Raw genomic sequence first — 57,671 nt, 5'->3', positions numbered from 1 at the left:
ATTCTTCATCCACCCATGCTCCCTGTCTGTCACCATAAACAGCATAGCTGCCTGTGTATATGAGTTGCTGTATACTAGGAATCTGTTTAAGAACAGAGACTAAAGTCTGAGCAGTTTGTAGATAGGTTTCTTCGTAAACATCGGCACTCTTTGCACCAACACTCAAAAGCACAACATCTTGATTTTTCAAGACTGATTTTAGACCTTCTGGGTCATTTCCTTTGACGACTTCGACTCGTTGGGCTACTGCTTGCAGCGCCGGGACACGTTCAGGAGTGGTTGTAGTAGCAGTGACTACAAAAGTCATTGTTTGTTGCCAATATCGAGCAATTGTACAACCGACATATCCGCAACCAATAATCGCAACGTTCATTGTCTTAACTTATTCGTAAATTTTGCCATCAGGCATGATTGCCCCAGCTAAGTTAGCTCCAACCAGTTTAACAAGAAGTCTGTCACCAGATTTCATCCGCGCTCCCATGAAGTTCGCTCCCCGCAAATCTGCTCCGCTCAAATCTGCTCCAACTAAATTAGCACCCCGGAAATTGGCTTCTCGGAGATCAGCTAAAAGTAGGTTAGCTCTAAATAAATTTGCCTCAGACAAATTTGCACCTCTAAGATTCACTTTATGCATGAAAGTATCACTGAGATTGGCACCACTCAAGTTCGCATAACTCATGTTTCTGCCAGATAAGTCTTTATTTTGTAAGTTTGCCCGACTATAGTCTTTTCCGCTTAAGTCTGGGTTTGGGTGTGGTGGTTGATAGGTTTTCTCGGTTGGATTTTTCTGTGCAGATGGTGCTGAATGTTGATAGGTTTTCTCGGTTGGATTTTTCTGTACAGACGCTGCTGAATGTTGATAGGTTTTTTCAGTTGGATTTTTCTGTGCAGACGCTGCTGAATGTTGATAGGTTTTCTCGGTTGGATTTTTCTGTGCAGACGCTGCTGAATAGTGTGAGGCAGAATATTGTAACGTTTGATACTTCATATTCGATAAGCGCAATTGCTCACGAGCCTCATTAATTTCTTGTAGCTTTTTTTGCGCTTTCTCTTGTAAACGGGTATTGTCTTTTGGCAGGCGATCAGGATGCCATACAAAAGCCAAATCTTTATAAGCTTGGGTCACTTCCTCAAATGTTGCCCCAGGCTCTAATTCCAAAACTCTATAATACTGCTCGAACTCGCTCATAAGACGTTTCGGTGGAAATTATCTTAATTATGAGTGATGCAACCGTTTAGCGGCTGAATCATTTGTCAAACTTTTTTGCTGTTTGGTGATTTTGGCTAAAGCCGATATGTTTTAGTATATTTGCTTAGCTGGAGACAACATTTGAGTAGTTGTGACTTTCTATTTTATTACAGTATACCTGCATACTAACAAAGACAGTCTTTCGAGGGAATAAGGGAATATAGTAAGCATTCTACAAACAAGTATCAAACCCGATGCTTTGCGTAATTTAAATTTGAATTGCTTCTTGATTTGATGATAAAGAATATATTACTTAATATTTTTTTACTTTTTTTGTTATGTCGTAACTTTTAGACCTCTTGCTATAATTTTTCCCATTCTTATATAGCTTCTATAACAGTTTCGTGAGAAGCCGGGGGGAAATCGAGGCGCTAAGGTAAGGCGACAATTTCTTCCCGCTCTAGAAGAAACGGGGCGTTCCCGTTGCCGGCTTTCCGTGAGCAAGTCTTGAGCGGCGCGAAACCCTCCGCAGTCGCCACAACGGGGCGGCCGCTTTTCGGGGGAAGCTTCCCCCGAAAACGTGCCTTGGGAACCCCAACGCTCTTATCCTCTGTCGGGAAACCCTCATCAAGGACTGGCTCCCTCCGGGAACGCCCGTCGCCTACGGCGGGAAACCCTCTCCGTTTGCGTAGCGCCCCCTATGCCTGCGGCACGGCTACGCCTATCGGGGCTAGTTGCCACAACGCGCTTAACCCGACGCCAGATACCAAGTGAGGGAAACCCTCATCAAGTACTGGCTCCCTCCGGGTTCACCAGTCGCCTACGGCGGGAAACCCGCCTGCAGCGCTGGATTCACCGCAAGGCACAACTCTTGGCAGCGCTGGATTCACCGCAAGGCGCTGCTCTGGGCACAGTAGATATATCTCATCATCACCGACCAAGGAAACGCTGTTGTATAGCTCGCCAATACGCCCCAACTGGAATTTGATAAACTTCAATCAAAAGCCAAATAATAATTGCTAAATGTAACAAAAAAGTTAATGCTGTCCAGACATATGGTAACCAAGATAGGGGAGTTTCTGGTGATGGTGGAAAATTATAAGCGACTATCCCAATTAAAACAGTTGGGAAGAGTACAAAAGCAACTGCTGCTATTATGTAGCCCCATCCAAGTTCTACACCTTCTATTTGGGCTTCTGTCCAATGAAAACCATTCCAATACCAAATCAGAGGTGGTTGTCTGGATGGCATTTTAATTTGTTGCTGTTCTACGTTGGCAGTAAAAATTTGTTGGCAGAAGTCACAAGACATAGCCTCCATTAATGGCATATGAGTAATCTTACCCACACGACAGACTGGGCAGGGATAAACTCCTTGATCATGAAAAGATGTAGTTAAGATTTTAGAACTTGGCATCATAAGCAATTCACGCATTCATGCATTCAAAGTTTAATCCGGAAAAAAACAACCTGCTAGCAATTGGTCTAGTTCCTAGTTGTATACAGAGAAGATTTTTGACAGCTTAAGAATGGGGTTTTTTTAAGTATTAATTGAGTTAATAATGAGGTAAAAATAATCCAATTTTTCGTTCAGGATTCATACATTTATTATTTCTTTATAAGCAATGAAAGAAATATATTTTGAAACTTGTGTAAATAAGATGACAAGTAGTCAACAGATAAAAACGTAAAATAGAGTCTTTGTGATTACTCAGTCCCCTTGGGACACGCTGCTTTGTATCTCCTACGGAGACGCTGCGCGTAAGTCCCAAAGGGACACGCTTACGCGAACCCATGATTGCGTGCGCTTTGCGCTTACGCGACACTACCCTACGCGAAGCCTTCTACAGAATCTACAGCAAGCTGCGCTCATCCCAAGGAGACACGAAGAAAGCAACGCGTCTATATTGCATTCCGTATGCCCTCCTTTGCCCGCTGCGCGCTCCGTAATGACATTTTACCTTTACTAGCAATATGCATTAATTCGGATCAATTGTACTAAGTTTAACGCTTTTTCACGCGTTCTGGCTTTCTTGACGGAACTCGTTGTCTATGCTAGCGTCATAAAGTATGAGTGAAAATTAAGTTATCCAACAAAGCGCCTAACAAATGTATCGCAGTCATTCTTATTTTTATTTTTGGTTTAAGGTGGTTCACCGGGGGTGAATTCAGTTTCCTAATGGAAACCGCCCGGTGAACCGCAGAGCGCACTCTGCGGTTTTTGTTTTTTTAAGGAGTTCAATTTTATCGTGATGGTCTATCTCAATACCTGGTTTTATGGCTTTTATTTTTGGTCCCGAATAAGTTCCGGGTAGATAGCATCATGTCGATGAATCTTTAAAGCCCGGAACAGCAAAGGTTCTGGGCTTTTTTGTTAACCTCTCATTTCTTGTTTTTTTTAGGAGAATCCAACCATGAATAGTGCTAAACTAGCTGCCAAGTCTCATCCTGACCATCAAACAGTCGTCAACCTTTCAGACAAAGTCGGCTTTGGTGGTACAGAACTGGTGATTATCGGTGGACCTTGCACTGTTGAAAGCGCCGAACAAATGGAAACCGTAGCTCAAAAGCTATCCGCCGCACCTGTGCAAGCTTTACGTGGTGGTGTTTACAAGCCCCGCACCTCTCCCTACGCTTTTCAGGGAATGGCAGAAGATGGACTGGAAATTTTGGCTCAAGTGCAATCGCACTACAATATTCCAGTCGTCACTGAGGTGATGGCAATTTCTCAAATAGAAGCAATAGCCGCTCATGTTGATATGCTTCAAGTGGGTAGCCGCAACATGCAAAACTTTGATTTACTCAAAGCATTGGGACAAGCAGGTAAGCCGATACTCCTCAAACGCGGCTTAGCAGCGACAATTGAAGAATTCGTTATGGCAGCTGAATACATCTTAAGCCACGGAAATCCTGATGTGGTACTGTGCGAACGAGGTATCCGCAGCTTCGACAATTACACCCGCAACGTACTAGATTTAGGAGCAGTGGCAGTTCTCAAGCAGATAACTCACTTACCTGTGATTGTAGATCCATCTCATGCAGTTGGTAAACGTGAACTCGTGGCACCTCTTGCTAAGGCGGCTATTGCTTGTGGGGCAGATGGGTTAATTATTGAGTGTCATCCAGAGCCAGAAAAATCTGTTTCTGATGCACGTCAAGCCCTGTCTTTAGAAGATATGGTGAATTTGGTTCATAGCTTAAAGCCCGTAGCAGCATCTGTTGGGCGGAGAATATCGGAAGACGTAGGGGCGGGTTTCAAACCTGCCCCTCTTTGTTGTGCTGCTTGAAATGTGAGTCAAGGCTCTTGCAACCTTGTAAACATATATAGCAATCCTATTTGAGTTGTAAAAATTGAAGATATGGATCCCCGACTTAGTGGGAGTTGTCGGGGATCTTGTTTTTCATAGAAACCTCGCGGGATGTGGGAAACCCAGCATCTTTAGATCTGAGAGGGAAACGACACGAGGGGTTTTAACCCCCGTGGTTTTGCAGGAACAAAATGGACGTTCCATGAGACTATAAAAATATGTGAGTAAGAATTAAATGTCTACGTGTTGAAATGTCCTAGTCCGGAGAAATACCGTCCCCTAGAAACAATGGCTAGAAATAGCGTCAGTATGACAGTAAAGGGAAAGCAATGCAGGATATTGAGCGTACCGGGAATAGGCTTAGTGACAGATTCCGAAGCATGTAAATTAAAAGTAACCATGATTGCAACACCCTAAAAAGGTAGTTGTATTGATTGTCTAGGCGTCGTTTGACGGGCGCAGCAGGAGTTGATTATGATTCTGTTAGCAGAATCTCAGACCCTTTAGGGCTGAGAGTGTCAAAAACTCACCCTACGGTATCAAGGAGACGTTAACCACCACAACCCCCTCCATCACCGCCTCCATCACCGCCTCCATCACCACCTCCATCACCACCTCCATCTGAACCACCACCACCTGTATAACCCCCTCCTCCTCCTGAGGAGAATATACGTACAAAAAATATCAGGGCAAAGATTGACCAAATTAGAACCTGGAATCCCAGGAAAAGCAAAACTATACCTGAGAGTAGGACAGTTACATTGATCAATGTTTTGATAAAAGAGTTAAAATTATTATGCTCACGACTTAGAAGCCATAGGAGCATGTCCTAAGCAGTTAATTGCATCTGAACCAGAACCACAACTGCCTGAACCAGTAGTATCTCCTCCAATAGAACCGCCTGAGCCAGTTACTAATCCACTCTCAAGGTTTATACGTTCATTTTGTCGATTTGTACAGCCTCGCCCTCTAATAAAATTCTTGCTGCTGATGTTAACAGGCTTAGGAATAGTTCTCATAATTTGGATTATATCTATTCTTTCTTCATCCCCAGAAGTTGCACTTTGTCCTACAGGACTTCCTGACAATATAAGTTATGGAGACAAAATTTTAAATGAGAACGATAGAAACTTAGATCCAGCACAAAGCGGAACTAAGAAATTGCAAGAGGCGTGCACAAAATTTGGAAATGGGCAAGATAAAAATGCTGTAGCTGCTGGTATTCCTTTATTGAATCAGGCTGTTAATAACTTGACTACTGCTCACGAACAGAATACAAATAATGCCGAAATACTGACTTATAAAAATAATGCTGAGGTATACCGAGATTATGCCATTGAGATTTCTCAGTCAACTCAAAAGCCAAATAGACCTAAGATTTTAGCAGTTGCTATTCCTGTTAATCCAAGAAATTCTTCTTTAAAAGAAGAAATAAAGGAATCAGCAGATGGAATCAACTTAGGTGTTGCTATAGCTCAGAAAGAATTCAATCAAAAAAATAACCATAAATTCATAGTTTTTATAGCAGATGATAAAAATGATACGAATACTGCTGAACCAATTATTAACAGTTTGAAAAAGGTGCAACCCGAAATTGTAGGTGTTGTTGGTCACGCTTTTAGCAGTTTAACAATAAATGCTGTTAATTTTTATAATAAAAATAAATTAGTCTTAATATCTCCGACTAGTACAGCAGTAAATATTCGTCCCGGAAACTTGACTGATGGTGAAATTATATATTCAGAGTTTGCCCCACTAATAAATCAATTGCCAAAAAAATAGCCGAATATATAAAGAAGAATGCTGAGCATGACCAGGAAAAGAAGGTCATTATCGGTTACGTAAATGATCCTTATGTAGTGTCTTTAAAGAAAGAAGTTACAGATTTGCTTCGAGGGCAAAGAGATGTTGTAGAGCTTGATTTAGATAGACGCAATGATATAAATGCACGTCTAAGAGGTGCAGCAGCGGTTGTTCTTATCCCGAATGTTGGAAGACGTGAGTCAAGTTTAAATTTGTTTGATGCAGCTAAAAAGTATGGATTCCCGATTATCGGTAGTGATACTAACCCAAGTTGCTAGTTACTCTTGTGGGCGATCGCATATAGTCACTTAAGCAATAAAATCCCCTCCAGGAAGAACATTTGGAGGGGTATATGCTAAGTGAAATAATTAGCGTCTATGCTATCATCGACGACTTGTTAAAAGCGATTGGGCATGATGAAGATTGTCGTAGAGGCATGAGCGACGCAGAAATTATTACAACTGCTGGAAGGGTTTTGACTGAAGCTAGAAGCATTTCTTTTTGCATTTACTCTTCAAGAAGCATTTCTTCCATAAGTTGCTTTTAATATATTAAAAACAGTATTTCGATTTGAAGAATCTAAACATTAAAGGCTACACAGGGCAAATTAAGTTTGACTCTAATGGAGACCGAATGCAGCCTAATAACAGTGACGATATTGAATTATTTCGTGTCGAGAAAAATGGTAACCAGTGTAGCTTTCAACGGTTGTAAATACGGAAGATTAAGGGGTAAAGAGTATTGTTTCTTCCTCACCCCAACCCTAAAGCCTACCTAAGCGCGATCGCTTTGTACAATTCCCATGACGTAGCACGTTCTGTTGTTCAACCTACACATCCTCTACTGATCAACGAGACTCACTCAAAATAGAATTAAACACCCCCATAGCTTGTTTTAACTCCTTAGCTGTATCTGCCTCTTCTCGATAAGTTCGTATATAGTCCAAAATCAATCCGATAAACGGCACTAAGTAAGCAATAATCTTGAGAAAATGGGCAATGTTGAAATGGTTGTCAAACAGTTCTTTTGAACCAAAAGCCATATGGAGTTGAGTGGCTACTTCGGGAATAACGCTGATAATCAGCGCATGAGAGAACAAACTTGGATATTTGTTGTAAAAGCGAGGGAAAACAACAAAACCTGCAAAGATAAATAGTAACAGTGGAGCAATGTCCCACGGACGAGTCACTATAGAGTTAGGAAATATGGTTTTCGGTAGAGTTGCGCTGCGGGCGCAGATAGATACAACCCAAAAAGCAATGACACCAAAAACTAGACTCGAAAGTACCACCAAACTGATACCCCTTTTCCATCTCACTGGCTGAGCAATCAAAAAAAAGCCTGCTCCACCAAGCAGAATCAGAGCATTGAAAAGTCGGCAGATTGCCCAAGTGAAGGGGATGAGATTCTGGTTATCTGCGACACCCTGAATTAATCTATCAGCTGCCAAAGTGTGAAATGCATCCATGCATCCAGAGCTAAAAAGTGCTATGCCAATGATCGGAGTAACGACATCAGCCTTAAGATAGAAGTGTATCAAAGATAAAATTACTGTGAAGATTGCTGTACAAAACGCACTCCACTCTAAGATAGTGTGCGTAAAACTCCCAGATAAAGTGTGGTGCATAACATCAATCACTTTGTCTTTAGTTATATTTGACACTAAGACGTCAAAAGTCTGTGAGGGCGAACCAAAATCTACTCCCAATAGATTCAGCAAGCTAGGCAGTACACAGATGACGACTACTGCCCAAACCAATTGAACAGGAATCCTATTTCTTCTCATGGAAATTTCTTAAGTGTATCGTCTGATAAGGTATACATTGCTAAACTAAGATTACAGCAGATATTGGGATTCTTTTACAAAATATATTAGTAAATTTTCGTCTAAAGAAGTAGTCGTGTACTAGCATGTTATGTGATACGCAGCTACAATGTAAACGACGAAAGAAACCGGGCAGGCACCGACTTAAGAAGTAGCAAATGACAGTGGTTCATAACAGTACGTCTGTCACTATTTTTTAGTGATTATGATCACACTGTTATCTTGTTCAGTATTGTTACGATACGAACTACTTAAAGAGATATTTTCAGTAAAATTACATATTTAACAGGTAAAACAATGTTGAAGAATCGTCGATACGACGAGCGAAATCTAGCGCCTTCACGGAAGCTTGATTGTACTTGTATTGTTAAAGTTATTAGAAAAAGTATTGTCTTAAAAGTGACAGCTTTAGCTATTACGATTGGCACACTTCCATTACTGGCTGTTAGGACAACGCCTCATAACTTTGGGAATCAATCGATTAGTCAGGAAATAACCGAAGTTCAACAAACCAAAACCTCTGCTATAGCAAATGAGGTACCTCAAGCGATCCTTGAGGATGATCAAAAAATTCAAATAGCGGCTGCTCTACTGATTTTGGTAAATCCTCTGGTACGGCATAATACTTTTGAACAACAGCAAGCAGTCTTAAATCGCTACATAATCGATAGTGCATACCAGTTAACAAACTACGTGGTTTGGAGAACACCAAGAGTTTTGCCAAACTTAAATTCAGAGGTGATCTTTGCTGTAAATAAAGTTACTACATCTGCCAACCAACAAGACTCATTCCTAAGCATGCTACTTTGGATTGGAATGATAGGAGCTTTGGTAGTTGCGATCGCTGTTTTTTTAGTTCAATGGTGCATAAGTCCAATCCTGAATACAACTAATGTGCTCAGAAAACCAGGTTCAGGAGAACCCCAAATTGATGCAGAAGAAGACGAACTCGCTTCTTTAGGTCCTGCAATCAACTTGATGGCAGAGAAACTCAAGATTCTAGTCACCGAACAAGCAGAACACTCTTCTCGCCAAGAAGCTGAAGTCAAGCGAACACAAATCTTTACAGAAATCACCCTGCGGATTCGTCAATTTTTAAAACAGCAAGATATCCTCCAGACAACAGTTGAAGAAATCCGAAACTTACTTGCAACTGAGCGAGTAGTCGTATATCGCTTTAACGATGTAGGAAGTGGAAATATCGTATCAGAATCTATTGCTGCTGGTTGGGCAAAAATGATCGATACACAGATGAATGATCCCTGTTTGAGTGAGCATTACATACAACACTACAAAAATGGTCGCGTGCGTGCTATTGATAACATCTACCAAGCCGGATTTACAGTTTGTCACATAAAAACTTTAGAAAAATTTGCAGTCAAGGCAAGTTTAATCGCACCAGTTTTTCAAGGAAAGCAGCTGATTAGCTTACTGGTTGCTCATGAGTGTAAAAAACCTCGTGCTTGGCAAGAGTGGGAAATCAATTTATTCGCACAGTTAGCAATCCAAGTTGGATTTGCTCTAGATCAAGCGACTCTGCTAGAACAAGTTGAGGCTGTTTCGCAGGATCAACGTCAACAAAAAGAAGCACTTGAGAAAAAATTGATACAAATGATCAATAGTATTGAAGCGGCTTCTAATGGTGATTTAACTGTCAGGGCTGAGGTGAGTGCAGGTGAGATTGGTACAATAGCTGATTTTTTTAACTCTATCATCGAAAACTTACGACAAATCGTCACTGCTGTTAAAAAAGCTGCCGAACAGGTGAATGTTTCCGTTGGAGAAAACTCAAATGCCACCCAGCAACTGGCAAGTGAAGCCCTCGAACAAGCTCAAGAGATTACCCGCACCGTTGCAGAGATTAATCAAATGTCCCTCTCAATTCAAGCAGTGGCAGATAGCGCCCATCAAGCGGCAGAAGTTGCTGAGATCGCTTCTGACATAGCTACAGAGGGTGAAGTAGCAATGGATCGCACTGTCAAAAGTATCTTGAATTTACAACATACAGTCACACAAACAGCTGACAAGGTAAATCGTCTTGGTCAATCTTCCCAACAAATTTCCAAAGTTGTGTCATTGATTAACCAAATCGCCTTGCAAACCAACTTGTTATCGATCAACGCTAGTTTAGAGATATCACGAGCAGGTCATGAAAATCGCGGGTTAAGTGTGGTGGCAGACGAAATTGGTCAATTAGCTGCGCAGTCTGCCCAAGCAACACTAGAAATTCAACAAATCTTAGAGAACATCCAAGTCGAAACTAACGATGTGGTTAAGGCTATGGAGTTTGGAAGAAGCGAAGTCTTGGAGGGAGCAAATCTTGTCAAAGATGCCAAACTTAGCCTTGCGAAAATTTCACAGGTGTCTCGCCAGATTGACCAATTACTGCAATTGATTTCAAATACAACAATATCTCAAGCTCAGACTTCTAGTACTGTGGCTATTTTGATGAGCGATATTGCCAAAGTTTCAGAACGCACTTCGGATTTCTCTTACAATGTATCAGGTTCTCTACAGAAAACTTTAGAGGTAGCGCAGGAATTGCAAAAGTCTGTTGGTGTGTTCAAAATAGGTGAGCAGAATTGATCCACCACTAGGGGCGGGTGTAAGGGTGTAAGGGTGTAGGGGTGTAGGGGTGTAGGGGTGAGGAATTGAGCCGCAACGCGGGTTCGCAACTGTAACTTAATTCCTACCCCCTACACCCATTGCTACTCATTTCTGGGTACGTCTGAGATAAGTTTGTCAACAAATTCTCTTAGCCGTTCTTGCCAATTAACGAATTGGCAAGTCTTCGCTGCTGTATCAATTTTTCCAGACTTGGGAGCAGCGAGTGCAAGATCCCAGCCGTTATGTGGTGATTTATCTGTCGCTTCAAAGTGTTGTGTGTCAACGAGAAGAGGATTTCTATGTCGCTGTGGCGCAGGAGTTGCTGCGTCGTCCTGCTGTGCGAGCCATACCAAGTTTAATGACTGCTTTGAAAGTCAACCCTCTGAACCGCTTGGCATTTTCGACGGCGATCGCACAATTTAAAAATCAAATTCAAAACCAAAATAACAACCAAAATCAAAATAACAATCAAAACTTATTGCCTGTTCTTTGCTTGGATGACTTTAAGACATTATTTCAGAACAAGAGCGAATTCGATGATGGGTTTTATAACAACTTGCGCTCTTTGATGGATAGCAACAGTTTAATGCTGGTGATAGCTTCCTTTGACGAACTCACCCGCTTACCCTTACCTTTCATAGGTGAGATAATTGTCGAGGCTTATCGAGAAAACCCAATTGCTGCTCGTGAAACAATTGATTACCTGATAAATTCTACTAACCAGCAGCAGGTTGCAGTTCAGGCAATGGCTAATATCGCTGTTACTCGCCTCAATAGTTGTCAAACTCTCAGCGATATCGCAAATATGACTGAAGAACTCGCTTGGATTCCCTCACCTCGGCCAAAAGAACTCGGTTTGGTTTTACCCCAACTGTTAGACATCTGTTACGAAGTGGTGGAGTTGCTGAACCGTGATATCAGGCAAAATAAGCGAGACGCCGCTACCATCAAAGCGACTGTACACGATGTAGAGACAGTTATTCCCACAGTTCTGGAACGGGGAGATCAGTATTTTCGGGAATTGTGGACAGGTTTTACGGAGGGCGATCGCAACTTACTCCAGCGTCTCCTTCAAGGAGAAACGCCCACAACACAAGACAAAGCATCTGTGCGAAAACTCGTGCGCAAAGAAATTTTGTGTAAAGAAGGTGTTGAGTTCCAAGTGCCTTTAGTTCAGAAGTATGTGGAACAGCGGCTAGAAGAGGAAACTTGATGACAAAGATAGAGGTGCTGGTAGTAATGAACAAAAGAGTAACGGTAGGCCCAAGCGGGAGACACAAGGCGGAGAATAAGGGGAGCATCCCAAATGTGCAAATTGCCCGCAGACTGGAAGTCTGGGGCTATACAAACAAAGCCTGCCTACGCAGGCTGTAATTACTCCCTTCCCGGTACAAAATTACCGATTCTGAACCTTGGCGTTCTTGGCGGTTTTTAATAGGTAATCTTCTGGCGGGAAGGGAGTAGTCCGCGCAGGCGGACTTCGCTTGTGTAGCTGCGAATTCTATTCGCCAGGTGTTTTTGCTAGGATTGCTTCTGGGCGATCGCTACCTTGCAAAAAAAGCGGGATAAGCAACTTGCCTATCCCACCATTCGTCATACTCAAAGAGCGATCACTCTTTTAGATCCTCTAAAACTCTAAGCTACGCTTAGGTTCCAGAAGTCCAAGAGTTTGTGTACTCAATTTGATCTTCTGTGAGGGTATCAATCTTAATTCCCATCGCCTGCAATTTCAGCCGTGCAATGTCTTGATCCACTTCTGTTGGAATTGAGTGGATACCGGGTTCCAGGTTACCTTTATTTTTCACGAGGTATTCGCAACCCAAAGCTTGGTTGGCGAAGCTCATATCCATCACCGCGCTAGGATGTCCTTCTGCTGCGGCGAGGTTAATCAAGCGTCCTTCACCCAGAACTACAACAGATTTGCCATTTTGCAGGCGATACTCTTGGGTAAAGGGACGTACTGTCTTGACTTCCTTGGCTTTACTTCCCAAGGCGACAAGATCCAATTCAATGTCAAAGTGACCGGAGTTACAGACGATCGCGCCGTCTTTCATCACGTCGAAATGCTCACCACGAATGACGTGCTTGTTACCAGTCACAGTGATAAACAAATCACCTTGGGGTGCAGCTTGTTCCATTGGCAGGACGCGGAAGCCATCCATCACCGCTTCAATTGCTCTGATGGGGTCAATTTCGGTGACAATCACGTTAGCACCGAGTCCTCGCGCCCGTAATGCTGTACCTTTACCGCACCAGCCGTAACCAACAACGACAACGTTTTTACCAGCAAGCAGAACGTTGGTGGCGCGGATAATACCGTCTAGGGTTGATTGTCCGGTACCGTAGCGGTTGTCAAAAAAGTGTTTGGTGTCAGCGTCGTTGACGTTGACTGCGGGGAACGTGAGAACGCCATCTCTAAACATGGCGCGGAGTCGCACAATTCCTGTTGTGGTTTCTTCTGTGGTACCAATAATGTCAGCAAGTTGGTGCTGGCGTTTTTGTACCAGGCTGGCGACGACATCACAACCGTCATCAATAATAATGTTGGGGCGATGGTCTAAAGCAATTTGTACGTGGCGGTTGTATGTTTCGTTATCTTCACCTTTGATGGCAAAGACTGGAATTTCATGATCAGCGACGAGACTTGCAGCTACGTCGTCTTGAGTTGATAGGGGATTGCTCGCAATCAGCACAGCGTCTGCCCCACCAGCTTTGAGTGCAATTGCTAGGTGTGCAGTTTCTGTTGTGACATGGCAGCAAGCCACAAGGCGAATGCCCGCAAAGGGCTTTTCTTGGGCGAAGCGATCGCGAATTTGCCGTAAAACAGGCATCTCACGTCCAGCCCATTCAATGCGCTGTCTTCCCAAGGCAGCTAAGCCGAGGTCTTTAACCTCGTGCTTTAATCGGGGAGAAGTTGCGGTCATCAAATAGTTCCTCAATTACAAAGAAATTGGCGTAAATTCTTACGCACTCTACTAGAGTATTCCAAGACTAGCAATCTGAAACAAGATTTGCTCACAAAAAAGCTAGTTAATGGTTCTCTGCACTAGCTTGACGTTTAAGAACGCGAATGTCAATAAACTAGGGGTGTAAGGGAAATGCACTAACCAGGGGATAGGGCAATACAGTTCAGATAAGCCTTTTTTCTCTCCTCCCTACTTCCCCTGCTCCCCCTACTCCCCCTACCTGCCTCAACAGATAAATTTCTTAACTGAACCGTATTGGGGGATAGGGAAAATGCATTTATTTTCTTTTGTTATTCTTTTATTCCCCTACACCCGCGCGTTTTGGTCAAAGCCCTTCGGGCAGGGGCTTCCGGCGGCGTGGCAACAAATAAAATTTTCTCTTCCCCTTACACCCTTACACCCCCATACCCCTACACCCCTTTCAAAGGTCAACTTGAGTTCTGTTATTTATGATTGATTGGTGGCTGGTGGTGGCATTCCAATAACTTAACAACGGAACATCCCATAATTATTTTGTTACAAAATATATAATTAGATAAATTTTTATTAACATCAAATTGATAAATATCTAACTACAGACAGTATAATTACTGGGGCTGATTAGGCGGGCTAAATTTTAGCTAAGCTAGCAGGGTTGAAATAGTAAAGGAGGTGCCCATTGCGCTTTCAATTTGTGGCGATCGCTTTTTCTTCAATAGTGATCACTGTTGGCACGATGCCAAAAGCTACAGCGCAGCAGATTCCCTTTTTACCTAACCTACAAACTCCTAACTTTTTGATTAATGAATTAGAAAAAGCACCAGAAAAAGGTTGGGTTAATTTGGATGGTAGGGGTTTGTTTCAGATAGCGGCACCAAAAGGGAACTTGACAAAGCGTTTACAAGATATCCAACAAAGGTTGGATCAACAAAGTCAGGAGTACTTTCAAAAATCTGATGCAGAACTTAATGTACAGATTACACCTGAAAAGAAATCAACGACTAAGAACGGAAAAACGACTGTAACTGAAACTGCAATAATTCTTCTTAATGGTCAATACCTGATGACCGTCAATGACTACGATGCCAGTCTGCAACAACAGGATACTGTCGATACAGTTGCAAAGCAAATCGTTGAAAAGTTGCAACAAGGTTTGAAACGCGCAAAGCAGGAGCGAGAAAGTAACTCTTTAATTCAACAGGGTCAAATTGCTGGAGCTGCTGGAGTGGCGATGATTGTTCTTAGTTGGGGGGTTTATTCTTACCAACACCGTCGCAAAAAATATAAGGCAGAGCCTGTTACCACGGCTTCAGCAGCAACTAGACCGATTACGATACAGCTAAATCAACAAGAACATAAACATATTACAGAGGTCAAGAGGCGGCTGTATCAGCTAGCCCAAGCAACGATTTGGGGGGGTGGAAGTCTTTATATACTGGGTTTATTTCCCTACACACGAGCGCTTCAGGGATGGATTATGGTTGGGGCAAAAATTCCGTTGACATTGGGTGTTGTCGCTCTGGGAACTTATGTGGTAATACGTCTGAGCTATGCCTTGATTGACCGCTTCAGTTCTGCTTTAGTCAATAGTGCTGTCTTATTGACTCCAGAAGCTCCCGAACGTATACAATTGCGAGTTTCTACTATTTCTGGCGTTAGCAAAAGTATCGCCACCATTACCTGTATAGTAGTTGGTACTCTGCTAGCTTTGGGGGCTTTGGGTGTAGAACTAGTTCCTTTGCTAGCAGGTGCAAGTCTAGTTGGTGTTGCAGTGTCCCTGGCATCCCAAAGTCTGATTAAAGATGCGATAAATGGCTTTTTGATTATTCTAGAAGACCAATACGCCTTAGGTGATTATATTACAGTTGGAACTGTCGGTGGTTTGGTCGAAAACTTGAATCTGCGGATGACCCAAGTGCGGGATGGAGAAGGGCGCTTAATTACGATTCCTAACAGTGAAATCAAAGTAGTTGCCAATCTTTCCAGTCGCTGGTCAAGAGCCGATTTAACTATCCCAGTTGCATACCAAACTGATGTTGACCAGGCGATAAAATTAATTCAAAAAGTTGGTGTGGACATGGATGAAGATCCGCTATGGGATCATCAAATTCTGGAAACACCTCAAGTTTTGGGAATAGATAATTTTGCTGTTGCTGAGAAAGGTTTCTTGATTCGTGTATGGATTAAAACACAACCCCTCAAGCAATGGAGTGTAGCAAGAGAGTATCGCCGTCGCTTAAAAATCGCCTTTGACCAAGCCGGAATTTCCATTTTTCTTCCGTGACAAGCTATAGGATGTGTTGTTAGTGGTTAGTAGTGCAATCACTAATAACCAAGCCGATCTCACTCGCATTTTTAGTACAAATATACTATAATTAAGATAGCGTTCACAAAGCCCAGTAAAGTACAAAACGGGTTTGTGACAGCCTTCTGAGATGGGTTCAACGGTTTGTCCTATGATCAAGCACTATATTCTCAGCCTTAATCCGACTGCTAAGCATGAATGGGATCGGTGTATTTTACGTGACCCATTGACTGCTAAACGCCCAGATATTGCCAAGTTAGTCGCTGAAGCAGTTGGTGCTGATACAGGCAGTTATTTAGTCAGTGTGAATATTGAAGTTCAAGTATTAGAGCAAGCTGCGGTACCTCACGCTGAACAGCTTTCCTTAAATATTGGGGAGGTGACTATCCAAGCGCCTCAACTGAGGGAAGCAGCGTAAAGGGAGATCGGGGGAGAAAATACTCCCTCACCTTTCCCGTTTACCGTAGCCACTCTTTACCATGTCTTTGCTATTTTGTATGTAAGATTGCGTAAACACAATTCATCTATGTTAACAAACCAACTGAATCATTATCCAGCGGCGTTGGGCACAGCCCTTGTCGAAGACATCGCTCAAGCTGCCCAAAGAGTAAATAAAGTAGACTCTCAATTAATGGCAGTTCAGCTGCAAATTAATCGGTTTGAAGGTAATGCCGATCGCGCCGCCGCCTTTGATATGGATTTGAAAAATGATGCTCAACGCAAATCTCGTCGTTTTGAAGTGTTACTTGTTAATCAAGAATACCAAAAGGCGATGGACACCCTAATACAATTAACTACCGAAAAGGCAAATGCTGTTGCCCATTTAGAATATCTGCGCAACCTGCTTAGCGTAGCGAAATTGCAAGCAAGACTCACAATAGCTCAACAACTCACAGATTTTGAATCGCATGAATTAGTGGGTTTGTAGTTGGGTCCTAGAAGCTGCTTTCTAAGGTTTAGGATTTGTGTATAGAAACCATCGCTTTTCTCTGGCGATACTTATTTCTCCTGAGTTCTGAGTTCTGAGTTCTGAGTTCTTTTTGATAACTTATTGAGCAGCACGGCAATTTGCTGATTAATGGCTGTGACATCAAAACGCTGGCTGGCTGTAGTTTGTGCATGATGAGCGATCGTCGCAATCTTCTGTGGTTCTTTTAGACAGGTGGTTATCACTTGTGCTAATTCATCAGGTTTTCCTGGTGTGACTGAGAAACCATTGACACCGTGCTCTACTAATTCTACTGCACCGCCAGCTTTTGCAGCCACAATAGGTTTTCCACAGAGCATAGCCTCTACAATCACTCTACCAAACGGCTCTGGGGCGGTTGAGGTATGTGCAACTAAGTCAGTTGCCGCCATCAGCAGGGGAACATCTGAACGAAATCCTAAAAATTTGACTCGGTTTTCTAGTCCCAGCGCTGTCACCTGTTGGTGTAAGTGCTGGACATATTCTTGTTCTCCAAACAGTGCGTCACCGACTAAGATTGCTGTGACATCAACAGGACATTGTGCGAGTGCTTCTATTAATATATGCTGTCCTTTCCAAGGTGCGAGACGGCTAAAGTGTCCGACAACAAATTGTCCATCTAACCCCAGTTGTTGTCTAATTTGACTGACATCGGACTCGTGGGTTTGATAATTTTTCGGGTCAAAGCCATTGTAAACCACTTCAGTGATATCTGAACGTCCTCCTGCTGCTACGAAGCCTGCTTGACTTGCTTGAGAATTGGCAATGACGAGTGATGCAAAACGATTGGCGCAAGTTACAGCAATGCGACGGTTGGTTTGGCTAAAGTGCTCTGGGGAAAGAATATCATGCAAATGATAGACCAAAGGACGACGGCTGAAAAAACTTGCTAGTGCGCCAACAACTAAGGCTTTTTGCGTATTCGCGTAAATTAAATCAAATTCTCTGGCTTTTTGCACAACTTTAGAAATCAGAGGCAGAATTTGAGCCAGACTGCCTAATCCTTGCGCTAAACTGCTTTCTTTACGAACTTGTATAACCTGATTTGTGAGAACTTGAACCGGAATGTGATTTTGTTCTAGTAAATTTCTAAAAGAACCATCAGCAAATAATCCCACTAAAGAGCTATCTTTATAAGGTTTGGCGATATCTATTAAACACAGTTCAGCCCCACCTGGTTTACCACTTTGATCTAGGAAGAGAATTTTCATATCATCTTTAATAATTTCAGTGATCAGCAGCCATTAACAGTAAACTTCTTGTTCTTGCAGAAGTATGATTAATGGATCTTTAGAACCACAGATTAACACAGATAATTTATCTGTGTGTATCTGCTGCCCAAGCTTACCAAACGCGCTTTGCTCATACCTACACCTCACAAAGGGCAAGGTTTATCTGTGGTTTAATTTTCTTCAAATTGATTTTTGCACGAGGTTTTGTATATGGTACGACTGCAAAGGAAAAAGTTACCAAAGCAGCCTCAAGAGATTTTAGTTTTTTCTTGTTATTGTGTTACAGCTAAGCCAATAGAACTTGCCGTACATCTTGAGCTATCTTATCCCAGTTGAAGTTTGTGACAGCGTACTGACGACAAGCTTGTCGTGAAGGTGTTGGCACTTTTCCCAATAGCACCTGTTCTAATCTTTCTGCAATGGCTGCAACTTCTGTGGAAGAGGTAATGAAATCCGGTGAAAATGGTTCTAAAATTTCTGGCATTCCTCCAACCGGAGTACACACAACAGGAGTACCGCAGGCTAAAGATTCTACTACTGCCAATCCAAATCCTTCAAAAGACTGACTGGGCATGATGCTCAAGTCAGCTGCTTGGTAAGCAACAGGTAAGAGTTCGTCAGGCATGAACCCTAAAAATTTAACATGATGATCAAGTCCTAATTCAGTAGCCTGCTGTTGTAGTGTTGCTTGTAGTGGTCCACGTCCTGCGATCGCCAGCATAACATCTGGAATTCTCGGCTTAATAATAGCCAAGGCGTCCAATAATTTGTCAAGTCCAACTCGATTCACCAAGCGGCGGGCGGTGAATAAAATTGGGCGATCTTGCGGCCAGTCTAGTTTTGTTCGAGCCTCTTGAGGTGATAGATTAGGTTGAAACTGAGTAATATCAACTCCCCCAGGGATGACATGAATTTTGTTCCAAGGAACGTGATACTCTTTGTGTAAGATATTCCCGAATGCTTTGCTAAGAACAATAAAGCGATCGCAGTGGTTATATGTTCTTTGTTCTATCAGCTTAGCTTTGATAAGAATACTTAATTTCTTCTCATTAACTTCTTCTTGACTCTCAAAAGCCCAAGGACCATGAAAGTTAAAGGTGACAGGTACACCTTTTGGCAAAAGATCTAAAATCGGGAAACTATATAGTGCAAAATGTAAGTTAATGACATCTGGTTTTTCAGTTCTTGTTTTCTGAAAGTTATTACGAATACACCACAATCGTTTCCAAATAGGACTACTGGGTGATGCTAAGTTAGTCAATTTTATCGGCAAGTTTGGTTCAGCTTCTGGTAGACCAACTCCACATAATTCAACTTTGTCTTGATTTGCTGCTAGTTTATGAGTCAGTTCATAAATATATCGTTCCAATCCTCCTGGGGTTTTAGGAAACCAGCCTAGTCCTATACATAAAATAGACTTAGATTCTAAAGCATTTTTTGTATTATCTTCCACTTATGTTTCTCCAAGTAAGGGTTGTGGGTGTGTCTACTTGTTACTTAACATTTCTCAGTTGTCAACTACCGACAGTATTAATTCCATCGCTTGGGTAAGCGTCGATCTACGTCTGAGCACTGTTCGTCGTCAGATGAAGGCAGGCATAGGCGTTATTGATGGGGCAAATCCTGCAGTATACCCCGCTAAACTGCTGCTTACCTCTGGTACTGTTTTCGTGATTAATGCCTTTTTTTGGGTTCATTCAGTATGCTGACTCATGCTGACAATACATATATTCTGTTGCTGGATATATAATCCGAATATTACAGGTTAATAGAAATTCATTTCATTTATCTCATCTTTTTATAGAACAAAACAGTTCATATGATTGTTGGGTTATAACGTAGAATTTAAGTTAGTAGAGTGAATCCTAACAAATAAGGATAAACTTAAGGTGAAAACAACAGGGGATGCCCATGCACCGAGCTTAGCATTGGTGATACACAGAAGAAGTCAGCAAGTGGGCTTATTGCACTGAAGATGAAACTCAACAGAAGGCAGTGTGCATTAATGAGTAGGAGTAGGGTTAGTCTCGGCTGATGAAGGCAGATTTGAGCGTCCGGGACGAAGTTCGTTCTTGATTGCAAGTTTTCATCACTAAGTATCCATTTTGCAAAAAAAGGTAATAAGTTCTAGGATTAACGATAATAAACGTTTTTGTGAAATAGCATCAGAAAAATCCCTGCTATTTAGGTTGCCTTGAAAAGCTTCCTGACACCATTGACTTTTAAGTGTGACAGATGGTTGAAGTTTGCCTCAACTATGAATCAGTAAGTAGAAAGGCGCAAATAAACACCAAGCATGTAACTAAAAGTCAAATTGGCTAAAACTCCCTTCGCTTTAGCATAGCTACCTTTTTTCCTCTCCCTTGTCTTAAGGATAAATTTTCCTGCCCACCTGACTTGAAAAAGGGGTGTAAGGGTATAAGGGTATAGGGGTGTAGGGAAAATCTATTTTCATGTAAGGTTCGTGAGATTTTCCCGTGATTAGCAAGCATGAAAATAGATTTTCATGCTTGCTTGTGGGCGCGATCGCCCATCAATGACTGACTTGAAAAAGCAAGGGAGCAGGGAGAGAGGAGAAAATTTTTCATCCTCAGGAGTGTACGTAGTTGATGATGGCTACTTAATCATCCATACTTGTTTAGGGAAGTAAACAGTTGAATCTTATACGTCTTGTTTTTTATTTAAGTTTTTTAGTAGATATTGCAAGTCTAATTTAAAACATGTATCATCCCAAAACAAGTTGAATTTTAAAAAAATAGTGTGATTCTGATAAAGTTTTTGTAAAACCAGACGTGGAGCACTCTTGAATGTAGATAATGACAGAAAACCCCTGTAAGGGTAATTACGATGCAATGATTTCCTATTCTATGCAGCCTCATTGTAAAACGATACTAAATAATATTTGAGAAGTCATTAAGCATTTTGTTATTTTATGAAAAATCAATTCATTTCACATCTGGGTGGACTATATCGTAGGCAACGAAATAATACTCATTTGCAATTGAGACAATTTTTCAAGTTTTTTTTATGTCTAATAACTGCTACAAGTATTACATTGTACTTTACAGCCACAGTCATACCTGCTACAAAACCCTACACAACATCTTGGATAGGTAATACTTATGGTGGTGGTAAGAAATGGGTGCAAAATTATGTAGAGGGAATGTATGTCGGTTCTGATGGCACGGTTTACACCAACAGCACTTGGGACGAAGCTGGAAGAGAAGCAGGAATATATAAGGATGGTGATGTTATAGGGCCTGACTTTGAGCTTCATGGTTGGAGTCGTGTAGGCGGCAAAGCCATAACAATTAATGATAAATATATTTACCTTGCTATGGTGCAGGGATCAATGGGCAAGATACCAGAAGATTACCCACCAGAAAAAACAGCTTGGCACTGTGTCAGACGCTATACTTTGTCTGGAAAGCCTGCGGGTTTTGCTGGAGGGCGTGGCTATGACAAGAGTATGATGATTGTCAGTGCAAAAAGCCCAGTCACAGGATTAGCAATAGTAGGGAAAGAGTTATATGTGGGTATTTCTGAGGCAAACCGCGTTAATGTCTACAACACTGACACAATGACGGAAGTCCGGAATTTTTCTGTTCCCAATCCAAAACAGATGACAGTTGATAAGCAGGGAAATTTGTGGATTATACAAAGCAAGAATGGCAGTAGCCCTGCTCAGATTTTACATTATTCAAGCCAAGGAAAGCGTTTGGGTGAGGTTATTGCTGATGTTGTTGATCCAAGTGCGATCGCACTCGACAATCAAGGCAGACTTTTGGTCGCAGAAAATGGACCTCGTCAGCAAATATTAATTTATAAAATTACAGGTAAGCCAGCAAAAGTAGGAACTTTCGGAGTCGAGGGGGGCGTTTATGCTGGTGTTCCTGGTGACATTGGAAATTTAAAATTTTACGGAATTAGTGGGGTGGGTACAGATGCAACAGGTAATATCTATGTAAATAGTAATGGTTTCAATAATTCAGGAACCGACTTAAGAAAATTTTCGCCGTCAGGAAAGTTACAATGGCAGTTGCTGGGTTTGCACTTTGTGGATAATGCAGATACAGATCCTCAAAGTGATGGCGTAGAGGTATACACCAAGCATGAATACTTCCAGATGGACTACAAAAAACCATCCGGTAAACAATGGAGTTACAAGGCTTACACCTTAAATCCTTTTAAGTACCCCCAAGATCCACGCCTCCATACATCGCCAACTTCAGTTTTCTTCCGCCGCATTCAGGGGAAACCCTTTATGTATCTCACAGATATGTATGCTAGCTTTATGGAAGTTTATCGTTTTAATCCAGCTACAGATGGTTATATTGCAATACCATCTGCTATGTTTTCTGCTACATCCATGAATCATGGTAAGCCCGTTCAAAGTTGGCTGTCTAATCAACCTCAGGAAGAAAAGGATTGGATCTGGCGGGATCGCAACGGTAACGGTGCTTTTGATCAGGGTGAATATGATACTAGAACCCTAGATTATCCTTACCTTGGAGGATGGTGGGTAGATAGCAAAGGCGACTTATGGAAAACTCTGCGAACGAAAGTTGGTATCCTGCATTTTGTTGTACAGGGGCTAGATCAAAAGGGTAACCCGATTTATTCCAACAGTTCTATGAAAAAGGAGACAACTCCTAACCAAATTACAGATTTGCGAAGGATTGAGTATTTTCCTGATACAGACACCATGTATTTATCAGGCTTTACCAAAGAACATCCTCCGATTGGAGATGATGCTGGAGTCGTTGGTTCTGAAATTATACGTTATGACAACTGGAATAAAGGAAACCGCACTCCCCGGTGGCGAACCGTGATCCCTTATGACACAACTGGAAAGCGCGAAGTGATGACAGCAGCGATGAGTGTCGCTGGAGATTATGTATTTGCTGTAACATTGAAAACGTCAGAGGTATACGTTTACAAAGCCGCGACAGGAGAACAAGTACAAAAGTTCAAACCAGGTCCAGAAGTAGCTGGTGAAAGTGGCTGGATTGACATACCTTATGGTATCCGTGCTTTTCGCCGATCAAATGGAGAGTACATAGTATTTGTTGAGGAAGATTTGAAAGGAAAGGTGATTATGTATCAGTTACCGCGATAAGTTGATGATTGTTTTTTACACTTGTTCCCAAATTCCTTTGGAATTGAATAACGAAGCAATTATCACAGGCTTTGCCTGTTTTTTCTTTAGTTGTATTTGATAACGTCATGACACTATAGTCGCATGGTCATAATCTATATGCTTAAAATTGAGTGTATTTATTAACCGTACTAAATGTATTGTTGAACACAATAAAATTGAAAAATTTATACTGTATTTATAAAAAATGAAAACATCTTGAATAAGAAAATGTCAAACATGAGAGATAATAGCAACGAAGCATTGTAGAGCAATCGAGAAAAAAATCAAGCAACTCTATATTTTTTTATGCAGATAAAACAGATTCTTAAACTTTTACAAAAAATAATTCCAAATAACTTGCTTTATCTACTGCAAGATATTCACTCTAAAATACTGTTTCGGTGGATTTTACTAAAAGGAAGTGAGCCAACAGCGTTTAATAACAAATCCGCGATGGTGTTTTCTCCTCATCAAGATGATGAAACCTTCGGTTGTGGAGGTATGATTGCCCTGAAACGAGAACATGGAGTACCAGTAACGGTGGCTTTTCTAACTGATGGACAGGGTTCTCATGGTCCCGATTCTCAAATCAAAGAAAAAATCGTCCACATTCGCAAACAAGAGGCGGTAAAAGCTTTAGAAATTTTGGGAGTAGAAACCTCAAAAATTCACTTTTTGGAAAAGCCAGACGGAACTTTGCAAGATTTACAAAAAGAGCAACGGGAACAAACAATTCAGCAGTTGGCTGAACTCATAAAATTTTCTCAACCAGAAGAAATTTACGTTCCTCACAGAAAAGATTGCCATAAAGATCATGAGGCGACATATGAACTTGTCAAAGAAGCAATTGCTCAAGTAGGGATCAAAGTAGAACTCCTACAATATCCTATTTGGTTATTGTGGAGAGCACCTCTATTTATTATGCTTAAGTTGCATGATATAGCAGCTGCTTACCGACTCTCTATAGAATCAGTCCAACATAAAAAAAGCAAGGCGATCGCCTCTTACTGTTCTCAACTTGAAGGCTTACCTCGTGGCTTTGTGAAGCGATTTTTAGGATCTTATGAAATCTTTTTTAAAGTTGAGTAAAAGTAGTAAAAAATGCTTATTAATACGTATTTACAACTAGAAGATTTTATACGATTCTTAAGAAGAAGCAATTATGTATCACAAGCAACCACTGTGGAGAGGACAGAAATGCGGATACTACATATTACAAACCACGTCCAAGAAATAGGTAACGGTATTGTTAATGTTGCGATAGACTTAGCCTGCTTGCAAGCCAAGCTTGGTTACGATGTCGCTGTGGCATCTGCTGGAGGAGAATATGAAACATTACTGGAACGTTATGGTGTTAGACACTTTCAACTAAATCAGTCGAGAACGCCGCTTAATGTTGCCAAAGCTGCATGGCATTATTGGGGTATTTTACAAGAATTTCAGCCAGATATCGTCCATGCCCATATGATGACAGGAGTTGTGCTCGGTGCACTTTTGAGAATGTCCTCCTATGGTTTAGTGTCTACAGTGCATAATGAGTTTCAGCGAAGCGCAATACTGATGGGATTAGCTGATCGTGTCATTGCTGTCAGCAGTGCAGTAGCCGATTCAATGGTAAAGCGTGGTATACCGAAGCATAAATTACGGGTAGTGTCCAACGGCACATTGGGCACTCCTCGTCATCCTAACATTACAGAATGTCAGCCTCTACCCTTACACCGTCCTGCTATTACCACTGTAGCAGGGATGTATAAACGCAAAGGAATTGGTGAGTTAATTGATGCATTTGTAGAAATTGCTACTGAGTTTGCTGATGCTCATCTGTATGTGGTGGGAGATGGTCCAGATCGCGCAATATTTGAAGCAAAGGCGCAAAGTACAGCTGTTAGCGATCGCATTCATTTTGAAGGTTTCCAGCCAGAGCCGCAACGGTATATGCTAGCAAGTGATATTTTCGTGCTTGCTTCATACTGCGAATCTTTCGGTTTGGTTTTGACAGAAGCGCGGGAAGCAGGGTGCGCCATTGTTGCCAGCGATGTAGACGGAATTCCTGAAACATTAGATAATCGACAGGCTGGTCTTCTGGTGCCACCTAAAGATAGTCATGCTTTGGCAAAGGCTTTGACGAAATTACTCAGCAATCCTTCTGAATTAGACCAGTGGAAATGCCAAGCAAAGTTAAATTTAGAGCGCTTTAGTGCTGCCCGAGTTAATAAGGAAACACTAGCTACATATCGTGAATTATTGACCAACTATAGTGCAATTAGTGCAGTTTGATATTGAGTTTTAGCATTAATAATGGTTCAGTGTTATATGAATTTCTCTGTAAACTTGAGCTTAATAATTGGTAATAATATAGTCGTGCTCAGAGCTTTTCAGCCAAGAGGATTGCAAAATATTAAGCTCATGTTTATAGAGAATTATCTCAAATCCGCTTGATTATCCACAGTTTGCGCATAAATCCATAAATCTCAACGCTTATGCAACGCTTTAACTATATGCATTTACCTGGATTTGATATGACTCCCTTCTGACTCTAAGATGAGCAATTTAAAAAGTGTAAAGACACCCCTTTTGAGAAGAAGCTAAAACTTTTCATACAGCAGAACGGAGGGCATGAATAAAGTTTTGAGCGTAACGCTGGGTAGAGAAATCAAGGGCACGTTGCCGTGCTGCTTGGGCAGCAGTGCGAGCAAATTCTTGGTCGTTCAGGTAGCGAAGAATTGCATCAGCCAGTGCGTTTGCATCTCCATAGGGTGTGAGTAATCCGTTTAGACCATTTGTGATGATTTCTGTTGGTCCTCCGGCATTACCAGCAATAATGGGTTTGCCTAAAGCCATCGCCTCGATAATGACAATACCAAATGGCTCATTATCTGAAGCATGAACAAAAACATCCATTGCCTGCACCCACTCTGGAATGTTGCGCTGTAGTCCAGCCAGGAGTACTTTCTCTGGAAGCCCCAAAGTTGCTATTTTCTCGTTCAAAAAGTCCTCATAATCTGGCTCCAAATCATGCTTACCTCCAACGACGACACAATGGGCATTAGGATACTTTTGCAACACTTTAGGCATTGCCTCGACAAGAACGTGTATTCCCTTCCAACGCTGCATTCGTCCAACAATGCCAATCAAAGGACCGTCTAACGGTAAACCCAGCTTGGAACGTGCTTCACTAGGAGAAGGTAAATCAGAAGGATTAAACCGATCTAGTGCTACGCCAGGGTTAACTAAGTAAACTGGTCGCTCTGGTAAAATTTGAGATTGGGCGCTTTGTATTGCTTTGGTGATTGTGACGACACCACGAGCTGGCATGAGATTAACCAGGCGCTTGAGAAAGTTTTTGTTATCTGGAATTTCCTGCTGATACCACATTGCAGGTATGCCGGCTAGCAATGCTGCCAGTCCCCCTGTTAAGTGGGCTAACCACATCCAACTGATGATCACATTTGCATGTTCGCGTCTGGCAATGGAAGCTATGGCGATCGCACTCATTAACAAACGGTGCACTTCACGCACGCGCCCACCCCGCACAACTCGTGCATCCACACCAAACTTCCGAAACAGCTCAACCATCGGACCATCTTCTAGGAATATGACCAGCCATTCGACTCCTGCGTTGCGTCCCTCCTGCATCAAATCCCGAAGCGTCATTTCACTACCGCCACGTTGTTCTGCTAGCGGCATAATAATAATTACTTTCATATCGTAGACCTTTCTTGAGATCCAATGATTTCTGGCTGCTGCGGATAGGTGGGTGCAGTTATTCCTTGATGCTGATAGTATTTATGTGCTGCCATAGTGATACCAAAAAATCCCCAAAGAATCATGCCTGCTATACTTAACATACCGCTACCAATAACGAGCTGAGCACAAGCAGTCACACCAATGGCGCGAGAAGCACTCACAAAACTATCGAAGCGAGATTCAGTATACTTGAATATATTAGTGATAATCATCACAAGTGCAGTGATATAAGGAATAGCTCCCAACCAGCCCAGCGTGAAGAACATATCTAATACGCCACTATCAATAACAAAGACTTCTATTTGACCAGTTTTTTCATTAAATTTCCAGGTATTTCCAAATCCATTGCCGAAGACATTAGATAAGGCAACACTCAGGTTTCTGTCATAGCTCCCGGATCTATCTTTCAAGCTACCATCATTTTCAAGATTAGAAAAACTTTCAAAACGACTGCCAACAACACTAGCGAATGGCTCTATGGTTGCTAATGGAATGACACACAATCCCATTGCCAAAATGATAGCAATCAAGCGCATTTGAGTTTGCGCTTTCACAGAACCAAAAATCATAGCCAGCCCCATTAACCAGCCTCCCCAGTTAGTACGTGCCTGAGTCAGTAGGAATGATAAGTAGCCGAATGCAGAAGCGGGAAAGTTTAAAGGTCCTGAGGAGCCACCACTAAACAATAACAGCAACCCTGCTTGCATCACAGCTCCATAGGGACCGACTGAGTGCATTGTGCTCCATACCCGCATCTGGAAGGGCGCTGGGTTACCAGAACTGGTATTCATTTTTGATTGTATGAGCCAATATTTGTCCCACTCAGGTGCCACCACGAATTGATACACACCGTATAGTCCTGTCAGGAACACACACCAAAAGAATGTGCGTTGAATATTCTGACGATAGCTAGGGTAATCACGCCAGCACATGAATAAATGGAATCCAAAAATGACCGGAGATAGCCAATCTAGAAGACTTCGTGCTATGGCGATCGGTGAGTTGTAAACCAGTCCTACAAGAAGCCCATAACACACACCTACAAAAGCAAAAACAAAAGGTAAACCTCCTTGACGAGAAGCACTGGGAAGGTATTTTAGAGTTGTTGCTAGTGTAACTAAAGTTACTAAGTATGGAGCAATAAGCACCTGACGACTTGGATCCCAACCAGCACGAAAATCAATCAAACGAGCAACTAATGCTGATAGAAACCACATCCACCAGGCAAAGCCCAAGTAGAGAATGGGATGCCGTAAGTATAAAAATATAGCTACAACAAAAGATGATATGGGGAAAATGAGGCGCAGCTTGGCTGCGCCTGCAAAATAAAAGGCGACATTCAGCAACACGAAACCGGAAATGACTATCCAGCTGACAAATGAGCGCTGGTCAGGCAAATAATGCTGTTTAAGCAAAGGATGAAAATGTGGCTGTTTAGAATTCACTTGGTTTCTCCAAGTTAAAGATTTCGTAGAGTAAGCTATGCCTCATTTCTAAGGTCATGATTAGGCAGTGCTGTTCACGAGAATAAGGTTTTTTAGCTATCTACTACAACAGTTAGTTATTTATTAAAAAACTGTGGTGCTTTTGCCAGGTTTGCCATCCCTGCCAACGTCCACGGATGGAAGCTAGCCATTTTTGCGCTGCCAGTTTGCCGCCCTTCGGCAAAAGCCTAAGCCATTGGACAAAACCCAAACTATCTCGTGTTCCCACTAATATAGCCCAAAGTAAAAACACTGTACGGCGTGTAGGTGGCAGATGCTCAAGTAACACAAGCGTTTCATTATGAACTAGATTTATCCAAGCTACTTCATTAAAATTATTGCGCTGGTCTTCATCAAAACGTTGTGCTGGATAGTGATCAACGGCTACAGCGGGATCGTAAATCATCTTCCAACCCGCCCGCTTTAAAGCTAGGGTAAATGCCATTTCAAAGTGTACTTGTGCTCCCGTACCTCGCATCCGCTGATCAAAGCGCGATCCGGCGATCGCGCTGGTACGAAAACTCATGTTAACACCCTTGAGGACATCGACTTCGCGGGGTTCTCCCATTCCCAAGTGATGATTACCAATAACTCGCCCAAACCACTGTAGTTGACCAACCACTTCGCACGAGTCATCTAATAGCTTTTCACCTTCGTGTATCCAATCGCGTCCGCCGACTCCAGCGATGCGACTGTCTGAGGTGAAATGAGCACTGATGCGTTCTAACCAATCAGGGCGAGGTGCTGCATCATCATCCGTTATTGAAACCGTATCTCCTTTAACCGCTTCCAGTCCAGCATTAAGAGCTGCGACCACTCCCCCAACTGTAACTTTGACGGTATCGAGTGGCAGTGTAGTTTCTTTGAATCCTTCTAGAAACTGCCAAGTATCAGTATCTATATCCCGTACAACCACTATCACCTGAAAAGGTGGTTTAGTTTGCTCAACTAACGCCTGAAGGCAGCGTAATAGGTCTTGAGGACGGCGATAAGTCGGTATGAGAACGGTGTTCCTCATTCTTGCTTAACTCCTCAAACAAATCCACATAAGTTTTTGCCATAGTAGCCCAGCTGTGCTGTTCTGCGACAGTGCGTGCAGCTTGACCCATCTGCTGCATTTTGTTGCGATCACTCACCAAAGACAACAGTACCTCCGCCAAAGCCTCAACATCGTCGGAGTCAGACAAGACAACCCCGCATTCTGGTGTGACTAATTCTGCACCTCCTGTTGCCGTTGCGGTAATAACAGGAAGTCCACAAGCAAGGGCTTCTAATAAGACTAGGGTACATGCTTCGTAACGGGAAGGAAACACGAATAAATCTACAGCACGCATAATCTGGGGTATATCACGCCGATATCCCAGAAAATGCACTCGTTCATTCAACCCTAAGGATTCTGCCATTTGTGGGAAGGGGCTACCTTCAGGACTTCCCACAACTGCAAGATATAAATTTGGTACTTTCACCAAGGCACGCAGTACGGTATCTAAGTTTTTCCTGGGTGTGCGAATGTCTCCTGCAAACAGCGCCAAAGTCACATTTTCCGGCAAACCGAGTGTTTGACGAGATACCGTACCAGGAGAAAACTCTTCTAAATCAACTCCATTGACAATCACCCGAATTCGAGAACGGGGTACACCAATACTTTCCAATTCTTCGGCAACTTTTTCGGATACTGATACCACAATCTTTGCTTTTTGGAAAGCCTGTTTTTCCCAACGGGCGTTGAATGCGGTGTACAGCTTTTGGTACAAACCATACAAATCTTTGCGGAGACGGGAAATATGTACGGGCGATCGCAGCCAAGAACTGTGGACAAAGTGTACAGCATTCACATCAGATACTGATGATGTTATTGCTCCGTTGACTTTCACCAAATCGACTTGGGGGCGGTGTTTGCGCAACCAATCTGCACTTTTTTGAGAGAATATGAAATTACGAAGAAATTCAGTTGGCAACCCGTTGACTGAAATAGGAATCCAGTTGACCTGGCTACTTTGTTGTAATTCTGGTGCTATTTCACTTGCCAATAAGGTCAGGTGATGACCCCGGCGAATGGCTTCTTTTGCAACCTCATAATTTACTCGTCCCTGTCCATCACCCTTTTTTAATTTGTGAGTCACAATACATAGTTTCACACACCACCTTCCTTCTCAGTTCATTTTTGACTTAACATTGATGACTTAAAAATTCTATTTTTAGTTGCGTTGAGGCTTTTATTTGGCTGCAACTCCCAGCAATTGATTTGTTATTGGTCGTGGAATGAAACTCAAAATCAATGCTGCTATAGTTCTGAAATTAAACTTTTGTTCAGAAAGTGCCCGCAAAAGATAAGGACGTGCTTCGGTTGTCTGTTCAGAGCGCAGCAAACCTATAGCTAAAGTTGTATGAGATTCTAACCATTTTTGCTTAAAATACAGCTTGTATTTCTTGAGTTTTTCATCTTTCATAAATTGCTCGTAGCAAAATATTTCTGCTCTTCCTTTGCGAATTTTTGCCTTTGTATGAGCATCTAGACTACCACTGAGATTTGCCTTAGCATCTAGACTACCACTGAGATTTGTATCTGTTTGTTCATGAGCGCGATACCGTGTCAATTTTTCTGGATAATAGTATGCTCCATGACCCGAACGAGAACATAAGTAGGCTAAATATAAATCCCACATACCGTCTACTTCCTGTGGAATTTTCTCCCAGTCAACAAATTCTTTCCGAATCACACAAGCTGCGGCTATTGGTACAGACTTATCTATGACTGCAATTTCAATAAAAGGTTGATGAACTCCTTTTTTTAAAATAGTTCGTTTGTATGCTGTTGAATTTTCCTCAGTACCAATATGATCAATTTTGCCATGTTTATCTATAATATATTGGTCGCAGAAAGCGAGAATGATATCTGGGTTTTTTTCCAAGGCTGGAACCAGTTTTTCCAGAAAGTCCTCATTCCACATATCATCATCATGGAGACTGGCAACGTATTTACCCTGTGCCTTCTTGAAGGTATCCATTTGATTAACAAACATACCAACATTGCTTAGCTGACTGGAACATTGGATGCGTGAATCACCAAAAGATTCAACTATCTTTTGGGGGCTTATTGGACTGCAATTATCTGAAACAATAATTTCAATATTTCGATAAGTTTGTTTAACAGCGCTGTTTATTGCTTGCTTGAGATACTCTGGTCTATCATAAGTTGGAATAATAACGCTGACTAAAGGCTCTTGGGAGCTATTAACCTGTGACATTTTCTAAAACCCTTGTATTTTACTATAAAATTACTACTCTCTGTCTTGGTTTTGCATTAAGGCAACTTATTTAACTTTCATATATTATCTAACTAATTTTTTTTACTGGCAAATTCTGATATTGTGTTTTCATAAATTTTTTGTAAATGTTTGACGTGGACATCCATTGTGAATTCTTGCATGAGCAAAGCATGACCTTGTTCGCCCATCTGTCGGCATTTATGATAATCACAAGACAAATGAGTAATCGCTTGTGCCAGCATCTGAATATTATTAGCTGGTACAAGAACACCTGTTTCTCCATCTTGTAAATATTCTGGAATACCTCCGACTGCGCTAGCAATGACAGGTCGGTAATGACCATAAGCTTCCAGAGTGACTAGACCTGCTGGTTCAGGCCAAACACTGGGGAAGATAACAGCAAAACACTGTTCGTAAAGTTGATTTAATTTGTTACTATCACACCAGCCATGCCAAGTGATACGGTTGTTTAACCCTAGTTTTTGAGCTAACTTTTCCAACCGTGGTCGTTCCCAACCTTCACCTGCAATATCAAGATGAATTTGCGAATCTGTGTGTACTAAGGTTTTGAGCAGCCATTCTAGTCCTTTATCAGGAACTATTCGCCCCACAAATAAAATCCGCTGATTTTTGTATGTTTCTAAACTTAGAGGCGCAGTCGCTATTTGCGGTACGGAGATCCCACAGCGTAGTGTTACAGTTTGTTGAGGTGGCAAGCCATTTTTAATCAACTGTTTCCGAACATAGTCGCTATTTGCCAGAAAAGTAACTCTCAGATTTCTGATAAAATGGTTGAGGTGATGAGTACTTTGTAATTCCTGAATCACTCTTACGGGTTTGCGGCTTCCACAGCCATCTATTATCTTGCCCCAGAGGCATCCTAAATAAGAGAAATTGCGATCGCAAATGACATCTTGTGCTGCTAAATATTTTGTACCACTAGCACAGTACAATGAGTGATTGTGAACGGTGAAGACAGTAGGACATTCTCCTTTGACTTGCTCTAGTAAATCTGGACTGTGAATATGCAGCAATTTGAACCGACTCTGGTCAAGTTCTTTGAGAGATTTAATAACAAAGTCACTCACGCCAGATTGGGGAGATTGAATCAGAGAAGTTAAATAAGTTTCCGCTCCTCCATTTCCATTAACTCTGAAACTAGAGCAGTGATATATCAAATTCTCATCATACTCGGGTTGGTTCAATTTTTCTGCTCTCTGTTGTGCATCTGTGATTAGGTTGGGCATTACTCCTCCATGTTAGTTTCAAGTTCCCAAAAATTTGTTTATTGCTTGCAAGAAGAATTTTAACTTTTTTTGCTACTTCTTGACTTTTCCATCCATCTTTGTTTTAATAATTTTTTCTGGAGTTGCTGACTATTCGTTCTTGCAGTCTTTATAGCTGCTTTACCCATTTATTGGTGCATCGATTCGTTAGCAGCTAAAAAATAGAATTTTTGCGCAATAGCTGTTTCATCACTTTCAAGTAATACCCCATCAAGTACCTTACATGTGAAAGTTACTTTCATTGGACTCACTATTTAAGGGAATTTTTGAAAACCATATTTTTCATATAGGAATCGGGTTTCATTTGGTAAACTTACTCGTGAGGACGCTTAACGCTTAACAGGTCAGACCAGCCCCCGTCTTGGTGGATCCACTTGCCGTCTTGGCGGTTCCCGTCACGAACGACGCAAGTGCGTCTGTACAGGAGTTTGGGGGACTGGCAAACCTGAAGGACAACGGGGAAAGCTTAATATCAAATGTTCCTACCTACCTGAGCAAAAATCAAATATGAGTTTTATAGTTTCGTTTACGTTTGAGCTTTTCTAGATCTTGCTATTGATCCTTAATTTAGTTGATGCTGCATTTGGTGATATTTCCAAAGCTTACCTTTTATATCAAGTAACTCTTGATATCCGCCCTGTTCTACAATCTGTCCCTGTTCAAGTACGACAACTTTATCTGCCCGAACTATTGTTGATAAGCGGTGAGCAATGACAATCACTGTTCGTCCTACAGAAAGTTTTTCTATAGACTCTTGAATTAACTTCTCCGACACAGTATCAAGAGCACTTGTTGCTTCATCCAAAATCAGAATTTCTGGATTCCGCAGCAAAGCGCGAGCAATTGCAATTCGCTGACGCTGACCCCCAGAAAGCCTCACACCTCTATCTCCAAGTTGAGTGTTGAAACCTTCAGGCATTTCTTGGATAAATTCCAAAGCATTTGCTAATTGAGCCGCTTTGTAAATTTCCTCATCTGTTGCTCCTTCTGACCCATAGGCAATATTGTTAAGGACAGAAGTGTTGAAAATAAAGGTGTCTTGGCTGACCACAGCAATTTTTCGGCGCAGCGACTTGATTTCAATATCCCGCAAATCAACGCCATCAATAAAAACATGACCTCGCGTTGGATCGTAAAATCGCGGAATCAAATCTGCCAATGTTGTTTTACCAGCGCCGGAAGCACCCACTAGTGCAGTCATCCTGCCTCGTTCAATCATCAGCCTAATGTTACTAAGCACCAAACTTTCCGAGTCGTAGCCAAAATCAACAGACACAAACTCAATTGAACGTTTTAAGCCAGAAAATTCGATATGTCCATTGTGGAAATACTGTAGCTCATCAATTTCTAAAAGTTTTTTCACGACTTCCGACGAGCCGTACATTGTACTGATATGCGTCGCTACACCATTAATATCTTGAATGATTGGTACGAGGCGAAAGAGAACGAAGAAAAACGTCAATAGAAAAGCTGTTTGTAGTAAACCTTTAGTGACAAAAACTGTAAATGCCAGAACAATCATTGCCACAAGTATTGTGGTCGCCAACGCCTCTGCAAGTGGCTTGACTATCATCCATACCGAGGCAATTTTCTTTGAATGATTGACCAACTTCAAGCTGGCATTATAATAACGTTTACGTTCAAAATCTTCCGTAGAAAATGCGTGAACGGTACGAATTCCATTGATAAATTCTATAGCTATAGAAGTAAAATTATTGTTGGCTTTAGTTACATCAAAACTTGCCTCACGAACCCGACTATTTAATGTAGACAAGCCAACAGCTAACAAACTGAAAAGCATTAATGAAATAATAGATAACTGCCAAGATATCCAAAACATTGACGTTAGGTAAACGACTGCGTTTAATGTTCTGGAAAATAAGAACGCTGCATCACCAAAAGCTTGTTTTAATTTTTCTAGTTCAGTTGTTATAGTATTTATCAGTTCACCAGATTTAGTATTATTAAAATAACCTATTTTTACAGACTGTAGTTTTTCAAATATTTGTTTGCGGAGCCTATCCACTAAAGTCAACTGAGTTATTTCAGTGTAAAATTGTGCTAAGTAATTTAATCCTGAACGTATCCAAGCGCTAACAAAAAGCAAGAATGAAACGCGATACAGACGATTTAGAGGTAATGGATCGTCTGCTCCTAACAAAGTATTCAATAACTCAAATTTTGTCTGAAACGGGACGTTGGGAGTCGTTAAATTTTGTAGAAAGGCAGCTAAAAGAGTAACATTCAATCCCTCAAAAATTGCCGCTATAAATGAGAATAAAAGAGCAATCGCTGCAATTTTGGGAAAGTGTTTAAATTCTCGCAGTATAAGGTAGTTCTCCTGCCAGAACTTAGTAGTCTTGACTAAATTCTTAAGGATATTTTGGACTGGTTTGGATAATTTGACATGCATGAGTAAGATTCAACTGTAGTTTTGCAGGGAAAATAGAGCGCTCAAAATACTATAGTCTTACAAAAAGCCGCAACGCGTTGACTGACGTGCGGCAATTTTACTTACTACTGTAAGTTCCAGTAGTTGTTTTGTCATCAGAAACAGAGCGAAAGTCATTTTCCAAGGGTGGAACCAATATTTTTAGTTGGTGAAAGACCTCAAGGGTGTTCAAGCCATGAGGTAACGAACAACAAATCACAGAGTTGAACTATCCAAATGTAACAGATTCGACTCTGCTTCAACCTCCCATGACCTCATCATTCCTGGTAATCTGTTGAGTTGTCGTTGTGCTTCTGGACTGAGCCGTACTGCATCTTCCAAAGTCCAGCAACGAGGTCCAGTCAAACTCATTTCACCACGTAGTACATTAAATAACTGTGGCAGATGATCTAGGCCATACTTACGCATCCATCGTCCCAGTTTACTCGAATTTTGACTATCTTCAGAATCGTACAAATCATCTTGATATGCTATCGCCATATCCCCAATTGCTCTTTTGCTGGCTGTAGTTGTGCGAAACTTGAAAACCTTGAAGAGTTTTCCTCGTTCTCCCACATGCCATTGGCAAGAAAAAAGTAGTCTTGGTTCTGGAGAGGAAATGCGCATGAACAAAACTAATCCCAACATGATTGGACTTACTGCAAGCAGAAAAATCAACGCAGTGAGCCAGTCCGTAAAACGCTTCAACCACCACAATGTTGAGTCTAGTGCTTTTGGCTGTTTCTCGACCGAGGGTATGCGCAGGAATATGGGTTTGTTGGCTTGAGCGCACGCATCTGCCCAAAATTTTAACCTTGTTTCACCAAGTATTGGATCTATGCGTACCAAATTTGCAGGAGAACGCTTCAGACACTCCACTAACGACTCTTTTTTATCCAGTGAAGGCATATAGGGTTGTGTTATCCCTCCAGGAGGGATGATCAGCAACTGACCCCGTCGCCACATAAGTCTACAGTATTGAGAGGGATTATCTTGTTGCTGCTGCTTCACTGTATAGTTACTCTGTAATGTTGGTATTATTGAGGTTGTCATATGTATTTTCACTCATAGTATGGTAGATTGCTGACCTAATATTAAAGGCTACTAAACCCAAACAGTCCAAGCTGGATTTTACTCTTTGCTATCAAACTGGACGTAATCGAGTCGAAAAAAAGATAACACAATTATCCCTATTAACAATTGCACATCTTGGTTAATTTTTTTGACCAAAAATGTATTTCATACAACAATAGTAGTTTTCAGATAGCTCTGGGGAAAGTCCACTCTTGTCTTTTTGAGGGGGGATTTAATATCTAGGATATAAGACGCTGTAAGAATAACGGTTACATATAGAGATTCTTTATTTAGTCTTTAAACATCAAGGACGTTTTTGCGATAATTATTAAGATCCTATGAATAACAGAACTTGTATAATTACGAAACAAGAATCTTTATTGTCACCTTATGTGATTTGAAATCGTTATTAAAAATAAGTATAGCTATCACAACTAATCAAAACAGACCAGATCAGTAATTTTAGTTATCTACACTAACTTTCTACGCTGATAAAAATTTTAGTGGTTCAAATATTTTCAATAAACAAGGCAGCAGGAGATGAGGGCACCGGGAACTGATAGGAAGTCGCGTCCAAGACTGCGTTCCCCGAATTACTAAGCGTCTAAGGCACTTACAAGAAAAAAATGCCCACGCTTGACGACCTCCACGCGCAAAGCTCGCCGGGCAGAATCCTCTGTCCGGCAGACTTTGCGCTAACTCGTACACCAACTCATTATTGTGTGCGCTTTGCGTTGCCGTAAGGCGATAGCCGTGGCGTCAGGCATAGGCATTCTTGTTGGGCATTTTTTTATTTGGATATTCCTAATACCCTTTGACGAAAATCCTGATACATTTCACTTCCCCCTTCGGGTATGTCTGAGCCTTCGGCACAGCTAGCGCCGAAGGGCGCGCTGAGTCCCAAGGGGACACGCTGCTTTGTATCTCCTACGGAGACGCTGCGCCTTCGCTCGATTCGTGCGCTTGCGCTTACGCAAACGCTGAACGACACGCGGCTTGGGCGAACGCAGTCGCCTGGCTGTCGGGAAACCCTACCAAGAGCGCTGTCTCACCTACTCCTCTACTTCCCCTACTCCCCCTACTTCCCCTAGTTGCCCATATGTATCAACGTTAAAGTGAAACGGTATAAGGCGTCTATGTCCCGCAGATACCCTATGCCTACGGCACGGCTACGCCTATCGCCCTTGGCAGTTTGTTTAATAAATATTAAGTGGATCTATGGCTATGCCACACAAGCTATCATCGAGAATTGATATAAAAAAATGTTTCTTGAAGCCTGATTTTTTACTTTGTGATGCGAATTATATTCATTATTATACAGCAAAAAGCCGTAAAACTGGCTTTTCCGGCCATTATTTTCCCTGTTTTTTACATCTTTAGTAACGAATTATATGTGCCCAAATATTTGACTTTTCTTGTAATAAATTTATTATGAGTAAAATGAATGTCTATAATTGATTAAGTTTTTTCCATCAATATAAAAAACGTATGAATACAAGGTAATTTATCTTGTTCGTAAGTAATTTAATTTACGATACATTTTGATTGTGCTTTTTGGGAAGAGATAGTTATATACTCTGCCTTCAAATATCTTGAAGAAGAACACATAGGTCAGAACCCAGAACTCAGCAATCAAATGTATTGGTATTCAAACAAGGCAGCTTTTGGGTAAGAAGCTTCTTACCCAAAACGTGCCGCCCCAACCAATTGAATACAACGCTCTTATCCTGCACCAGGGAAAACGCCAGATCCTACAACGGGGCGGCAGCTTTTCGGGGGAAGCTTCCCCCGAAAACGTGCCTTGGGAACCCCCCGCAGTCGCCACAACGGTCAAAGCTCGTCGCTTGGGTTGCTTCCCCCGACAGACTTTGGGGGAACCCCAACGCCAGGTCCCTCTGTCGGGAAACCCTCATCAAGGACTGGCTCCCTCCGGGAACGCCCGTCGCCTACGGCGGGAAACCCGCCTGCAGCGCTGGATTCACCGCAAGGCGCTGCTCTGGGCAACGGACTGGCTCCCCTCCCGCAGTACTGGCGACCGTATAGACGGTGGGGTTTTAAACCCAAAGACTTCCGTTCGGTGAACTCTACAATTTATGCGCTTGTTTTTCTTTCTTATTCTGAGTTCTGAGTTCTGAGTTCTTTTCGATAAGACACAATAAACAATTAAGATTTTGTCTTTTAATTAATACCAAATCTGCTTAATTACTTATCTTAAAGAAGGAAGGGGGATCCCAAGGCACCAGAGAGTAGGTAACTCGTGCTGCCACAATGCACCGCCAAGGGTGCTGTTGTTGTGGGAAGAGAAAATAAAACCTCGTTATACCATCGGTATGGCGAGGAGTAGGAGCGTGAAACTCGTGCCCCTACTAATAAAAAATACGGCATATGCTTTTCTACGTGGCATGTGCCGCTTTATTTATATTTTTGTCGTGCGTTGGTTCTCGTTTGTCGAGCCACCTATGTTCTTTGTAGTGTACGCCTTGCACTCAGCTGTGCGGTAGTTTTATTTCTCCACTGCTTGTTGCAGTGCAAATCGTTGTTGATGTGTATATGGCACAAATGTACTATTAGAGTTTGATACCCCATTTGCCACAACTCCAAGTAAGTTTAACCGGCTCAGCATGGCTGTAGCTTGTGTGAGTTGAGTTCGAGTTACTCTACCTATGCTAGCTACCATAACCACGCCACGACAAGATGATGCGGTAAGCATCGCATCAACTAAGCCAAGAACTGGGGTTGAATCTACAACTACCAAATCATAGTTCTTCTCAAATGATGCCATTAATTGCTGCATCCGAGGAGAACTTAGCAGATTAGCTGGATCAGCAGGTGTTGGTCCTGCGGTCAAAATGTCGATATAAGATGAGCCTGAGGATTGGATACTAATCTGATTGGGTATTGTGACCTCACTTGCTAATAGAGTAGAAAGCCCCTGTTCGTTCGGGAGATTTAGCTGTTTGTGCAGACTGGGTTCACGTAGGTTGGCATCAATGAGCAGTACGCGTTTATGTAAACGAGCTGCACTCATTGCTAAGCCCAATGCTAGACCAGACTTACCGTCATCAGATAAAGCCGAGGTAATCATTAAAGATTTGAACGAAGCAACAGAGTTCAAAAGTTCAATGTTTTTATAAATCAGATCTAGCGATTCCCAACGCGGTGAAGATTGCAATACCTGAATTGTCCAAGGAGCAGGGACATCTGGCTTACCAAATGGTAACTTGATAACTGATTCTCTGGTTTTAGCAGGTGGTAACTTGGGAGTTGTTCCCAGTATCGGTAAAGAAACCTGCCTTTCCAACTCAGCTGTGGTATGTACAGAATCATCGGCTGCTTCACGGATGAAGGCAGCAATACCTCCTAACATCAACCCAACTACTGCACCTAGCATGAGATTTTGCTGGAGGTTGGGACCCAACTGTTCACCTACTTGAGGTTCTTCCACGATTTCCCAGTTAAATCCTCCTTTGGCAATTTCTTGCCGTAATCGCTGTTCTGCTTTCAAAAGTTCCTGCAATCTTTCCCGGCTCAGTTGTACTTGCGGCTGTAGGCGACCGTACTCAGCTAACAAATTGGGAAATTTTGTGAGTTGCTCACGTAGTTCTTGCTCTTTGTTGCCCAGAACTTTATCTTTTGCTTCTAAAGATACTATTGTGGTTTGTGTATCCACCAACTTCGCAGCAAGGTTGAGATCAATTGCGCTTTTCTGTCCTTGCTCTAACAAAGACGGTGCTTGGGCAGTTGCTTGAGAAGACTCTCCCCCTAAGGTTCGTCTTTGCTCTTCTTGCAATAGTGCCTTTTGACTTTGAAGTTGACCTGCCAACTTCTGCACGCTTGGAGCTTCCTCTGTAAACCGCAAGCGTTCTTGTGCTAGAGACAGTTCTGTTTTTTGAATTTCGTTCAGTAGTCCTTGATAGCGAGTAGACTGACTCAGACGAGCTTCGACAAGAGCAGTCTGTGGTGTACTTTGAAGTTGTTTTTGTATATTTGTATACGTAGCATTAGCTTCTTTATACAGAGAAAGAACTGTGCCGCGTTCTTGCGAAATTCTGCTTAATTCGTCCTGTATAGCTTTTGACTGGGACTCAGGGTCTATAAGTTGTTGCGTTCTGCGAAACCTTTGTAAGTTAGCCTCAGACGAGGTAACTTCTTTTTTTGCTTTCTCTAACTGTTCTTGAATAACTTTAAGCCCTTTTCTTAAACGCTCATTCTGCTGCTGAATGTTGTAACCTAGATAAACTTTCTGAATTGCTTGCAGAACCTTATGTGTTTTAATTGGGTCTTTTTCGGTATATTTGACGTCAAATATTTTAGTAGCAACATTATCGTCTTTGTTTTTAATTTGACTCAAAACCAAAGAACCTTTTAACTCACCTACCGTCATGTCTGGATATTCGCGCTTGAGTTCAGTCACTGCTTTTTTGAGGAGTGGAGAACTTTGCATCAAGCTCAGTTGGGTTGCAGCGTCTACCTGAACAGTAGGATCGGTAAACTGACTGTCTACACCACTACCTTCTTTCGTTCCCTGATAGTTAGGTTCTACCAACAGCTGCATTGAGCTTCTATAGGTAGGATCTGTTCTTTTTGTCATCACACCTGCAACGGCCACAGAAGCCACAAATGCAGCTAAAAACCAAGGAAATCTGCGGATTAAAACCGCAAATAGTTGTCCGTAACCCGGTTCTGACTCAGTAACTGGATTTCCGTATGGACTAAGACTGCTCTGAACCACTTTTACTATCCCTCAGCTAACAAATTAAATGAATAATGTATTTACAGTACAAGCTTGTTCAATAACTTGCTCAACTTTGTTAAAGAAAGCTTCTTCCGAAAAGTTTGCCACTGCATGACTACGGATGTTGTTGTAATCCCAATCGATTTCCCTGGCTTCTAGTAGTGCAGCTTGGAGTGATTCAGGTGTTTGTTTCTTAAAAAAGACTCCTGTTTTACCAGGTATTTGAGTATCTAATACCCCACCCGCTCCAAAAGCGATGACAGGTGTTCCACTAGCATTGGCCTCTACTGGAACTAAACCATAATCTTCTAGGGCTGCAACTATAACAGACTTTGCTTTAGAAAACAACTGAGTGCGTTCTATATCAGTTACGTGTCCTAAAAACTCAATATTGGATAATGCTTGAGACTTTAACCTCTCCTTTTCTGGACCACTTCCTGATATCAGCAACCGCCATCCCAGCCAGTTAAAAGCTTCGACTATTATATCAAGACGTTTGTAGCTGATCATCCGAGCCGAGGCAAGATAAAAATCTTCTTTTGTATCTGAAAAAACAAATTTACTCGTGTCAATCGGATAGTTAATAACAATGGCATCTTTACGGTAAGTACTTTTAATCCGACGAGCTACAATGCTGGAGTTAGCAATGTAAAGGTCAGGTTCCTGTGCATAGACAAGGTCTACCTTTCTCATCATTTCAAAAACTTGGTCGATTAATGGAGCAAAATATCGATAATCTCCGTACTCACGTAAATAAGTTTCTGTGTCCCACAAAAAACGGGTAATGTTATGACAAAAGCAAATATGGCGGCTCTTTTGGTTCTTGCGTACTGCTTTGGCAAAGCTTGTGCTACTGCTGATAATAAGGTCGTAGTCTTGCAAATCTAAGGCGCGAAAGGCTGGAAAATATAAGGGAGCCATCAGGCGAAAATATTTCGCTGCTCCTGGAATATTTTGTAGGAAGGTTGTATTGACAATGCGCTCGCCAATGTCAATGGTTTTTTCCGGGTCGTATAAGGAAGTAAAAACATCTGCTTGGGGGTAGCGCTTACAGAGTAACTCGAAAACGCGCTCTGCCCCTCCTTTCTGGGTTAAATAATCATGCACCAAGGCAATTTTCATACTTTTCCTTAATTTATTGACTCTATACAACTATTTACAAGTGGTGATAGGTTTGCTCCGAAGACTGCACCGACACTTCACAGATCACAGACTCTAAATGCAAATCTGATTCAACCCCCTACTTGTTCTCAAGATACTAAAACATGATTTTACGAGTGTTAATTTTTAATAAATATTTTGTAACGAGAGAAGAAAGAAGTTAGTAACCCATTGGGTAAATTGGGAAGTTGAGATTTATATTGGCTACTTGCTTATGTTGTTGATGAACAGAACTGATACACAGTCGGTGAGCGTGAGCGAAGTATTGCAAAAAGAGCTTAAATGGTAATAGCTTATACCATAATATCCAAACAAGGTACCGCAATAACTCTAAAAGAATTCCGGATTGGGCGATGGCTTCGCTAACGTATTAAATCAGTACGTTACCAATAGCAGGCCGATTTGCCTGGAGTGAAACCTTTCGGCGCATTTGTTGACGAACTTGAATTTTGTGTGATAATAAATTATCGATGCTAAGTGTACGCTGAACTAACTGATCTCGCATAAGTGTCCTGAGTTGGAAGAGTAGTTAAAGATTTATTATGTTTGGAATAACATCAAATCGAAAGAAGAACCTCATAGCCTTTGCATAACCTTTGCATAAGACCAGAGATTCTTTACTACTCAACCTATGCTTTTTTTTGTACCGAAGTCAACCTTATAACATGAAGTATTAGTTAACTTCGGATGAAGAAATTATTTAAACTGCTGCTAAAGTTTTAGATTTGGTGAAATAAGCGTTTTGCTCAGTTCGCAGTTTGTCGCATAGTCTGTCTTCAGGGAGTTCTACATCGTCGTAGGTCAAGACTTGATCTTTTGAAATGTCTCGCTTCAGGCGACATCCTTCCGCTAGACCTATTGGTAAAAGGTTTTGCTCTTGAACGATGTTGGAATTTTCACATTGCCCGTATGTCATGTAGTAGCCAATGCCATCCAAGGTTTCTCCAGCCTTGAGGTCGATTTTGGCAGTAGTGATCACATCTACCAGAGGACCACCTAAAGGACTTAAGACGTAATCTTGGAACAGAACAGCGCGAGCAACAGACAATGGCACCTCAAAGTGACAGAGGTGATAAGGAGTGTAAAAGCTGTAGAGCGGACCTTCACCTAACTTGTACAAGTTGAGGTAGTGACGCTGCTTGGGATCCTCGTGGGTTCCAAAGACAAAGACCCCTGGACCTGGTTTTGTACCAACGACGTAATCAACGATACCACCCAGTTCTTTGAGTTGTTCGACATCGTACATTTTGGTCATTTCATCAACATGACCGTTAAAGTCATATCCCAGCATTCCTCGCTTGGCAACTTTCATACCTGTGGCATTGGCAACTATTGCTTGCTCAAAGGATATCTTTGTTCCATCAGCAAAGCTGGTGACCATGTGAGGTTTTTGACCCCAACGTTTGGCAAATGCTTCTTGTGTCGTCGGGTTGCGATAGGGGTCTTGTAAGCCCTTAATATTACCACACAATAATGGAGTTAAGCCGATACTCTTGACGAAGCGGTAGAGATTCATTTGCACTCCTGGCTGATCCCCATCACAAGCGGTGAGGATAACTCCTGCTTTGTCAGCGTAAACTTTGAGAATAGGACCGATGGTGCCATCTAATTCGGCGTTCATCATAATGATGTGCTTGTGATGGGCGATCGCCTCCATCACAACATGAGCGCCAAATTCTACTGCACCAGTCACTTCAATCAGAGCATCGATACCCTCGGCGCGACACAGTAACATTGGATCTTCGGTGACTGCGTATTGATTGCGGGCGATCGCCTCTTCTAATTCGGTAACCGTGGAAACGACTTTGCTATCTTCAATACCTGCTTCCGAATATGCTCGCTTAGCTGCATCAACACTTCGGTTGGAGATAGCAACCAACTCCATACCAGGAACGGAATTTTTAATTTGATTGGCAATTCCGCGTCCCATAAATCCAGCACCAATCATCCCAACCTTGATGGGGTTACCTGCTTCTGCACGAGCTTGTAAGGCGCGATCTACGATAATCATTGGTTAATCTCCTAGAATAATATTTGCGAATTGCTTAGTTGTTGATTGTTAATTAGTCGTTTTTCCCATCACCACTAACAACTAAACATTTCCTCCAACGCTCATCATTTTCATCAAAGGCCAATTCTTATCCTTCTCGGAAATATCAGTTACTTCCAATGGCCATTGAATATTAAAAAATGGATCATCGTAGCGCAACCCCCGCTCATATCCAGGTGTGTAAAACTCTCCTACCTGATACCCGACCTCAGCAGAGTCTGTTAGTGTTTGATAGCCGTGAGCGAACATTTCTGGAACATATAAGGCGCGATGATTTTCTGCGGTTAATTCCACACCAATATATTGAAGGTAAGTTGGAGACTCAGGACGCATATCAATAATCACGTCATAGATAGCGCCTTGGGTACAGCGGACTAATTTTGTTTCTGCTGCTGGTAGAGTTTGATAATGCATTCCCCGCAGCGTCCCTTTTTTGTAGTTGAAAGATAGATTGCATTGGGCTACCGTTGGCTTTAAACCATGTGCCTCAAATTCTTGAGCGCAGAAAGTACGGGCAAAGAAACCACGATGATCCTGCTTTTGTTCCAAATCAATGATGTACGCGTCTTTGAGTTCAGTTTCTACAAAAATCATGGGTAACCTCGCTTGAAATCTTAACTACACAGTGGCACTCGGTCATTTCGGATTTTTCTTCGTGTTTTTTGCAACTTTTTTTGAAGCCCTGTAGAGGTATAGGGGTGAGGCAGCAATCGTTATGCACCGAGGGTAACCCGAAGACAGATGACTGCTCACCAAAAGGGCTTCAACAGGAGTAGAACACAAAGAAATTCTTCAACTCAAGAACCGCACTATCTTAGAGCTGTGACAGATGATGGTTCTTGATATGGCTCTGGTTTTGCAAAAGTATCATCCCAGTACTGGGTGCAAAGTTCTGGTCGCTTCGGTGGGTTTGCAGTGTAAGTAAAAAAGAGTGCTGGTCTTTCTTCTGTCCGTAGTGTTCCGTGGTGTAAAGCGACTTTTGGATCTGTAAAAATCACAGTACCTGCTGGACCTGGACATGATTTCCACTTGTCTTGCGGGATGACTTCCTTAAGCTGTTCATCAGTAATTCCTAAGTAACCCGACTGCCAAAGCTTGTAGTAAATCCGGTAATAATTGAGACTGTGTAAAGGAGTCAAAGAGACCGGAACGTATTCAAAAGGACCGTGTTTTTCTTCCACATCGGACAAATAAATGATCATTTTGAGCATCCGACGGTCTTCTGAGTCTTTATGCCATAACAGTGTACCAAACTGATCTTCGTTAGGAAAATCTTTACGTAAATGTACGCCCTGAAAGGCAACAGGAAGACCGATGTAGTTTTCGATGATATTAACTAGCTTTTGTTCCCGTCCCCACTGAGAAAATTCTGGTAAATCTGTAACGGTGTAAATTTGCGGCAGTCTTTTTGTTAGGTGACTATTGCCTGCATCTGTCATTCTAGATAGTTGATTGTAAGATGCTTTGAGAAGAGCAGATGTAGAGCCAAGTCCCAACTTTTCGAGTGTTGTCACATAAACTCCATCGCGTTTGAGGGTATCGACAATCACGCGATCGCTTTCTTCCACAGCAGGCAATTTTCTTATATGGTTTAGGAGTGCTGCTCTATAACCTAACTCAGATGTCAACTGAGATAATTTGTTGATAGTACTGTTAAACATAGAATAACTACCTTGTTCGTTTGATTCATTACAAGTCTTATTTTCGTCAGTTTTGAGTGAATGGTTCTGTTGTTTGTGCCATTTTGAATTCTTTAGTAGGAACTGCGTCAAAAACAGACAGACTTACTAAAGTCAAAAAGGGAACTATTGTTTTCATAGTGAACATAGGCCATCTTCTCAAAGCACCTAAGAAAACTTTCAAATTAGCTTCTTTGAAACTCTGGAACATCATCCTACGGTAAAATTGCTTAGAGTATCCGTTCTCCTCCAACTTCGTAATAACTTCCGGTAAGTGCTTATATTGCATTAATATTGCTGATTGTGGATCTTTTTGCCAATAACTCACACCAACAATACATTCCATATAAATATCTTTAGTAACAATTATCTTGCCATTAGCAGCGCAATATCCAGCTAAGTATGCTAAAGATATCCAGTTATTCTCAGCTTCTGACCAAATTTGAAGAGCGCGTTGTACTAATTCAGTACGATATATCGAAGCCGTGAGAAAGATGACTGCGCCAACACTTTTTGAAAAACAGTGTTCAAAGATAGCTTTACCGTCACCACTTCCATCTTCATTATCAACATCAAACCAACGGTTACCTACTATTGTGGGTGGATGTACAGGTTCCCCGGTAATTTGGTTACGGCCAGAAAAGTTAAGGAACAATAATGATAAATCTTCATTTTTTTTGAGTTGGTTGATGACATAAGCAACTGCTTTATCCTGAATGGGATCATCATCACCAATTGTCCAAACATATTTAGTCGTTGCGGACTTTAAGCAATGAATAATATTCCGCATGACACCGATGTTTTCAGAATTTCGGCTGGACTTAAATGTAATATGACTGAGATTTTTTTGCCACTTCTTAATCACCTCTTGAGTATTATCAGTTGAACAATTATCTGAAACAAAAATTTCACATTCCGATTCTAAGCCAGCGATCGCTTGAGCAACCCATGCCAGTTGCTTATCAAGTAGTTGAGCGCGGTTGTAAGTCGGGATCGCGATAGTGAGTAGTTTCTTCATGGTGGACTGTACATAAGGTTGTGTTTCATCTAAATTGAGTTGATGTGGATTTTGCATATCTGAATTTTGAGTTTTGATTTGAATAAGCTAAGGTGTGACAAGAAAATGAGATGAAGAATTAAGACTGCAAGAAGACAAATAACTCAGGTATTAAAATCATACTACTGATAGATACTATTACTTCTCAAGACTCCTCAACAAACCCAATTCACATTTTTAAATATACAGAAGGCTTTTTCTATTCAAATCATTGGAGTATACTATTAACTACCCTTGGTATATCATCGGTTTACGTTATGGTATTATGTCTCCTGCTGCTCTTAGATGTTCAACTAGCATCAATCATGGAACAAGTTTGATAGATATTTTGACCAGTACAAAAAAAAAGCGATAATAATCATATTCAATGGTGGAATTACTAGAGTATGATACATTTATGATTTCAACAATTCCGAAAAAATAGATTTGAGTCGGAATTGTTGAAATCACTTTTTTGTCTATAACTTCGACAAGATCATTACTTCTGACTCCAGAAGAAATCTTTGTCAATTTGTTGTGTACGAATGAGGTATTCTAATTGCTTCAAGCGAGTGAAGCCTCTAGATAAGAAAACTTCTTCAGTCATATCAATTTGCGAGAACAAATCATGCAACTGTTGTGCGCCTCGTTGAGCATTCCAATCACACTTAAAGCCAGGTAGAACAGTATTGATTTTCTCAAAAGACACGCGATAACTACGATTGTCTGCACCTTGAGTGCCAAAGCTTAATTGACAACCTGGGAAAACTTGAGCAATAATTTCGGCAACTTCTTTGACTCGATAATTATTTGCTGTATCTCCCACGTTAAAAACTTGGTTGTGTACGATATCACGAGGTGCTTCTACTGTGCAAACAATTGCTTTACAAATATCCAGCGCGTGAACTAATGGACGCCAAGGCGTACCATCACTAGTCATCTTAATTTGTTTGGTTGTCCATGCCAAACCTGACAAATTATTTAAAACAATATCAAAGCGCATTCTGGGGGAAGCACCAAAAGCAGTGGCGTTCCGCATAAAACTCGGAGAGAAGTCATCATCTGCTAATGGCTTGACATCTCGCTCTACTAATGTCTTACATTCTGCATAGGCGGTTTGGGGATTGACAGGAGATTCTTCTGTGACATCACCTTCAGTAGCAACGCCATAAACACTGCATGAGGACATGTACACGAAGCGACGCACACCCGCTTCTTTTGCCAATTTGGCAAGACGAACTGAGCCTTTATGGTTAATTTCGTAAGTAATGTGTGGTGCAAGCTGTCCAGTGGGATCATTTGATAGTTCAGCCATGTGAACGATCGCATCAACACCTTGCAAATCTTCTACGGTGATATTGCGAATATCTTTATTGAGAGTTTTGGCTGTTATCTCAGTACCGTTGTACAACCAACCTACTTTGTAATAACCAGTATCTACTCCGATTACTTCATGTCCCCGTTCAATTAACAACGGAGGTAATAAACTACCAAGATAACCTTCAGTACCAGTGACTAGAATTCTCATTGTTTTTCGTTCCTATTCAACTTTAGTTTCACGTCGTAAACAAATTACCTTGGTGAAGTACGGTGCATCATTCTGTGTAGGATGGTTCAGGCAGTTTCATCATCATGGATTGATGACTAGAGAAATTCTTGCCTTTGCTCATCTTCTGTGTATATGTTATGCACCGTAACACACCATGTTTAAAGTTTTGAAGTAGTTAACGATGTTACTTTCATAAATTTTCTCCAAAATCGTCTCCAAATGGTATCTCGCCATCCTGACCAGTGTGTCATGTCAAGATATTGGAAGAACAAATGTTTTTTTGGATGTTTACATTCTTCTCGCAATCCTGCATACCAGGGTTTGGGAGAATTCGTAAAATGAATAACGCAAGGGTTGTGCTGTAGTTCGTTATAAATATCCTCCGTGAAAGGGCTGTTTTTCCAGGATGAATATTCATACATTTTGGGCATTAGATTCCATTTGGGGTGAAGTTCTCCCCATTTCCCAGCAAGAACTGCGTTTAAACCATCCTGATCATTGCGTACATACTCTCTATTTTGTTTTATGTATTCAAGGACTTTTCTGCCAATATCTTGTGATCGCCACTTGTCAAGATTTATCACTAAAAGTCCGGAGTTGAAATATTTCTCATCCGGACAAATTCCCACTTCTCGGTAGTTTTTTAAACCTTCAGACATTCCTACGTACAATTCAACATCGTCTTGAACTGCTAATGCATAGTTCTCTCCCATGTCAATCGTCCATAACTCTGCCAAGTCTCCCGTGACTACCATGTCGGTGTCTAAGTAAATAGCCTTGTGAAATTCTTTTGGTAAAAACTCGGTAATTAGAAGCCGATAATAGCAAGTCGGTGTTAAATGTCTAGTCAATACTAAGTTTTCAAAGACTGCATTGTCTGGCTGTATCCATGAAATACTGACCTGTTCTTTGTTAAATGAGTTACTAATTCTGCGTTTATTGGCTTCGGTAATACCTCCATCAAGAACATATAATGCTATCTGATGATTCTTTTTCAGGTTGGCAACTGCGGAACGAACAGTAACAGCAAGCGGCATGGCATAGTTATTATCAGCAGCACAAACAAGAACGATTGGCTGAACATCCGAGTTAAGGAACATTAGTTTTACCCTGACAACTAATTACAACCTTAAATTAGATGTTCTCGCAAATTGAAGGATGCCACAATGCCTGTGCTTTTTCTTAACACTATGAACTTAACTAAGCACAGGCAAGCGAAATATTTTAGACTTGAGTGACTACAGCCTTGAGATGCGGCTGTTGGGGGATTTGGGCAACAATTGCTTTGCCTATTTCTATGGAAGATGTTGCTGCAGGGGAAGGGGCATTACAAACATGGACGGAGTTTTGACCTTGAACAATCAAAAAGTCATCTACCAGTTTGCCATCATTCATCAGTGCTTGAGCGCGAACACCTGCGTGAGTAGGAACTAAATCCTCTTGTTGAACTTCAGGAATGAGTTTTTGCAAACTTCTGGTGAAAGCTGCTTTACTAAAGGAGCGAATAATTTCTTGTATTCCTTCGTCAGCGTGTTTGGCTGCGAGTTTCCAAAAACCAGGAAAAGTCATCACTTCTGCAAAATCACGCAAGTCAAAGTCTGTTTTTTTATAGCCTTCGCGCTTAAGGCTTAAGACTGCATTTGGTCCAGCGTGTACGCTTTTATCAATCATGCGTGTAAAATGGACACCCAAGAAGGGAAAGTCTGGATTGGGAACTGGGTAAATCAAACCTTTCACCAAGTAGCGTTTTTCTGGTGTGAGTTCGTAATACTCTCCCCGGAAAGGAACAATTTTTGCTTTGGGATCTGTTTTGCCCATTTTGGCAACGCGATCGCTATGTAATCCAGCACAATTAATCACAAAGCGAGTTTCAAAAGTTCCACAGTTCGTTTCTAATACCTGATGTTTTCCACTGGTAACTATTTTTTCAGCCTTGGTACTGAGATGCAGTTCTCCTCCCTGCTGTTTAATGATTTCGGCATATTTGTAGCAAACTTGCTTGTAATTTGCAATACCAGTTGAAGAAACTAGAATTCCGCCAACGCTAGTCACATGAGGTTCAATTTCTCTGACTTCCTCTGGAGTAATTCTTTTAACGTCTATGCCATTTTGCAAACCTCGCGTGTAAAGATTTTCTAGGCGAGGTAACTCTGTTTCATTGGTTGCAACTATGACCTTACCGCAAATTTCATGCTCAATTCCATGTTCTTGGCAAAATTCCACCATTGAAAGACAACCGTCACGGCAAAATTTAGCTTTGAAACTACCCGGCTTGTAGTAAATACCAGAATGAATGACGCCACTATTATTACCAGTTTGGTGAAAAGCCCAATTGCTCTCTTTTTCTAAAACTAGAATACGAGCATTAGGATAGCGTTTACCTAAAGCCATAGCGGTGGAAAGACCAACAATTCCTCCACCTATAATCGCGAAGTCATACATGAGTACTCTAGCTCCCGGAATATAGAAATATGAATCAAGAATGAAAAGTCAAAATCAAGAACGATGAGTGAAGAATGAATGTACCTTTTTGTTTTCTCTCACCATACCTTCCAAGGAGCCTTATTATTCTTCCACAAATCATCGAGATAATTTTTATCTCGTAAAGTATCCATTGGTTGCCAAAAGCCAGTATGCTTGTAAGCAGATAGCTGTTCCATTTCTGCCAGCTTTTCTAATGGTGTCTGCTCCCAAACAGTAGAATCATCGTTAACGAAATTGATGACTTCTGGCTCTAAGACAAAATAACCACCATTAATCCAGGCTCCATCTCCTTCTGGCTTTTCCCGGAAACTAGTAATTTTTGTTTGTTCTTGTCCTAGGACAATAGCACCAAAACGTCCGGGTGGTTGAACTGCTGTCATTGTTGCTAAATTATTTTGTTTTTTGTGAAAATGAATTAATTCTTCAACATTGACATCACTGACACCATCACCGTAGGTGAAGCAAAAAGTTTCATTCCCAATATGCTCTCTGACTCGCTTCAACCGTCCACCTGTCATTGTATTGTCACCTGTATCTACTAAGGTGACACGCCAGGGTTCTGCTTTACCTGCATGCACGTTCATCTGGTTAAATCGCATGTCAAAGGTTACGTCTGACATATGTAGGAAGTAGTTGGCAAAATACTCCTTTATGACGTAACCTTTGTAACCACAGCAGATAATAAAATCATTAATGCCGTAGGTGGAATAAATTTTCATAATATGCCATAATACAGGCTTACCACCAATTTCCACCATAGGTTTAGGTTTGATGCTCGTTTCTTCACTGATACGTGTACCAAGACCTCCAGCCAGAATTACTGCTTTCATAAACTTATCTCTAGGTTTTTAGGTAGATGAGCTATCAACTTTTCATGCGCTAAGTAGAGAAAAATTTATTTTTTAATTTTCTCAGTATATAATTTAGCCGTAAATTTACACTTAAGTATGAAGACAATATAAACAAATCTATCTTAAGTATGAAAAAATGAAAAAGCTTTGTAACTATCTTAAATCTACAGATAAGAGGACTAAATAAGGTTTCAAAAATGCAAGATAAGACAGAGAAAATAACCAAGTCTTACTCTTTGATAATAGTAAAAAATAACTTCTTACAGAATTGCGAACACACAAAATAATCAATACTAACAACGCATGTTGGCGCAAACCTAGGCAAGACTCAGGACGATACTTTGAATTTTTAGACAGATCTGATCCGAGGTTTCCTCAGATCAGAATCTTGGTGGGGTAGTTCCGTACTTAGTTGCTTTTTGAGGATGTATTCGTGGTGGTTTGCAAAAAAGTATCGCATTTATTTTCAACAACAACACAGATGCTGCTTAATGCTTGTTGGTAATTATCCATATCCTCTTGTTCCAAAGATATTTTAGCAGCCTTTTGCAAATCATCAACTGCTTGCTTATTATACTGACTAGATTTGCCACCTCCATATTGTGCAAGTTCGTAGCGGACAACACCTCGTTTTAAATAGACTTTTGACAGTTTGGGATTGATATTTAATGCCTGATCAAAGTCAGCAATTGCCTGTTTATATTCTTGCTCAAAATCACTGCTATATTGTGCTACTTGATAACGTACCAAACCTCGCTGAAAGAAAGCTTCGGCTTTTGAGGAATTCAAACCAAGTGCCTGATTGAAGTCAGCAATTGCTTTTTTATACTCATTTTGAGAATCGCCACTGTATTTAGCAACTTGTGAACGAACAACACCTCGTCTGATGTATGCTTCTACTTCCTTCGGATTAAGACGCAGGGCATTGTTATAGTCTGCAATTGCTAGATTATACTCTTTGTCTGGATCGCTGCTATATTCAGCAAGCATATGGCGGGAATTTCCTCGATTGACATACGCTTTTGTTTCCGTGGGATTGATTCCAATTGCTTGAGTGTAGTCTGCAAGTGCCGCTTCATACTCTTTGAGGTTGTAGTGAGCATTGCCACGGTTTACATAAGCTTTTGCATATTTTGGATCTTTTTGTATTGCTTGAGTGAAATTTTCAATTGCTTGTTGGTAATCTTTGACTTTGTATGAAGCATGGCCCTGCTTGTAGTAATCAGCAAAATTTTGATTGTTGTGCGTTTTCTTTTGTTGCAAAGAAATCAAATTTTGCCGAGCGTAAGAATTTTCAACAAGAAAGGGGCGATTTGTGAATTTTACCATTAAATCCAAATACCCCAAGGCACCAACAAGACCAAGCAAGCAGAAAACAACAGGGTATACATTCTGCTTTTTCTGAGGTTTATAGTAAGGAATTTTTTGGGTAAAGACAGAACTACGATAATTAGTGTTAGTGAATGGACTGGTTGGTTGTGGCGTACGAGGAACTTGAGTTTGGCGTTTTTTCTTTGGTACTCGCGGTTGTAAATGTTCTTTATTTGCGATCGCCTTTAAAGATGGGAATGGATCACGTCCACCTAATCGCAATGTACGTTCGCACCAAGGACATTTGTCCAAGTGGTTACTATAGCGATGCTGGGGGTTAACAGTGCAGCTGATGAGCGAGTTTTCTGCATCAGCGAGTGCTGTGAGCCAGGTTTGAGCATTGGGGCGTATCTGCGGGTTGTTGTGACCATCCTCAAAACAACGTATAAATAGTTCCTGTAAGCCCGGAGGAAGAATATCCCAACGAGGTGCGATGGGTGTTGGAACGTAAGGGACGCTACGCTTTTGACTGTAGGTAAAATGTCCCGCTACAATGCGTCCTTCATATGGTGGAGGTTCACCTGCTCCTTGATAAATCCCGGAAAATGGGTGTGTCCCTTCCATTAAAAGTTGAAAGATCAGTACCGCTAACCCAAACAAGTCATGACTGAAATTGCGATCGCACTGAGCAAAGGTTTTGTTGTGAAGTTCTGGTGGGGTAAATTCTGCTTTCCCTACGTGACAGCGATAAATGATTCCATTTTCTGGATCTTTTACCTGGAATGAATCGGTGTCTACTATTGTCACCAATGCCATATCACTAACCAGGATATTGGATTCATTTACATCGCCAACACAGTATCCGCGATCGTGTAACGCAAAAAAAGCCGAAGCGAGATTGCGAGCAGTGCGGATTAAATACTGATAGTTGAACAAAGGACACTGCTGGCGGCGAGTTCTAGGATTGTAAAAGTCGATGATTGGACGCATTCCCTGAATGCGCGGCATCAAAAAGCCTATCACCTCACGGCTTGGATCCGACGAGCGCAACAATTCAATCGGCCAAGCAATTGAAATATGCCCCAAACTGGCGGTTGGGTTGTCTGGCGGGTGGGCAAGCATGACCTCCAGTTTGCGGGCTTGGGCAGGTGTTGGTTTGTGGTAAACCTTCGCCACTAAACCAGCATCTGTTGGTACTGTGTATATGCAGGCCTCACCGCCTCGTCCTAAACTGACGGTCAGGCTGACATTACTGATTTGTTGGTTGGGAAAACAACGTAGTACCTGCATGATATATTTTTATAGATACCCTATGAGTTTATACACTTCCACACAAACGAATTCGCACACCTGTTTATTAATCACTCAAAGCAGCAATTATGAGTGTCAAGTCATCATCTGTACGTTGCGTGATTCGCTCGGAACGCAAAAACCTCACTAACTGCTCTCTTGCCACTGTTTTGTCATCAGCATTCGCTGCGAAGTCAAATAGTGGAAGGAAGAATGGTTTATGAGGAACTCCCACTGCCATATTCATGGCAAGCATTTGTAGTCCATCTGTGAGGATACCAACATTGGCTACTGCCTGACGCCATAATCTTAGTTGCACAGCATCTAGGGCTGTCGGTGAGGTCAAAAAAACTGTTTCGTTGATATATTCACCACTGTCAGGCATGGTCAGCGCGATCAGGTTATCCTGAAAATCTCTCACCACTGCCACACCATCCCCGATTTGTGCCACTGCCACAAATTCTGGTGTTGCCAACGCAATAATCAGCGTACTTGCCAAATCGAAGGACTGCTTCTGGGAAGCGACGGCTTCTTCTTCGACAGCTTTCTTGGCAGCAATTATTGCCTCGGTCAAAAGTGAGCGCGCAGCATTATCATCGACTAATGTTCGTCGAGAAAATTCTTTGATAGAGATGTTTTCTATCGCTGTTTCCACAGCAATCATTGCTCCCACCTTACCCATGCTTGCACTACCTGCTCCATCCGCTGCCGCAACCACTAAGATATTATCTGGCAAAATCTGCCAATGGTGAGCATCCTGACACAATTGTTTGTTCTTCAAATGACTTGTTCCACATACCGATGCAGCTACTACCCGCCAATGAGGTCTTTGTTTAGAAGTGTTCATAGATGATCTTTGGTTAGTGCTCTTTTTTGAGCATTTTGTCACATCTTCTACTAAACAGAACCCCAACCAATAGGTGGTAGTGCCACTTGTTCGTCTACTTTGGAATGAGAAACCGCTGACATACTGGCTGATAGCCAAACAAACATTTCAACAAAATTGAGTCCTTGGAGTTTTAAGGGTGTACGTACAGCTATTTGACTTAGCCGCGTCATATTAGCATTGTCTACACCAACAGTAAAGAATGCTACACGTTTCCTTGATTCATCTTCTTTTAGACGCCGCGCTGCTTGCTCTACAACATCTTCAGACTCGCCTTGTGGCTCACCGTCAGTAATCATAAATACCCAAGGACGATAGTAAGCAATACCATTGGCGCGATATTGAGCTTTTCGTTCTTGAATCATGTCCAAGGTTTTATGAATTCCAATACCCATACTCGTCAGTCCCTGTGCTGTTAGTAGCGGCGGACTGAATTGGTCAGCAGTCACAAAATCCTGTACTACATTCACATGACTATCAAAAGTAACTATTGCTACTTCAACCCTCCTTGCCGCTAAAGCATTTTTTGTTAATTCTTCCCTGAAACTCTGTAAACCCTGATTTAATAAATCTAATGCTACACCTTGCATTGAGCCAGATGTATCTAGAAGTAGTACACAAGGACAACGAGGTTCTGGATTTTCAGCAAACTCAACTACTTCATCAAGTTTTAATGTATCATGCATAACTTTTCGTGTTATGTTATAGTCCAAAGCTTAGCTTTCCTTTTCCTCAAAGTATATAGTTTATAGCACTGACAAAACCATATCTAATTTTTTTTGGTTCAGATAGCTTACTATTTCTTTAACAAAAATTCCGCCGCTAAATTCATAACAAATTTTTGGTTGAATTTTCTCTCAGACAGAATTGAAGTAAAGCTGAGCCAACAATTCGTCAGCATAATCTTATGTGCAAGAAAAACGAGTTTTATACGTAATACGTATACGATACAGTATCTCAGTACCTTTGCTGACGTAGAAATTTAAAGATTCGATGTAGAAAGGTAGGATGAATGATGAAAATAACTAATTGAAGTTTATCAAATGACTCAGAGCACGACTCCTCTGTTAGCTTAATTAACTAATTAAAATTAAACAAGGATCATGCAAAATTCAGCAACTACAACTGGGAGTAGAATAAGTGGAAAATTGGACGCATTTTGTCTGGACTGTAAAAAGACCCCTATGTTCAACCAGTGAGAGCGCAACCACTTTTTCCAAATTTTGGTTGGAAATCCAACACCTGACTCCCCAGCCACTCGCATAGAACTCATACTCAGTTGTTTTTTGTTTAAAAAACTTGAAAAATTTACTTTGTTAGTCATGTTACAAAAACATGTAATATACAAGCTATAATATCCCTTTCTAGCTTGTAATATATGTATATAACTCAAATGACGAGAAAATTTCTGTATAAATAAATCTCAAAGTTAGAGAGATACTATTATTTATTACCGATCACTCGAATATTCCAACAATCGGTCTCCTTTTACAGAAAATCTCTAGAGAAATGAATAATTTTGGCACATTTACCAAACTACGTCCTTTAAGCTTATTGAGACATCTATCTAATTGTTCTGAGAGTACTTGTTTACAAGTGTTTAGCAGTTCTATTTCCTGGTCAATATATCTAGAGCAAGGAAAAATAACATATGCTACTCATTCAGTTGAACCGTTTGATCGCTTGGAACGTCATTTGCGTCGCTTAAGCCATCATGTTCCTAGCATTGTCGGTGAGGTTCGTGTTCAATTACGTTTGATGTTTGAACCAGACACCAAAAGTCAATCAATCATCCATGACAGTGATACTCAAGATGAATTGATTCCTGCTCCATTACCTCCAGAATATCAAGCTATTTGCTGGTTAGTGAGCGAACGCTATTTACATTCTACACAAGCAGCAGTCCTGATCCAAGAATTGGTAAAAGAAGTGCTGGAGTCATATCTTTTAACCAAAGAAGCGACTTTTACATTAAAAGATTCTGATTGTCGAGTTCCAACTATTTGCAAGCTTGATGCCGAAAAAATT

General features: G+C 41.4%; 46 protein-coding genes and 1 pseudogene (2 of these 47 running past the window's edge). 17 read left to right on the top strand and 30 right to left on the bottom strand.

Going from position 1 to position 57,671, the window contains the following annotated elements; all coding sequences use genetic code 11:
• Both DP114_RS09170 and DP114_RS09165 read right to left on the bottom strand, forming a co-directional pair.
• Positions 1-373 carry the start of an SDR family oxidoreductase gene (locus tag DP114_RS09170; RefSeq protein ID WP_169267052.1) on the bottom strand. Its footprint begins 452 nt before the window's first position, so 373 of the gene's 825 nt are visible here — the first part of the coding sequence; its start codon is at positions 371-373; the stop codon falls past the left edge of the window.
• A gap of 9 nt (positions 374-382) precedes the next feature.
• Positions 383-1,189 (bottom strand): pentapeptide repeat-containing protein, encoded by an 807-nt coding sequence (locus tag DP114_RS09165; protein ID WP_169267053.1) that lies wholly within the window; start codon positions 1,187-1,189, stop codon positions 383-385.
• A 580-nt stretch (positions 1,190-1,769) separates the two neighbouring features.
• Between DP114_RS09165 and DP114_RS09160 the strand changes: the two genes are divergently transcribed.
• Positions 1,770-2,177 carry a hypothetical protein gene (locus DP114_RS09160; RefSeq protein WP_171975942.1) on the top strand — a complete coding sequence of 136 codons (408 nt, stop codon included), beginning with the start codon at positions 1,770-1,772 and terminating at the stop codon, positions 2,175-2,177.
• Here the strand turns inward: DP114_RS09160 and DP114_RS09155 are convergent.
• Positions 2,120-2,605: a hypothetical protein gene (locus DP114_RS09155; RefSeq protein ID WP_169266406.1), complete on the bottom strand. Its 486-nt coding sequence runs from the start codon at positions 2,603-2,605 to the stop codon at positions 2,120-2,122. The genes DP114_RS09160 and DP114_RS09155 overlap by 58 nt on opposite strands.
• A 997-nt stretch (positions 2,606-3,602) precedes the next feature.
• Here DP114_RS09155 and aroF point away from each other — a divergent pair.
• Positions 3,603-4,475, top strand: a complete 873-nt coding sequence (gene aroF, locus DP114_RS09150) for a 3-deoxy-7-phosphoheptulonate synthase (protein WP_169266384.1) — start codon at positions 3,603-3,605, stop codon at positions 4,473-4,475.
• 571 nt (positions 4,476-5,046) lie between these two features.
• On the opposite strand, the gene DP114_RS09145 is transcribed toward aroF, so the two are convergent.
• Together DP114_RS09145 and DP114_RS09140 are read right to left on the bottom strand one after the other, a co-directional pair.
• Positions 5,047-5,265, bottom strand: a complete 219-nt coding sequence (locus DP114_RS09145) for a hypothetical protein (protein ID WP_171975121.1) — start codon at positions 5,263-5,265, stop codon at positions 5,047-5,049.
• Between the two features lie 31 nt (positions 5,266-5,296).
• Positions 5,297-5,515 (bottom strand): hypothetical protein, encoded by a 219-nt coding sequence (locus DP114_RS09140; protein WP_169266385.1) that lies wholly within the window; start codon positions 5,513-5,515, stop codon positions 5,297-5,299.
• Between DP114_RS09140 and DP114_RS09135 the strand changes: the two genes are divergently transcribed.
• From DP114_RS09135 to DP114_RS09120, 4 genes and pseudogenes are all read left to right on the top strand, one after another.
• On the top strand, positions 5,487-6,278 hold the full coding sequence (locus DP114_RS09135) for an ABC transporter substrate-binding protein (protein ID WP_169266386.1): 792 nt from the start codon (positions 5,487-5,489) through the stop codon (positions 6,276-6,278). The genes DP114_RS09140 and DP114_RS09135 overlap by 29 nt on opposite strands.
• 104 nt (positions 6,279-6,382) lie before the next feature.
• Positions 6,383-6,577 carry a hypothetical protein gene (locus DP114_RS09130; RefSeq protein ID WP_216669983.1) on the top strand — a complete coding sequence of 65 codons (195 nt, stop codon included), beginning with the start codon at positions 6,383-6,385 and terminating at the stop codon, positions 6,575-6,577.
• A 74-nt stretch (positions 6,578-6,651) separates the two neighbouring features.
• Positions 6,652-6,765 (top strand): annotated as a pseudogene (locus DP114_RS36555) (IS982 family transposase); the annotation flags it as partial.
• Positions 6,766-6,869: 104 nt separating this feature from the next.
• A complete protein-coding gene (locus tag DP114_RS09120) occupies positions 6,870-7,013 on the top strand; it encodes a hypothetical protein (RefSeq protein WP_169266388.1) in 144 nt (47 codons plus the stop codon).
• 133 nt (positions 7,014-7,146) lie between these two features.
• Here DP114_RS09120 and DP114_RS09115 read toward each other — a convergent pair whose 3' ends face one another.
• On the bottom strand, positions 7,147-8,085 hold the full coding sequence (locus DP114_RS09115) for an MASE3 domain-containing protein (RefSeq protein WP_171975941.1): 939 nt from the start codon (positions 8,083-8,085) through the stop codon (positions 7,147-7,149).
• 336 nt (positions 8,086-8,421) lie between these two features.
• Here DP114_RS09115 and DP114_RS09110 point away from each other — a divergent pair, with 336 nt between their 5' ends.
• Both DP114_RS09110 and DP114_RS34820 read left to right on the top strand, forming a co-directional pair.
• Positions 8,422-10,710: a methyl-accepting chemotaxis protein gene (locus DP114_RS09110; protein WP_171975940.1), complete on the top strand. Its 2,289-nt coding sequence runs from the start codon at positions 8,422-8,424 to the stop codon at positions 10,708-10,710.
• 244 nt (positions 10,711-10,954) lie between these two features.
• Entirely contained in the window at positions 10,955-11,944 is a 990-nt protein-coding gene (locus DP114_RS34820; RefSeq protein ID WP_246163092.1) for a hypothetical protein, read from the top strand.
• 433 nt (positions 11,945-12,377) lie between these two features.
• On the opposite strand, the gene ahcY is transcribed toward DP114_RS34820, so the two are convergent.
• Positions 12,378-13,655 carry an adenosylhomocysteinase gene (ahcY, locus tag DP114_RS09095; RefSeq protein ID WP_169266391.1) on the bottom strand — a complete coding sequence of 426 codons (1,278 nt, stop codon included), beginning with the start codon at positions 13,653-13,655 and terminating at the stop codon, positions 12,378-12,380.
• Between the two features lie 757 nt (positions 13,656-14,412).
• Between ahcY and DP114_RS09090 the strand changes: the two genes are divergently transcribed.
• From DP114_RS09090 to DP114_RS09080, 3 genes are all read left to right on the top strand, one after another.
• Complete coding sequence (locus DP114_RS09090) at positions 14,413-15,960, top strand: mechanosensitive ion channel family protein (protein WP_169266408.1); 1,548 nt, start codon at positions 14,413-14,415, stop codon at positions 15,958-15,960.
• Positions 15,961-16,132: 172 nt separating this feature from the next.
• Complete coding sequence (locus DP114_RS09085) at positions 16,133-16,399, top strand: hypothetical protein (protein ID WP_169266392.1); 267 nt, start codon at positions 16,133-16,135, stop codon at positions 16,397-16,399.
• Positions 16,400-16,507: 108 nt separating this feature from the next.
• On the top strand, positions 16,508-16,909 hold the full coding sequence (locus tag DP114_RS09080) for a hypothetical protein (RefSeq protein WP_171975939.1): 402 nt from the start codon (positions 16,508-16,510) through the stop codon (positions 16,907-16,909).
• Between the two features lie 71 nt (positions 16,910-16,980).
• Here DP114_RS09080 and DP114_RS09075 read toward each other — a convergent pair whose 3' ends face one another.
• Both DP114_RS09075 and DP114_RS09070 read right to left on the bottom strand, forming a co-directional pair.
• Entirely contained in the window at positions 16,981-18,159 is a 1,179-nt protein-coding gene (locus DP114_RS09075) for a glycosyltransferase family 4 protein (protein WP_171975938.1), read from the bottom strand.
• 307 nt (positions 18,160-18,466) lie between these two features.
• Positions 18,467-19,633, bottom strand: a complete 1,167-nt coding sequence (locus DP114_RS09070) for a glycosyltransferase family 4 protein (RefSeq protein ID WP_171975937.1) — start codon at positions 19,631-19,633, stop codon at positions 18,467-18,469.
• Between the two features lie 58 nt (positions 19,634-19,691).
• Between DP114_RS09070 and DP114_RS09065 the strand changes: the two genes are divergently transcribed.
• The 4 genes from DP114_RS09065 to DP114_RS09050 all read left to right on the top strand — a co-directional run bounded on the left by DP114_RS09065 (position 19,692) and on the right by DP114_RS09050 (position 25,597).
• Positions 19,692-19,889: a hypothetical protein gene (locus DP114_RS09065; protein ID WP_169266395.1), complete on the top strand. Its 198-nt coding sequence runs from the start codon at positions 19,692-19,694 to the stop codon at positions 19,887-19,889.
• 1,223 nt (positions 19,890-21,112) lie between these two features.
• Positions 21,113-23,299 carry an NHL repeat-containing protein gene (locus DP114_RS09060; RefSeq protein ID WP_171975936.1) on the top strand — a complete coding sequence of 729 codons (2,187 nt, stop codon included), beginning with the start codon at positions 21,113-21,115 and terminating at the stop codon, positions 23,297-23,299.
• A gap of 327 nt (positions 23,300-23,626) precedes the next feature.
• Positions 23,627-24,409, top strand: coding sequence for a PIG-L deacetylase family protein (locus DP114_RS09055; RefSeq protein ID WP_169266397.1), 783 nt, complete (start codon positions 23,627-23,629; stop codon positions 24,407-24,409).
• 108 nt (positions 24,410-24,517) lie between these two features.
• Complete coding sequence (locus DP114_RS09050) at positions 24,518-25,597, top strand: glycosyltransferase family 4 protein (RefSeq protein ID WP_169266410.1); 1,080 nt, start codon at positions 24,518-24,520, stop codon at positions 25,595-25,597.
• Positions 25,598-25,915: 318 nt separating this feature from the next.
• Here DP114_RS09050 and DP114_RS09045 read toward each other — a convergent pair whose 3' ends face one another.
• The 8 genes from DP114_RS09045 to hepC all read right to left on the bottom strand — a co-directional run bounded on the left by DP114_RS09045 (position 25,916) and on the right by hepC (position 36,590).
• The gene (locus DP114_RS09045; RefSeq protein ID WP_169266398.1) at positions 25,916-27,025 is read right to left on the bottom strand and encodes a glycosyltransferase; all 1,110 of its coding nucleotides are present in this window, start codon (positions 27,023-27,025) and stop codon (positions 25,916-25,918) included.
• Complete coding sequence (locus DP114_RS09040; RefSeq protein ID WP_169266399.1) at positions 27,022-28,512, bottom strand: O-antigen ligase domain-containing protein; 1,491 nt, start codon at positions 28,510-28,512, stop codon at positions 27,022-27,024. The genes DP114_RS09045 and DP114_RS09040 overlap by 4 nt, the downstream gene beginning before the upstream one ends.
• 112 nt (positions 28,513-28,624) lie before the next feature.
• A complete protein-coding gene (locus tag DP114_RS09035) occupies positions 28,625-29,569 on the bottom strand; it encodes a glycosyltransferase family 2 protein (RefSeq protein ID WP_169266400.1) in 945 nt (314 codons plus the stop codon).
• Positions 29,496-30,689, bottom strand: coding sequence for a glycosyltransferase family 4 protein (locus DP114_RS09030; RefSeq protein WP_171975935.1), 1,194 nt, complete (start codon positions 30,687-30,689; stop codon positions 29,496-29,498). The genes DP114_RS09035 and DP114_RS09030 overlap by 74 nt, the downstream gene beginning before the upstream one ends.
• A 78-nt stretch (positions 30,690-30,767) precedes the next feature.
• Positions 30,768-31,799 (bottom strand): glycosyltransferase family 2 protein, encoded by a 1,032-nt coding sequence (locus DP114_RS09025; RefSeq protein WP_171975934.1) that lies wholly within the window; start codon positions 31,797-31,799, stop codon positions 30,768-30,770.
• A 92-nt stretch (positions 31,800-31,891) separates the two neighbouring features.
• Positions 31,892-33,067: a glycosyltransferase family 4 protein gene (locus DP114_RS09020; protein WP_171975933.1), complete on the bottom strand. Its 1,176-nt coding sequence runs from the start codon at positions 33,065-33,067 to the stop codon at positions 31,892-31,894.
• Between the two features lie 601 nt (positions 33,068-33,668).
• Positions 33,669-35,519, bottom strand: coding sequence for a heterocyst formation ABC transporter subunit HepA (gene hepA / locus DP114_RS09015; protein ID WP_171975932.1), 1,851 nt, complete (start codon positions 35,517-35,519; stop codon positions 33,669-33,671).
• A gap of 234 nt (positions 35,520-35,753) precedes the next feature.
• Positions 35,754-36,590, bottom strand: coding sequence for a heterocyst development glycosyltransferase HepC (gene hepC, locus DP114_RS09010; protein WP_169266405.1), 837 nt, complete (start codon positions 36,588-36,590; stop codon positions 35,754-35,756).
• 1,685 nt (positions 36,591-38,275) lie between these two features.
• Here hepC and DP114_RS09005 point away from each other — a divergent pair.
• Entirely contained in the window at positions 38,276-38,692 is a 417-nt protein-coding gene (locus tag DP114_RS09005) for a hypothetical protein (RefSeq protein ID WP_172195178.1), read from the top strand.
• Between the two features lie 422 nt (positions 38,693-39,114).
• Here the strand turns inward: DP114_RS09005 and DP114_RS09000 are convergent, their stop codons facing one another.
• From DP114_RS09000 to DP114_RS08940, 13 genes are all read right to left on the bottom strand, one after another.
• On the bottom strand, positions 39,115-41,343 hold the full coding sequence (locus tag DP114_RS09000; RefSeq protein WP_171975930.1) for a GumC family protein: 2,229 nt from the start codon (positions 41,341-41,343) through the stop codon (positions 39,115-39,117).
• A 24-nt stretch (positions 41,344-41,367) separates the two neighbouring features.
• Complete coding sequence (locus DP114_RS08995; protein WP_169266617.1) at positions 41,368-42,468, bottom strand: glycosyltransferase; 1,101 nt, start codon at positions 42,466-42,468, stop codon at positions 41,368-41,370.
• Between the two features lie 739 nt (positions 42,469-43,207).
• On the bottom strand, positions 43,208-44,518 hold the full coding sequence (locus DP114_RS08990) for an NAD(P)H-dependent oxidoreductase (protein ID WP_171975929.1): 1,311 nt from the start codon (positions 44,516-44,518) through the stop codon (positions 43,208-43,210).
• 81 nt (positions 44,519-44,599) lie between these two features.
• Positions 44,600-45,151: a dTDP-4-dehydrorhamnose 3,5-epimerase gene (rfbC, locus tag DP114_RS08985; RefSeq protein WP_169266615.1), complete on the bottom strand. Its 552-nt coding sequence runs from the start codon at positions 45,149-45,151 to the stop codon at positions 44,600-44,602.
• Between the two features lie 215 nt (positions 45,152-45,366).
• On the bottom strand, positions 45,367-46,218 hold the full coding sequence (locus DP114_RS08980) for a phytanoyl-CoA dioxygenase family protein (protein ID WP_171975928.1): 852 nt from the start codon (positions 46,216-46,218) through the stop codon (positions 45,367-45,369).
• 46 nt (positions 46,219-46,264) lie between these two features.
• On the bottom strand, positions 46,265-47,254 hold the full coding sequence (locus DP114_RS08975) for a glycosyltransferase family 2 protein (RefSeq protein WP_171978145.1): 990 nt from the start codon (positions 47,252-47,254) through the stop codon (positions 46,265-46,267).
• Between the two features lie 517 nt (positions 47,255-47,771).
• Positions 47,772-48,800, bottom strand: a complete 1,029-nt coding sequence (locus DP114_RS08970; protein ID WP_171975927.1) for an NAD-dependent epimerase/dehydratase family protein — start codon at positions 48,798-48,800, stop codon at positions 47,772-47,774.
• 179 nt (positions 48,801-48,979) lie between these two features.
• A complete protein-coding gene (locus DP114_RS08965; RefSeq protein ID WP_169266612.1) occupies positions 48,980-49,921 on the bottom strand; it encodes a glycosyltransferase family 8 protein in 942 nt (313 codons plus the stop codon).
• Between the two features lie 124 nt (positions 49,922-50,045).
• The gene (lhgO, locus tag DP114_RS08960) at positions 50,046-51,263 is read right to left on the bottom strand and encodes an L-2-hydroxyglutarate oxidase (RefSeq protein WP_171975926.1); all 1,218 of its coding nucleotides are present in this window, start codon (positions 51,261-51,263) and stop codon (positions 50,046-50,048) included.
• Positions 51,264-51,361: 98 nt separating this feature from the next.
• Positions 51,362-52,135, bottom strand: coding sequence for a glucose-1-phosphate cytidylyltransferase (gene rfbF, locus DP114_RS08955; protein ID WP_169266610.1), 774 nt, complete (start codon positions 52,133-52,135; stop codon positions 51,362-51,364).
• 429 nt (positions 52,136-52,564) lie between these two features.
• A complete protein-coding gene (locus tag DP114_RS08950; protein ID WP_169266609.1) occupies positions 52,565-54,757 on the bottom strand; it encodes a tetratricopeptide repeat protein in 2,193 nt (730 codons plus the stop codon).
• Positions 54,758-54,824: 67 nt separating this feature from the next.
• Complete coding sequence (locus DP114_RS08945) at positions 54,825-55,604, bottom strand: PP2C family serine/threonine-protein phosphatase (protein ID WP_169266608.1); 780 nt, start codon at positions 55,602-55,604, stop codon at positions 54,825-54,827.
• A gap of 50 nt (positions 55,605-55,654) precedes the next feature.
• Positions 55,655-56,329, bottom strand: coding sequence for a vWA domain-containing protein (locus DP114_RS08940; RefSeq protein WP_169266607.1), 675 nt, complete (start codon positions 56,327-56,329; stop codon positions 55,655-55,657).
• An 823-nt stretch (positions 56,330-57,152) separates the two neighbouring features.
• Here DP114_RS08940 and DP114_RS08935 point away from each other — a divergent pair.
• On the top strand, positions 57,153-57,671 hold the start of the coding sequence (locus tag DP114_RS08935; RefSeq protein ID WP_169266606.1) for a response regulator. Its footprint extends 900 nt past the window's final position; only the first 519 of its 1,419 coding nucleotides appear in the window; the start codon lies at positions 57,153-57,155; its stop codon lies off the right edge, out of view.

Origin of the sequence: Brasilonema sennae CENA114 (assembly GCF_006968745.1) — a bacterium.
Taxonomy (GTDB): domain Bacteria; phylum Cyanobacteriota; class Cyanobacteriia; order Cyanobacteriales; family Nostocaceae; genus Brasilonema; species Brasilonema sennae.
Note: the sequence above shows the minus strand (reverse complement) of the source record. Positions and strands in the feature narration are given on the sequence as shown.

Bases quoted from the DNA above. Each gene is read 5' to 3' on its own strand.
- aroF (WP_169266384.1), top strand. From the start codon at position 3,603: ATGAATAGTGCTAAACTAGCTGCCAAGTCTCATCCTGACCATCAAACA.
- DP114_RS09055 (WP_169266397.1), top strand. From the start codon at position 23,627: ATGCAGATAAAACAGATTCTTAAACTTTTACAAAAAATAATTCCAAAT.
- DP114_RS09025 (WP_171975934.1), bottom strand. From the start codon at position 31,799: ATGTCACAGGTTAATAGCTCCCAAGAGCCTTTAGTCAGCGTTATTATT.
- rfbC (WP_169266615.1), bottom strand. From the start codon at position 45,151: ATGATTTTTGTAGAAACTGAACTCAAAGACGCGTACATCATTGATTTG.
- DP114_RS08945 (WP_169266608.1), bottom strand. From the start codon at position 55,604: ATGAACACTTCTAAACAAAGACCTCATTGGCGGGTAGTAGCTGCATCG.
- DP114_RS08995 (WP_169266617.1), bottom strand. From the start codon at position 42,468: ATGAAAATTGCCTTGGTGCATGATTATTTAACCCAGAAAGGAGGGGCA.
- rfbF (WP_169266610.1), bottom strand. From the start codon at position 52,135: ATGAAAGCAGTAATTCTGGCTGGAGGTCTTGGTACACGTATCAGTGAA.
- DP114_RS09135 (WP_169266386.1), top strand. From the start codon at position 5,487: ATGTTAACAGGCTTAGGAATAGTTCTCATAATTTGGATTATATCTATT.
- DP114_RS08940 (WP_169266607.1), bottom strand. From the start codon at position 56,329: ATGCATGATACATTAAAACTTGATGAAGTAGTTGAGTTTGCTGAAAAT.
- DP114_RS08990 (WP_171975929.1), bottom strand. From the start codon at position 44,518: ATGATTATCGTAGATCGCGCCTTACAAGCTCGTGCAGAAGCAGGTAAC.
- DP114_RS09060 (WP_171975936.1), top strand. From the start codon at position 21,113: ATGAAAAATCAATTCATTTCACATCTGGGTGGACTATATCGTAGGCAA.
- DP114_RS09155 (WP_169266406.1), bottom strand. From the start codon at position 2,605: ATGCCAAGTTCTAAAATCTTAACTACATCTTTTCATGATCAAGGAGTT.
- hepA (WP_171975932.1), bottom strand. From the start codon at position 35,519: ATGCATGTCAAATTATCCAAACCAGTCCAAAATATCCTTAAGAATTTA.
- DP114_RS08950 (WP_169266609.1), bottom strand. From the start codon at position 54,757: ATGCAGGTACTACGTTGTTTTCCCAACCAACAAATCAGTAATGTCAGC.
- lhgO (WP_171975926.1), bottom strand. From the start codon at position 51,263: ATGTATGACTTCGCGATTATAGGTGGAGGAATTGTTGGTCTTTCCACC.
- DP114_RS09035 (WP_169266400.1), bottom strand. From the start codon at position 29,569: ATGAGGAACACCGTTCTCATACCGACTTATCGCCGTCCTCAAGACCTA.
- DP114_RS09115 (WP_171975941.1), bottom strand. From the start codon at position 8,085: ATGAGAAGAAATAGGATTCCTGTTCAATTGGTTTGGGCAGTAGTCGTC.
- DP114_RS09075 (WP_171975938.1), bottom strand. From the start codon at position 18,159: ATGAAAATTCTCTTCCTAGATCAAAGTGGTAAACCAGGTGGGGCTGAA.
- DP114_RS09080 (WP_171975939.1), top strand. From the start codon at position 16,508: ATGTTAACAAACCAACTGAATCATTATCCAGCGGCGTTGGGCACAGCC.
- DP114_RS09045 (WP_169266398.1), bottom strand. From the start codon at position 27,025: ATGAAAGTAATTATTATTATGCCGCTAGCAGAACAACGTGGCGGTAGT.
- DP114_RS08965 (WP_169266612.1), bottom strand. From the start codon at position 49,921: ATGTTCCTTAACTCGGATGTTCAGCCAATCGTTCTTGTTTGTGCTGCT.
- DP114_RS09050 (WP_169266410.1), top strand. From the start codon at position 24,518: ATGCGGATACTACATATTACAAACCACGTCCAAGAAATAGGTAACGGT.
- DP114_RS08975 (WP_171978145.1), bottom strand. From the start codon at position 47,254: ATGAAGAAACTACTCACTATCGCGATCCCGACTTACAACCGCGCTCAA.
- DP114_RS08970 (WP_171975927.1), bottom strand. From the start codon at position 48,800: ATGAGAATTCTAGTCACTGGTACTGAAGGTTATCTTGGTAGTTTATTA.
- DP114_RS09165 (WP_169267053.1), bottom strand. From the start codon at position 1,189: ATGAGCGAGTTCGAGCAGTATTATAGAGTTTTGGAATTAGAGCCTGGG.
- hepC (WP_169266405.1), bottom strand. From the start codon at position 36,590: ATGACAACCTCAATAATACCAACATTACAGAGTAACTATACAGTGAAG.
- DP114_RS09140 (WP_169266385.1), bottom strand. From the start codon at position 5,515: ATGAGAACTATTCCTAAGCCTGTTAACATCAGCAGCAAGAATTTTATT.
- DP114_RS09020 (WP_171975933.1), bottom strand. From the start codon at position 33,067: ATGCCCAACCTAATCACAGATGCACAACAGAGAGCAGAAAAATTGAAC.
- DP114_RS09085 (WP_169266392.1), top strand. From the start codon at position 16,133: ATGATCAAGCACTATATTCTCAGCCTTAATCCGACTGCTAAGCATGAA.
- DP114_RS09110 (WP_171975940.1), top strand. From the start codon at position 8,422: ATGTTGAAGAATCGTCGATACGACGAGCGAAATCTAGCGCCTTCACGG.
- DP114_RS09090 (WP_169266408.1), top strand. From the start codon at position 14,413: ATGCCAAAAGCTACAGCGCAGCAGATTCCCTTTTTACCTAACCTACAA.
- ahcY (WP_169266391.1), bottom strand. From the start codon at position 13,655: ATGACCGCAACTTCTCCCCGATTAAAGCACGAGGTTAAAGACCTCGGC.
- DP114_RS08980 (WP_171975928.1), bottom strand. From the start codon at position 46,218: ATGTTTAACAGTACTATCAACAAATTATCTCAGTTGACATCTGAGTTA.